Genomic DNA, 57,671 nt, shown 5'->3' with positions numbered 1-57,671 from the left:
TAACCTTACTATTTCTATCGTTGGACGTCCGACAACTAAAGGATGACTAGTAGATTGCTTGATTTTAATACTATTTATTTTTAGACAAAATAAATCTTGAATAACTAATCATAGTTAAAAAAGTAAATAGTATTTCTTTGTTATATTTTGTATATACCTCATTCGGAAAATGTTTTATGTACAAAAATGAACTAATATAGAATTAATCATCGTCAGACGTCCGACAACTAAAATTGATTCTAGCATTCTCTTATTCCTTATTCAATATTTTTGGAAAGAAAATTTAAAATTATAGAAAAACTCATAATTTTATATGTGTAACAAAAAAAGTATAAGGATTAATTATATATATATACTAGTTACTATATGTATTACATGCCAGATAGATTTTCCTCAGGAATACTTATAGCAACATTTCTTAGATTTTGATAACATAATGTAGGGAATGTTTTTTATGGAGGCAACGTTGAATGTATATAGAAGATTATCAGAAATCAAGGTATTTGGTTATTATGGATAAACTTAAAGAGGAAATAGAAGAAGGTAATTTAACTGCTGGTGAGAGACTACCTTCAGAAACTGAGTTAGCTAAAAATTTTAAGGTAAGTCGCTCTACAGTAAGAGAAGCTTTAAGAGCACTAGAGCAAGAAAATATAGTTACTAAAAAACATGGTATAGGAACTTTTATAAATCAAAAGCCTCTATATTCAAACGGGATAGAAGAACTATTTAGTGTGACGGATCTGATTCAAAGAAAAGGCTATACACCTGGCACAAAGTTAATATTTTCAGACTATATAATACCAGATAAACATGAAAAACAAAAATTAAGTCTTAAAGATAATGAGAAGATATTATTAGTTAAAAGAATAAGAACGTCAAATGGAGACCCATTGGTATATTGTATAGATAAAGTTCCTCAATATTTGTTACCTAATGAATGTAAATTAGATAGGGAGTCAATTTTTGACTTTCTAGAAGCAAAAGTTAATATTAAAATTGATTATGCTACTACAAGCATAGGAACGACTAGTTACTTACCAGAAATATCAGACGCTTTAAAGTGTGATATGGAAACTCCTTTATTAATTTTAAAACAATCACATTATGACGAAAATGACCGGCTCGTATTATATTCAATAAACTATTTTCGTTCTGATAATTTTAATTTTCATGTTTTTCGTAAGCGTTTAAAATAAAAGTGCCCTGTTTAAATTATGCTTTAGCGTCCTATAATCAGAAAAATAGCCAGGCACCTTTATGAGGTACATGGCTATTTTTAATAAAGAAAGTGCTCATATTAAAGAATATAAGGAAAGTTTGTTCGGATTCACTAAGGCACATTAATATATCATCTCATTGTTTAAGAAAGTTGAATTTAAGCAAAAATTTCTTTTTTATGTATTTTTCTGAGATATAATACAATTCAAAAATTTAATTATCTCTCTTGACACCTTGGTAATTAAATTTTATATCATGAAGAAATTTATTAATAACGTAGCTTCATCAGAATAGTTCTAATTTCTTGATCATTCATTAATAAATCATAGTGCTTCTCATTAATTTTGGTTAAGGCAACGTCATGATAAAAGAATTCAGTGAAAATTTTAACAAAAGATTTAGACATGGTATTTATAGCTTGCCATGAATCATCTTCTACACATGCAAAAATAACTTTTTGATCATCAACAATAATTAATTGAAATCGCTCTAATACATCATGCTCTTTTGCTGGAATAAGGGTATACAAGTTCTTTAAGTTTATATTTAAAGCACCTACCCCAAGAATTTCCACATTCAATCCATCTTTTTCTTTATCCTCAAGTAATGGTAAGTATTCCATTAAATCATCTTTCCAACCAGAAATTCGGATAGACTTTCTTGCTTCTTCAATTAAATGTTTACTTTGCACCCGAATAGATGTGTCTTTTTTTAAACTCCAAACACGATCATCTAATAATTTTTTTTTGTTCTTGTTTTTCTTTAATTGCTTAATATTACCTTGAAATTCAGTGGTTAATTTTTCAATAGCAAGGTTTAATGGAAGCGCAGCATATAGCTTTTTCTTTTCTGATATAGAATCCATTACCATTCCTTTCTCAATCATTCGCGCTAACACTTCATAGATTTTTGCTTTAGGTACACCAGAATATTTAACGATAGTGGTTGCATCTAATGCTTCCTCTAGAGAAACAAGGGTTTCATACACTTTACTTTCATATTGTGAAAATCCAAACTTTTGTAACATGTGCCTTCCTCTTCCTAATTTTATTTTAAATCATAACTTCCAATATATTCAGAATGAATTTTTCATTCACTACAAAGTTATCTATAAATAATAATAGAACAAAATTAGATCTAATACCACCTTACAAGCTCCATGTGACAATACATCTTCTACCTTTCAAACTTGCTGAAAAAAGAAAGTAAGAAATTCTTTAAATATCCAATATTGTCACTAATTCCACTATACAACGTTAAATATTTTAATTTTTTATTGACAAATATTATTAATCCCATGTAACCTATAGAAAGTTACTTACGCAGTAGTAACCAGTGATATTTAGTTAAGTCCATATTTCAAAATAATCTTAAATATACTGCAATATCAATTGAAAGCGATGTCAACAAGAGAAACAAATTCAAAAGGTTAAAAACCATTTATTAAAACAGTATACAATTGTATTTAAATTTTTAATTAGAGATAACTCTTCTAAATATATAAAAATTAAAACTCTTGGAGGAATTGTAATGAAGAAAGTGTATATTAATGCTACCTTTTTCACCATGGATAGAGAAAATAATATCTTCAAAAATGGCATGATGGTTTTACAAGATAAATCTATCTCCTATATTGGCCAGTATTCTGAAGATGAGTTAACTAACGTGGATCAAGTGGTAGATCTTCATGGAAAATGGGTCCTTCCTGGTCTTATAAATGCCCATTCTCATATTTTAATGACTCTTTTACGAGGCATTGGAGACGATATGCTACTTAAACCTTGGCTTGAAACTAAAATATGGCCTCTTGAAAATCAATTCAATACAGAGATTGCCTCTGTAAGCGCTCAACTTGGAATTTTAGAGATGGTAAAGACGGGAACAACTACATTCTCAGATATGTTTAATCCTAACGGTATAGATTCGGATGTGGTAATGCAAACAATTGGTAAAACAGGAATTCGTGGAGCATTCTCTCATACCATCTTTAGTTTAGGCACAGAAAAAGAACAGAAACAGAACCTTATGGAAGCTGAGCGCTTTGCTCAAAAAAATAAAATGGTTGCTGATGGTCGTCTTACAACAATGGTAGCGCCCCACAGTCCTTATGCATGTACACCTGAAGCTCTCCTTGAAAGCTTACGAATTTCTAAAGAGAATGATTTAATGCTACACATTCATGTTTCTGAAACTGATCACGAAATTTTAGACATTGAAAAACGTTATGGAGTTCGTCCCGTCGAGCACCTTCGTGGTTTAGGTATCTTTGATCAGCCAACAGTGATGGCTCATGGTGTTGTCCTTAATGACGAAGAAAGAGAAATTTTAAAACAACATGATGTACGAGTTGCTCATAATCCAATTAGTAATTTAAAACTGGGCTCAGGGGTTGCAGATATTGTTAGTCTTTTAGACGCTGGAATTAAAGTAGGAATTGCAACAGATAGCGTAGCTTCTAATAACAATCTCGATATGTTTGAAGAGATGAGAACTGCTGCTTTACTACAGAAAGGTATTTATAAAGACGCTACTAAGTTCCCTGCACAAACGGCCTTAACTTTGGCTACCCGATTAGGAGCTGAAGCTATTGGTATGTCGCATACAGGTTCACTCGAAGTAAACAAAAAAGCAGATTTTATTACTATTTACCCTTATAACAAAGAACATCTACAACCAATTAGTGAGGCATATTCACACTTACTTTATGCTGCACGTGGAAATGATGTATGTGATGTCTACATTGATGGTAAGACAATTGTAAAAGATGGAAGCTGTCTAACAATTGATGAAGAAAAAGTGATTGCAGAAGCAAATCGCCTACAGAATACGCTTTCTAGATAAATTTAAATGTAAGCTTAAATATCTCATATTACTTTTCTATATTAAACGTTTTACTCAGCTTTAATTCCTATATGAAGATTTTGAAATAAAACTTCCCTCATTGTAGAGGTAGTTTTAAATTATATTTTATTTTTGCTATTTGAAAGGAGAAAAAACAATGAAATTTAATGAAAAGGTTCAACAAACAAAAGATTATTTATTGTCTAAGATTGATAACTGCCCATCCATCGGATTAGTTCTAGGGTCTGGTCTAGGCATATTAGCAGATGAAATCGAAAATCCAATTTATATTCCTTATAATGAAATTCCTCATTTTCCGGCTTCAACTGTGACAGGACATGCGGGTCGAATGGTTATTGGAGATTTAAAAGGAAAACGTGTAATAGCTATGCAAGGAAGGTTTCATTATTATGAAGGACATTCTCTGGAAGCAGTAACCTATCCAATTCGTATAATGAAAGCAATTGGCGTTCAGCAAATTATTGTAACAAACGCTGCTGGAGGCATTAACCCTAACTTTAAGCCAGGTGATTTAATGATCATTCAAGATCATATTAATTTGACTTCTCAAAACCCTTTGATTGGTCCAAATGAAGAGGAGTTTGGAGAAAGATTTCCCGATATGTCTGAAGCATATTCAAAGAAATTGATTGCTTTGACAAAAGAGGTAGCAAGCAAGAACAAGATAGACATGGTGGAAGGCGTTTATGCTGGTATGCTCGGACCAAGTTATGAAACACCAGCTGAGATTAACTTCCTAAGTATAATTGGCGCAAGCGCTGTGGGAATGTCTACTGTTCCCGAAGTAATTGTTGCTAAACATTCTGGTTTAGAAGTACTGGGAATCTCTTGTATTAGTAATATGGCTGCTGGAATCTCTGAGCACTCTTTAACGCATGATGAAGTAATGGAAACAACTGAAAATATCAAAGCTCAATTTTTACAGTTAGTTAAAGAAATTATTGCTGCAATGTAGAGAATTATAGTTCAAAAAAACTGTAAATGCTAATTGTATAAACTACATGTCAGTCAAGTGAATTTCAAAAAAATTATAAGCAATATGGTTATGCTCAATAGGCATAACGGGTGGGTGCGGGATTCAAAGTGGAGGAATAAAATTATGATTCATTTTTTAAGTCAACACTTTCAACTGGAAACACATAATACAACATGGAAAACAGAACTTATGGCTGGGTTAACATCTTTTTTCACAAGTGCCTATATTATATTGGTTAACCCACTGATTTTAAAGGATGCTGGAATTCCATTAAGCGCTAGTATTATCGCGACTATTGTTGCTTCAATTATTGGTTGTTTATTGATGGCTCTATGGGTAAACGCCCCTATTATTGTGATTCCTGGCATGGGAGTTAATGCATTTTTTAGCTATACAATGATTCAATCCATAGGACTCACTCCTAACCAAGGACTAGCAGTAATAATAATTTCGGGACTACTCTTTTTTCTTGTCACTATCTCTTCTTTTGGCAATCGAATACTTGCTTCTGTTCCTGATTCACTAAAACATGGGATTACAGTAGGAATTGGTCTCTTTCTTACTTTTATCGGTTTACAAAAAGGTGGTATCATTCAACCTAGTGACACAACCATCGTTACCCTCGGAAATTTCGGAAACCCTATTACATTGTCTACAGTAATAGGATTAGTAGTTACACTAGTATTATTTGTAAGGAATATTAAAGGAAGCTTGTTAGTCGGTTTATTATTCACTAGTGCATTAACGCTAGGAATTACCGATAAGAAAGAAATAACAACAAAAGGCATTGATTTTCATTCATATGGTCATGTATTTGCATCCGGTGATTTTAGTATCTTACAGATACCTTTCTGGATTGCTGTGTTCTCTATGACTATGATTGTTCTCTTTGAAAACATGGGATTGTTAAGTGGCATGCTACCAGATATCGAAAAATTCCCACGGGCATACAAAGTAGTAGCAATCTCTACAATAGCTTCAGGAATTCTTGGTACAAGCCCTACTATTGCATCTGCTGAAAGTGCATCAGGAATTTCAGAAGGGGGTAAAACAGGGATACCGGCCCTAGTGACAGCGATTTTATTTGCCCTTTCTGCAGTGCTATTACCCGTTATTCAACTAATACCAGGAAATGCTGTAGCTCCAGTATTAATTATCATTGGAGCACTCATGACGAAAAGTGTAGTCGACATCCCTTTTTCTGATTTCTCGGAGAGTTTTCCTGCATTTTTAATTATTGTTTGTATACCCTTGACTTCTAGTATCGCTGATGGTTTGGCTTTTGGTTTTATTGCATATCCATTAGCTAAAGTTGCAATTGGAAAATCGAAACACGTATCCCCTCTCGTTTATCTAATTGCCGGACTTTTCTTATTAAATATAGTCGCTTCCTCTATTCTTGTACATTAATATATACTTCTTAGAGGAAGACCAGTTTCATTTTCATGAAAGTATACTCCTTAAAGTAAATACATTAGGTAATGTAATGTAGAAAATCTTTAAGGAGTCTTTTTTAATTATTTTTTTAAAAATACCCTCGCTCTTAAACTTTGTAAGTAAGAATGTGCAAAGTTTATTTTTTATGTAAGAAACTATGTTATGTTTAAATATTTTATAAGGAGAAAGACACTATGAAAATTCTTATCTTCATACTTGGGTTAACAGTTACCTTTTTACTAGCTTTTCTTGTAAGTAGTAATCGGAAAGAAATTAAATATAAACCGATTGTGATCCTACTTATCATTCAATTAGTATTAGCCTATTTTCTATTAAACACATCTATCGGATCTATTTTAGTTAAAGGGATTTCGGATGCATTTGGAACTCTTTTGAAGTATGCAGAATCAGGTATTAATTTTGTATTTGGGGGATTAGCAAACAAAGGAGAAGCTCCTTTTTTCCTTTCTGCTCTTCTTCCAATTATTTTCATTGCTGTATTAATTGGAATCCTACAGCACTTTAGAATTTTGCCTTTTATTATTAAAGGAATTGGTTTTTCATTAAGTAAAGTAAATGGATTAGGAAAGTTGGAATCTTATAATGCGGTCGCAGCTGCTGTCATTGGACAACAAGAAGTATTCATCACGGTAAAAAGGCATTTAAGTCAATTATCAAGCAATCGTTTATACACGCTTTGTGCGTCTTCTATGTCCACCGTTTCAATGGCAATTGTAGGTTCTTATATGAAAATGGTTGAACCCAAATATGTCGTAACAGCACTTGTTTTAAACTTATTTGGTGGATTCATTATTGTTCATATTATAAATCCTTATGAAATGAATGAAGAAGAGGATATTTTAGAATTACATGATGAAGAAAAGCAAACATTTTTTGAAATGTTAAGTGAATACATTATACTTGGGTTCACGATTGCTGTAACCGTAGCAGCAATGTTAATTGGGTTTGTAGCGTTAATGGCATCCATTAATGGTTTATTTGACTCTGTGTTTGGTATTACATTCCAAAGTATATTAGGTTATATTTTTTCCCCATTAGCCTTTGTAATGGGAATCCCAATCTCAGAAATGTTACAAGCCGGTGAGATTATGGCAACAAAATTAGTTACAAATGAATTTGTAGCTATGCTTGAGTTGTCCAATGTATCAACAAATTTATCCCCACGTACAGTTGGTATATTATCGATTTTTCTTGTATCATTTGCAAATTTTTCTTCTATTGGTATTATTGCGGGTGCAATAAAAAGTATTAATGCTAAACAAGCAAATGTTGTCTCTCGATTTGGATTAAAACTTTTATATGGAGCCACTTTAGTAAGCTTATTATCAGGAACCATTGTTGGTTTAATGCTATAAATTATTACCAACTAAAAGAAAATCAATTGTGATATAAAAAGTTAGATTAAGGAACCTATTTTTATTATTTAGCGCATTTAAAATAATTAATACTCATTTCTTTAATACCTTATGGGTATGAGTAATTAGTAATCCTACACTTATCTAGATGTTGCTCAATGCTCATTTTCTTAACTTTTCAGTTGGTTATAGTTTAATCAATAAAGGCACAAATTCCCCTGAATACATAGGGGGAATTTGTGCTCGATAATAACTATTTTCAAGAAATATATTCATTCTATACTCATGGTCTGTGTAATTTGCACATCAACATTAAGCTCAATTGGTATTTTAGGATATTGGTCTTCCCATCTTTTAAAATCAAATTTCCTGGTTTGACTTTTTACTCTATCTCCGATTCCTAATGGATCAATTTTAAGCTTTTGAAATTTACTGACCATTTTTTGACCTCTTTTTTTTATATTATATCTCACTTCTTTTTCAATAGATTGAATTTCACTCTTGTTGCCTAATGGTATTCTTGTCCCCTCAACCACCCTTCCTTTTAACTTTAAGTAAATAGAGAATTTTGGGTTCGTATTTGATTTTCTCACTTTATACTTGACTGAGGAAGAAATATTTTCAATACTCACATATAAATCTTTATCTAATTTTATGTTAAAAAATCCTTTTTTACTATCTTCATAAAGCATTTTAAATAAAAATGCTTCTCTAAATCCAATATAATCTATATACTTATCACCTTTAAATAAAGAAATTCCCTTTATTTGTATTTTATCCCCTTTTCTTTCTAAAAGAGGCATAAAGGGATCCAGTCCTTTTCCAAAATATTGATACATAAAAGTGTGAACGTCCACCTTCGGAAGGTACTGCTCTGCATTCTGTTCAATTAATCCTATCAAGTATTTAGAAGTGGTGTCGCTAATTGGATATCTATAGTTAAGCATTTCATAAGCCTCACCTTCTACTACAGCTAAATAGACTTCTTTACTTATTCGAGGGTCACGGTAAATAGAATCTAGCATTTCAAAAATTCCTTTTTTGTTAGCTAATTCTTTCCCGTATAACGCCACTCCTAGTCTCCCAGTTTCAATTGGTTTTTGAGACTGACTTTGTATAATTCTTCCTAAGTCTTTACTTGTTTGTGCTGTAGCTGTAAAAATTCCACTCTTTGGTTGACTATTCATTCCAGATTGAATAACAGGAACAGAAAAACTGCCTTTGATAGAATTTTTATCAACATAATCATATCCAAGAGATTGAACAAATTGGAGATCCTCAAGGGTAGTTGGTGATGGAGAACATCCTGTTATTATAGAAACACTTAGACAAGTGATTAACCATTTTTTCATTTTTTATTTTTCCTCACTTTATAAACAATTGCTTGTATAAAAAAGAGTAAAGGTATGTAAAGAAAAATTATATAAGCACCTATATTTTTAATTAACTTGGTATACATATTAATTTGTTGACGGTCTGTAATTAAATTACTGACAACAAAAACTATACATATTAAAATCAAAAGAGTTATATGCTGATTTACATGGAAAATTTTTTTAAGTGAACGACTAGAAGCCCATAGACCTAGGCATATACCTGGTAGTACGAGGAATAACCAAAGAGAAATACCTACATATTCGAACCGTTCAATAAAAGGTAGTTTAATCTCCTGCCATAATGTTAAGGTAGCCCAAACAGTATGATACAATTGATCTAAATTATAATAAGCTAACGAAACAATGATAAAAGCTATATAAATAAGCATAGTGAACAATACACCTAAATGAGACCATTTCTGTGATTTCTTTGATTGGCTCAAAAACGGATAGAATATTAGTATAAATTCAAAACCTAAATAACTATAAACCATTTCTTTCATTGCATTGAATTGATCATCAATAGAGTGATCAAATATAGGTAATAAATTATGAAAGTGTGCTTCTTTTATAGGAAAATATAAAGTAAAAAGAATAATGGTAATTATAATTCCAGAAAAAAAAGCCAAACCTGTTACGACCCTAAAACCACCTGAAACGTAATAATAAGCTAAAATAAGAATTAATCCTACTATCCACCCTTGATTAATAAAAGGGGTCATCCATACTTGAATGACTTCTACATAAGTCCTTGTCCAAATTATTACTAATACGAGAAAATATAAAATAATAATAAAATTAAGCAGACCTCCAATCCACTTTCCAAAAAGATCATAATGAATGCTTATAATATCGTCTCCACCCTTATTTAAGATTTGATAACATATCCAAATCAAGACATGAACTGCTAGACCTACTAGTAAGACTGTAAGCCATGCATCCTGACCAACATCTTTAGCAATATACCTTTGAAAGCCAAAAAGGCCTACGTTAATTTGAGCGGAAGAAACCAGGAAAAAGGCAAAATAAGGAGAGACTTTATTTTTCTCTGTTGGCCTTGTTATCATCTCTTTATCTCCTTATCATGTTCATTCATCAATATCACTCTTTTCTTTTATACAATTTGTAATCATTCGTAGAGAAGATTTTGTTCGTAAAAAAACGGGTCGAGTTTTCTGCCGTTGAAACGGCAGCCGATACAAACTATCTTTCATGTCTTGACTACGAAAAGGGTAAACAGGTTCTAGATAAGGACATCCAAGAGAGCTTAATTGTAGAAGATGGCCAAGCAAGAATGCCATGCAGATAGAAATACCTAACAGTCCTAAGATTTGAGCAGAAGCTAGAAACGGAATTCTTATTAACCGAACGGTATTACTCATTTGAAACGCAGGCGTAGTAAAAGACGCTAATGCAGCAAGTGCAACAATAATAAGTAAAACATTACTTGTAATTGCTGCTTCCACTGCCGCAGTTCCAATTACAATACCGCCTACAATCCCCATTGTTTGACCAATTTTAGTTGGAAGCCTTTTGGCAGATTCTCTTAGTAATTCGATAGCAAATTCTAAAATAAGTACTTCAATAATTGGGGGGAAGGGAACATTATTTCTAGAAGCTACTAGTAAGGTTAGTAATTCTTCAGGTATCATTTCATAATGATACGTTAGGATGGCAATATAAATTGGTGTAGCTAAAATTGATAATACAGCTGCTACTAATCGCATTAAACGAAAGATTGAGGCTGTAGGCCAATTAAAAAAATAATCCTCAGATGAAGAAAAGAATTCAAAAATATTAATTGGTACAATTAAAGCGTGAGGAGATCCATCAACTAAAACTACAATCTTTCCCTCCGATAAAAAATTCGCTACACGATCAGGTCTTTCAGTATCAAGTATTTGTGGAAACAATGAGTTTTGGTTATCCGTAATCATTTGCGAGATATAAGAACTATCTATAATTTGATCAAATTTAATATCATTAATTCTTTGGAGAGTGGTGTCTAAATACTTATCGTTTGCAATTCCTGATATGTATAAAACAGCAACCTTAGTTTTTGATATATCACCAACTTTTAGTTCCTTTACCCTTAATTCTATAAGAGGTATTCTCTTACGTATCATATTAAGATTAGTATCTAAGGATTCAATAAAAGCTTCTTTTGGCCCCACAATAACAGATTCTACTTCTGGTATTGTTACTTGCCGACTTTCGATAGGGACTGAGGGTATAATAAGAACACTATTTTGATTTTTGCCCTTGGTATAGATAATAAGAAATCCACTTAATAGCTTTTCTTGAATTTCTTTCAAATTATTGGTTATCAACATATTTTCTATAGGTAAATGTCTTTTTATCTCCTCTAATTTGTATAGGTTTTTAGCCACCAAAAATGGGAGAATATCTCGATGTATAAAATCTTGATTTACTAATGTTGTATAATACGCTAAATAAAAAGGACAAGAATCTAAGCATTCAACGGATACAAAGTCAGCAGATGTCTCTAAATTATTCATTAATGCGGAAAGAGATTGAATATATGTGTGTGGCATTGAAAAATTTTCCTTTTCTTTACTTTTTCCTTTTCTAAAAAACATCTTTGTGCACCTCATCTGCTCTCTTTTCACTTAAATAATAATAAGACTGTAATAGTATTATCTGTAATTTTTATTAATTTATTAAGACATGCGTTAACAATTTCAATTTTCCAGATTATAAAAAAACTCATCAAAAATAGTCTTTTATCGTATTGATTAAAGTCTATTTTTGATGAGTTTCTTCTATATAAATGTAGTTTTGAAAACCATTATTCAATTCCTTTAGTAGCTATAAAAACACGCTTTATATAGTTATATACTTATTTTAATTTTATTTATAATCAAAATATTCCAAATTCTCTTTCCGTAAATCGGCTTTTTGTTGGTTTTGCTTATTTTCAAAGTTGTATAGAGCATTTTCCCAATCCCCATACATTGGATTTGGTAAAATAATAAAGTTATCACCAAAGCTGTTTTTCTCATCCTGGACCGTTTTATTTCTTTCCTTCAATGATTTTCCTTTATGTCCAGGAAAGTCAGATAAGTTATCACCAATAAATAATACAATATCATGTTTTTGCTTAACTTGATTAACTCGAGCTTGTTTACCTCTTTCCCCAGTTTTTATTAATAATACATGATTTTTATTTGCTTGTGGAGCTTCAATTCTATTTAAATTCTTAATCGTTGCATCTAATTGAGAAGTTGTTCGATCTGAAATATAGTAAATATCTAACCCTTTTTGATTGGCGTATTTTAGAAAATCAACCGATCCAGGAAGTGCTTTTGCTTCTGCTTTATTTACCCACTCATCCCATTTGTAAGGATATCCTCTACCTGTTTTAACCTGTAATGCATCCCATGGGCTATTGTCCAACACTGTTTCATCTAAATCAAGTATAACGGCAGGTTTTTTATTTGTACCTCGTTCTAAAGCTATATCTATTTTATTTCTTGCGATATTGTATCCTTGGTAATAGAGAGCTTCAGATTCACCTGAAGTTTGATACCAAGCAGTGGACATAACTGATTCTTCCCCATATGTTTTCGAGTTTGTTGCATGTGCTTTTGTTTCAGTTTTGGTAGTAGTACTACATGCAACTAATGATAAAGATAAAAGAACTACTGTACTAACATTTAAAAATGCCCCTTTGATTTCCATATTTATCTCCCATTCAAATATTTATTTTTTAATAATAATCTACTTAAAAATAGAATAATTTTTCTTTGATTATCTTAAATTTAGTTCCAAAGGATATGTCCTATAATTTTTCTTATGCACTTAAAAAGAATTCAAAATACTTTTCCCTCAAAACAGCTCGAGTGTTAACGTAAATAATAACTATAAAGACGATTCTATATAGATTTTTTGAAATAGCGATTAAAATTGCTATAAATGAAATAGATAAATACTAAAATAACTTTGCTTTTTTCTTCAAATTTGATGTTGCTTAGATGATATTATAAGTCAGAATATTTATTAAAAATTCCCCTTTAATTATTATTAAGAAAATCCCCTCCACTGCCGGTTTTAAATGTTTTTTATCGCGCTCTCTCCTTCCACTAATAAAATTTTTCATCCTAATCCTTTTTAGAGGCACTATTACTGATATCGCTTTCAATAATATTTTAGATGAAATATTAAAATAACCAATCCTTGAATTATTACCGCCTATACAAGTTACCACCATGAGGGTAACTTTTTTAAATTTACAATAATTTGTTGTTATTTGTCAATCTAAAAAATAATAATCAAAAAAATTTTGAGTGAAGGAACAATAAATATAACGCTATTAGGCAATAGATTTTTAAATATTATTGATTTCTAAATAAGAAAAGCTGTAGAAAACTAACAGAAAGGGAATTTGGATATAATTTATATAATTTTCAGTTTTTTATTTACTTTCAAAATTTTATTTGTTAATATAAATTTCATGTTAGAGGTCAGACGACGGACGACTTTACTTCATTTAAATTAAACTTATATAACCTACAATGAAAGCGTTTAATTCATCTGCTCTCTCTCTAGAACTACTTGAATGGTATTTCAAATTCTTAAAGTTATTAATGAAAGGTGTGGATTAAGTGACAAAAAAGAGAAAATTATTTTTTATGCTAACTTTAGCAATGGTATTAATCGCCGGTTGTGGCAAGAATGAGGTAATACAAGTTGAAAGTGAAAAAAAAGCATCTAGTAATACAGACCATATGTCTCCTACCCATTCGATGAGTTATTATCAAAAAAAACGTAAAAAATATCTTGAAAACCAAATTAAAAATGCTAATTCATTTATTCAAGAAGATAGTGTTCGTCAAGAAAAGTACAATAAGATGGTGGAATCTCCATTTAACTTTTATCGCGGAACTAGTAATCTTTTTTATACTGATCTAGGCACTAGTGTTATTAATATTCCCGATACATGGAAGAAAACCAAAAATATTAGCACTTGGATAGAAGGCGACGCTCATACTCAAAACATAGGAATCTTTAACAATAGTAAAGGTCAAATGGTATTAGGTTTAAATGACTTTGATGAAACATATGTAGCTCCATTTTATTGGGATTTATTACGCTTTTCAACGAGCGTCTTTTTATTGACAGATGAAGTCTCGAGATTTAATTTATCTTCTCAAGATAAATTAAATCTCATAAAAACCTTTCTGAATTCCTATCAAGAGGGTTTAAAACAAGTAGAGGGAAATAATGATGAATTAGATATTGAATTGAAGCAAGAAAACATTCCTAATGGTTTTATTAAACATCAAATGAATGAAACAAAAAATTCAAACAATCAGGTTAAATTTTTAAATGAGTGGACCACAGTCGACAAGGGTGTACGTAAGTTTGATTTCAATAATAGTTCATTAACACCTGTTAGTTTAACAAGTAGAAATTCTTTCAAGAAGGATTGGGAAAATTACGTATATAGTACAAGAGCGTTTATTAAGGCCAATTCTATTAACTATTTTTCTATTAAAGATATAGCAAATAGAATTCATTCCGGTATAGGAAGTTCAGGCGTTAATACATTTTATGTGTTAGTAGAGGGAGAAACTTCATCTTCAAATGATGATATTATCTTAGAAGTAAAAGAACAACAAAAACCTGCAGTTTTCTTTGAAAAAAGCCTATCTGCCTCACAATATAATAATTGGTTTCAGCAACAAGCAGAACGTTCATTTACAGGAACTTTAGCAATGGGAGTAAATGCAGATAAGCATTTAGGGATTTTACAATATAATAGTTTATCTTACTTTGTAAAACAAATATCACCTTGGTATTATAGCTTTGATGCTAATTCTTTTCATAATAAATCAGACATAGAACAGTTTTTAATATATTCTGGTAAATCATTTGCTTATGCACATGCAAAAGCTGATGAGGATTATGATAAGAGTTATGTACCTTATAATTTTGAAAAAAATGCTTTAGCTGCAATCTCTTCTTGGCCAAATTTTAACGATAAAATTATACAGCTAAGTGAACAGTATTATTATCAAGTTAAAGAAGATTATGTGTTGTTCAAAGACCTTTTAAAATATAATAAATTAAATTAGTAATACTCGCCTGGTACACCTTCATAAAACTTTAAATATACAGAATAAATAATATAATATTATTTATGTTTTATTAATAAATAATCTATTTTTAATAAAAAAACATTGTGTATCAGATTATTCAGTGCTAGAATCAGTCTAAATGGTTTTTAGATGTCGGACGTCTGACGATACATTTTTTTGTAAACACTTTCATATTGGTAGTGTACATATCCATTTTGAAAGAATAAAACAACAGTATTTATATTTTACGGTACTTTTATATTATTTTTAGCGAATACAGGGGAAAACAATAATTTAAAATTACCTCCAACAAATAAGGTGTGCTTAACGATTTAATCTATTTAGTCTTATACTAACCTTGTTTGAATTTATATTTTTTTACCATCAATATAATAAATAAATATTTTATAAGGGGAAAGACACCATGAAAATTCTTATTTTTATACTCGGTTTAACAGTTACATTTTTTCTTGCTTTTCTTGTAAGTAGTAATCGAAAAGAAATTAAATATAAACCAATTTTGATCCTACTTGTTATTCAATTAATATTGTCCTATTTCTTATTAAATACATCGATTGGATTCATCCTAGTTAAGGGTATTGCTGACGCATTTGGAGTTCTTTTAAAATACTCAGAATCCGGTATTAATTTTGTATTTGGTGGACTAGCAAACAAAGGGGAGGCTCCATTTTTCCTTTCTGCCCTCCTTCCAATTATTTTTATTGCTGTATTGATTGGAATCCTACAGCACTTTAGAATTTTGCCTTTTATTATTAAAGGAATTGGTTTTTTATTAAGTAAAGTAAATGGATTAGGAAAGTTAGAGTCTTATAATGCAGTTGCAGCTGCAATTGTCGGACAAGGAGAAGTGTTCATTACCGTAAAAGATCAATTAGGCCAATTATCAAGAAATCGCTTATACACACTTTGCGCGTCTTCTATGTCAACTGTTTCAATGTCAATTGTAGGCTCTTATATGAAAATGGTTGAGCCCAAATATGTCGTAACAGCACTTGTTCTAAACTTATTCAGTGGTTTTATCATTGTTCACATTGTAAACCCTTACACCGTAAGTAAAGAAGAAGATATTTTAGAATTACAAGAATACAAGAAGCAAACTTTTTTTGAGATGTTGGGAGAGTATATTATATTAGGGTTTACTGTTGCTATAACCGTAGCAGCAATGTTAATAGGATTTGTAGCTTTAATAGCAGCAATAAACGGCTTATTTAACTCCATTTTTGGTATAACATTTCAAAGTATATTAGGGTACATTTTTTCACCATTGGCTTTTATAATGGGGATTCCTGCATCGGAGATAGTACAGGCCGGTAACATTATGGCTACAAAACTAGTAACAAATGAATTTGTAGCAATGCTCGATCTAAAAAATGTAGCTGGAGATTTATCACCACGGACAGTTGGTATATTATCAATTTTCCTTGTGTCATTTGCGAATTTTTCTTCTATTGGAATTATCGCTGGGGCAACGAAAAGTATTGATCCGAAACAGGCTAATGTGGTTTCCCAATTTGGGTTAAAACTCTTATATGGAGCTACCTTAGTAAGTTTACTATCAGGAACTATCGTCGGTGTGATGCTATAATAAAGCAATTAGTTAGTAGAAAAATAATTCTACTTTCAGAAATATAAAACAAATGCATTGATTAAAAAATTTTTTATAGATTGAGATTTTAAATTCTATTATTCTCAAAAGAATTTAGGAATATTTTATTCAAGAAGCCTTTTTATAATAAAAAAGGCTTCTTTTTGACGAGTTTCTTCTATTGTATATGTCTTTTAGCAAATTACTGATTTAAACTCCTCTGTTAAACGTAAAAAAGCTTCTTTATCTTTATTTTTTAAGGAATGATCAATTTCCTTAAGAATTTTCATTTTTTTGAAGTCGTTTATAACTTGATTTAAAAATAATTCAGCCAACATTTCATCACGTAAATTTGGATCTACTCGATCCATTTCATTAAGCATATTACTTTCCATAAAACATCAACCCCTTTATCTTTTCTCTTTTGCAAACAGTATGCCCTTTTGCCCTCTTTTTATGCAAGGTTGATAGATGAAGTGAGATATAGAATAATATGCATAATTACACGCCTATTTCCTTTCAAATATTTTTCATATATCTTCAATTAGATAAAAACTAACTTTTAAAAATCAAGGTTTTATTAATTACAATCATTGGTGACAAATGACAATTTCCACTTCATATCCTATACTAATCTATGTTCTACTTCCCTTTTAAGAAATTAACATATTCATGTTAACTAAACATAAAGTATATAAGTACTTACCGTTAATGTATTTTCAATAAAATAAATTTAGTAAAAAATACAAAATAAACTTACTTTATACTCAGCAGTAAATTCATAAACAGTATTTTAAAAATGTAAGTTTTATCATTTACTCTATCTGACGACAAATGTGGACTTTTTCTACAAGATAGGTAAATAATAAAGGTTTTATAACAAAAGTATTTTACTACTTACTACAACATATAAGTTTGTCATTAATTTTTATTTTTGTGTTTTATATATAATTCCGTTTATATCAATCATTATAAACGAACTAAACTTACATTCACGAACTACTACCTTACTAATTACATCATATATTCCCTATAAACATAAAAAACCTACTCCCTGTGCTTCGGGAATAGGCTAGATGACATGAAACGTTAAAAACAATCTCCAATATGCTTTTTTATTTTACAACAACTTAATGAAGAAATCACTTACAATTTTACCCTTAAAAACATATAAAAAAGATCCGCAACCCTAGAAGGAATGGCGGACTAGTTGGAATTTGGTTTTAATAAGCTCTATCAGTATAGCATGGCATTCATTTTAGAGGAAGCAATTACATAAATTGAGTAAATATAAGAAAAGACCTCTTACCGATTAAGGCAAAAGACTTCTCGTGGAGAACGTGTCTGTCAAAACACTCTTCTTGCGGTCTTTCATGTTTCAAAGCTCCGTGTTACCACAGGAGACAAGAATCCAACCTACCCTATGGCAATTGGAGAGTTGAAAAAAGAAAAAAAGATGCCCGTAGGCATCCAAATAAGGCAGATAAAATATCTTAATAACATTGTGGAACAAAATCATCGTTTTATTAAAAAGCGAGTTCCTCCGATGTTAGTTTTGAAATCTTTTCGTACAGCTAAATCTATTCTTTCGGGAATAGAAGCGATGCATATTATTAAAAAAGGACAATTCTGTCCAAAATCAAGTGAAGTTCATTCGCCAACTCTTTTGACTAGCTGTATAAGAACAGATTTCAGAAATCTATATACCTCTTTTAAATGAATGTAACTTTGCACCAGAACCAAATAATGTAACTATTTGATGATAGGATTAATGAATTTCAGTAATGCCTGATAAACGAATAGAGAATATATTGTGTTGTTCATCTTCTAGAGAAAGAGTTTGATCATGAAGATTAAGGTTACTTACACGGCCTTTACATGTTTGTAATAAACCGTTGTGATAATAATTAATAGTAATTACACCTTTCTTTCTTAAGGCCTTCAATATCATCTGAGGGTCCCCTTTCTGTAGGTTAATTGAAGTTTATTCATCAACTATTTGGATTGGCTGCATAAGAACACATTCTATTAGGAATCTATATACCTTTTTCAAATAGATGTAATCTTTACACCAGAACCGAATGTAGTCACTCTCGTAAAAGCACTTCAATGTTTATATGTTTATATCTTTCTACTCTCAACTCTTCGAACCTGTCATTTCAGCAGGAGCCTTCTCCCAGACTTTTTTCCCGTCCATTAAGGTAAGTTCTACTTTGGTTTGCAAAATGTCTTCTTCTGGTACAGTAAAGAGATTACAATCTAGGACAATGAGGTCTGCAAGCTTGCCTGCTTCTAGTGTTCCAAGCTCGTCTTCTCTAAAAACACTATAGGCAGAGTTGATAGTGTAAGCTTTTAATGCTTCCGCCAGTGTTACTTTTTCCTGTTCATTCCATGTATCTTTTAACGTACTATCCTTACGGGTGATAGCATGATAAATTTCCAGCATTGGTGAAAGTGAAGCGATGGGATAGTCGCTGCTGTATGAGACCACTGCTCCGGATCTAACCAAGGAGGCGTTAGGATAAAGATAAGGATATTTCTCGTCGCTGACACGCGTTGTATGGCTTTCTTTAGGCATAAGTGCCATATGATACGGCTGGATCGATGGCATGACGCCAAGTTTTTCAAAACGTGGAATATCTTCTGGCGCAACCACTTCAATATGTTCCAAGGCATGACGGGCATCGCGCTTGCCATTAATTTTTTGAGCCTTTTCATATAGGTCCAGACCGAGCCGGACTGCTCCGTCACCTATGGAGTGAAAACGAATTTGAAAGCCTTCCTTATCTGCTTCCACTACCCACTTTTCCAGTTGCTCCGCCGTATAAGCAATTTCTCCTTTTGTCTCCGGCTGGTCTGTATAAGGATCCAGCATATAAGCCGTATAGCCAGTCACTACCCCATCGATAAACTGCTTCAATCCTGCCACCCGCAATTTACCTGAAGAATAGGTTTCACGCAGCTCTTTGGATCGTTCGATTTGACTATTCAATGGAGGATAAAGGTGAAATCTAGCAGTTAAGCGATCCTCGTCATCAAACTCTTTATAAATGGAATAAGCTTCAAGCTTTTCGTGAGCACGGCTTCCATACAAGTCATTTACGGAGGTGATTCCAAGAGCAGCTGCCTGATCTAAGAATTTCATCACCATGTCCCGGAGCTGTTCTTTCGAAAAATCATAGGCAAAGTCTGTAGCCAATGAAATTGCCGTTTCAATTAGGATACCTGTCGGTTCCCCTTTATCATCCTTATAAATTACTCCATATTCAGGGTTTTCTGTCGATCCTGTGATCCCAGACACCGTAAGCGCTTTCGAATTCACCCAGCCGTAATGTCCCTCTGCATGTAAAAGTACTACTGGTCGATCAGCCAACACTTTGTCTAATACATAACGATCAGGAAATTCCTTTTCCCCCCATGCTGTGTGATCCCACCCTGTGCCAATAATCCAAGCATCATTAGGATGCTTATCCGCATATGCTCGTACTCTCGCAGCCGCCTCATCAGCAGAGTTCGTATCTGATAACGGTACACAATAATAACTGAATAAACTCCCCAGCATAATATGCAAATGTGCATCGTGGAATCCTGGCATAATTAGTTTTTCTTCTACATCCATAATCTCGGTAGCATCACCTCTTAACTCTAAAACCTTTTCCTTTGGTCCAACCTCTAAAATTCTATTACCTTTTACTGCTAAAGCTAACGGCTCCGGCTCATCACTCAATCCGGTAAAAATAGCTTCACTTATCAAAATTAAATCTGCTTTTGTCATTATTGTCATCTCCTTGGATTTATGAATATTCAGATGCTACATTGCTCTCTGGCAGCTGCCATTTAAAGTATTTTGTTAAAACTATTATATTGAGGAATCCAAATATAAAACAAATATCTCTGAGTATTTTTATAAAAGCTTACTAAATAAATTTATTATTTTTAATAGCTATGTTGCTTTTATTCGTTTATATTGTGTCCAGTAAAAACATATTCACTAGAAAGAATGATGCCTGGTTTACAATTCTTGTCCGCCTTGATAAATATCTAGCTTTTATGCTTGAATTTCATTTACGTCAGCACTATCTATGGAAAGCTCTGGTGGCCGTTTACTAAACATTTTTGTAGTCAAAATGAGCATGATGAATCCAATTCCTAACCATCCTATTCCTAGTAGTAGTGCCTTTGAATCAAGACTAGACCATAACCAAACTGTGAAACCAGAACCAATAAGAGGGAAAAATAAATATTTTAAAATGTTAATTCCTCTTCTTTGTTTCTTTCTAATAAAATAATGAGAAATAACCGAAAAATTAACAAAGGTAAATGCAACAAGAGCTCCAAAATTAATAAAAGATGATGCTGTTACTAAATCAACAAATAAGGCAGATAAAGCAAAAATACCTACTAAGATAATATTATATGTCGGTGTTCGAAATTTTGGATGAAGCTGACCAAATATTTGTTTAGGAAGGACGCCATCTCTGCCCATTGCATATAAAAGCCGGGAAACGCTTGCCTGTGAAGATAGGCCAGATGCTAGGGTTCCAATAATACATCCTGCTAGAAAAATAGATTGAAATAAATTTCCACCAACATATACAGCAATTTCTAAAGCAGCAGAATCTGGATCTTTAAAGGATTGATAGTTTGGATAAACAAGGTGAATAAGATATGAGATGGTGACAAATAAACCCCCTCCTATTAATACAACGAGAAAAATAGCCTTTGGTATTGCCTTTTTAGGGTTAATGGTCTCCTCCGAAAATGTGGTAACAGAATCAAACCCTAAGAAAGACAAACACAAAATAGAGGAGCCTGCTAATACTAAAGAGAGTGATATATCTCCATTCACAAACGGAGAGCTCATAAATAATGTCCCTGAACCAATTCCGTTAAGCAAACCTTTAATTGAAAGGAATATGAATATAACTATTATTAAGAATTGACTTGCAATTAATAAAAAATTCATCTTCGTTGCTATTTTTACTCCGATTACATTTACAGTGGTGATTAAAATTAGGAAAGCAATTAACCAGATAGAAAAAGGAACACTTGGAAAATATGAATTTAAGTAAATTGCGATTAATAAACCATTAATCATTGGCAAAAATAAATAGTCTAATAGTATAGCCCAACCAATTAAGAATCCAATATGGGGATTAAGAGCCTTTTGAGTATATGTATATGCGGAACCAGCAACAGGGTAAGCTTTAACCATTTGACCATAACTATAGGCTGTAAACAACATACCAATTAGAGCTACTATATAAGCTGCTGGTACCATCCCTTTTGTTATTTCCGCAACAATCCCATAACCTGTAAATACTGTCGTTGGTGCCATATAAGCCAAACCAAATAGTACTAAAGGAAATACCGTTAACGAACGTTTGAGTTTTACATCCTGCATATATCACTCCACCTTTGAATATTATTTAATCTTGCAGATTGCATCCTTAAAATTTAGAGTGTTTACTCAGCAAGTTCCTATTATGAAACGACACAGATGCTTTTAGTACGTGTCTCTTATCTACATGGTTTTGATATATCCAAATTTCTGTGAAATCTCGAGTGCTGCATTCTTAACCTTTTCAATCAATGGAGGTAGCATCATCTTCTGATAATTCACATCAAGACTCTCAATACTAATACTTGCTATGACATGACCTTTGTAATTGAAAATAGGGGCAGCCATCTCGGCTATATAATTTTCCAGTTCTGAGTGACTAACCGTATATCCTGTTTGTTGAGATTCTTCCAGAATAAGGCGAAGTTTCTTTTTATCTATAATAGTTCCAGATGCAATCGAATTCATCTCGATTTTCTCTAAATATTTCTCCCTCTTATCATGTGGCAAAAAAGCAAGAATAACACGAGAGCAAGCTCCAGCATAAAGCGGTGCTCTCCGACCAATTGCCATATAAAGTCTTACACACTGATTTGTATCTAGTCTTTCGACGTAGAGGGCTTCTTCGCCATCTTGAACACTGAGATTAACAGATTCACCTACTTCATCATGAAGCTTTTGCATAATCGGTAAAGCTACCTGCCGGATATCTAAACGTTCTGCTACTAAATGGCCAAACTGAAGAAATAATAGACCCAGTGAATATTTTCCATTATCATCTTTATCAAGAAGTCCCATCTCTTCAAGTGATGTCACCATTCTATAAATAGATGTTCTCGGTATCCCTGAAAATTGTACAATTTCATTAAGACTAAGCTTTGAATATGTTAAGAAAAGATTAAGAATATCCATTGATTTGACGACTGTCTTGTTTATGCTTTGCACGATTTCCCCTCCTTTTCCAACTACATCAAGACATTATAGGTTCTCTGTTTTCAAGATTAAAAGTGGATCACGGTTATGTAATTGGAATGAGTCAAAAAACAATTATCAATTATATTTTGAGTTGAAGTTCGTCAAAATGTATAGATTTAGGGTTCTAGTGAATATTTTTACGTTTACACTAGAACCCTCTGTAACATATAATTCTAATTATCTACCTTAAATAATATCTCTACTTTAATAATTCTTATTTATAATCTGATTAGCTAAATACTTTGCTGTATTTTCCTTCGTAGAAGGCTAGTGGTGCCCCTTCGCAAGTGACGATATCAGTTACCTCTCCAATAAAGAGTGTATGATCGCCGACTATTTGTTTACTATGAACCTTACATACAATGTTTGTTAAAGCATTCTTTATTACTGGTAGTTCATTTATCCAGTCAAATTCGATTTGACGTTTTTCTTTAATTTGTCCCGCAAAATGCATCGATAAATCTTTTTGATCATCGGATAATATATTAACAGCAAATTTTCCAGACTCATTGATCTTATCTAGCATTTTAGCTTTTTCTCCTATAGATATTAAGACTAATCTTGGATTAAGGGACACTGACATAAATGCATTTGCCGTCATACCGTGGGCCTCATCTTCTAAAAGTGTTGTTATAACCGTTACTCCTGTAGCAAATTTCCCCATCGCATTTCTAAAAGTTCTATCATCCATCATTTTATAGCCTCCTAAAATTTAAACTTACTGAGACAGCATTATAAAAAGTACTTGACTCAATAATTTACCTGTTTTGCATTATGAACTCTGTACTCTGTATACATAGTACCTAACAAGGAATTGATTAGTTAATACCTGGTTACAACGGAACAAACTAAATATTCAAATGTTAAAAATGAATTTTTTAAACTTTTTAAATTTGTGTTATTCGGCAACTGTGTCTTTCTGGGATAATGAATTATCTTTATAAGTAGTTACTACTTGGACCCTACTTAAGAATGTAACAGAAATAAATGAAATTACAGAAAGAGTAGTGATAAAAATAGCAAGAGGAATCCAGGAATTATCATAAGTACTTAACAAAATAGTCGCAATCATTGGAGCAGTCCCTCCAAATAAGGCAGAACCAGCTTGATAGCCAAGTGTTATTCCCGTGTATCCCACATTTGTACTAAACATTTCGGTAAACATTGTACCAATTATACTTGCAATGGTAGACCAGAGAATTCCTAAACCCACAATTGAAACGAAGTATGCCCAAAATGTTGATTGTGTTGATAATAAATAATAGTAAGGAAAAGAAAATAGAGCAATTCCTGCTGCACCTATCATAAAAACACGTTTACGGCCGATTATGTCAGATAATTTCCCCATAATTGGGATACACACTGTTGTAACAATAGTTGCAATAGTAATTATTGTTAATGCTGTCGTCCTTGAGAAACCAATATTATCTGTAGCGTAAGAGATAAAAAACGTTGTGAAAATATAGAATGGACCAACTTCCACACATTTTGCCCCTATTGAAATTAAGACAGCTTTCCAATGATGTCTTAGTGTCTCAAAAAGAGGCACTTTTACAATATTGCCTTTTTGTTTTTCTTCACTGAATACTGATGTTTCCTCAATTCCGCGACGTATCCAGAGACCAGTAATCACCAAAATCGCACTCAGTATAAAAGGAATCCTCCATCCCCATGATAGAAATCGTTCTTCTGGAAGTAAACTTACTAATGAAACAGCAGTTGTTCCAAGTAACATACCTAGAGGGATCCCCATTGCAGGGAAACTGCCGTAGAATCCTCGTTTTTCTTTCGGTGCATTCTCGACCGCCAGGAGAACAGCTCCACCCCATTCTCCACCAACAGCAATTCCTTGAACCAGACGTAAAGTTACAAGTAAAATTGGCGCTAAAATTCCGATTGTGCTATAAGTTGGTAGTAATCCAATAGATACTGTTGAAATTCCCATCAAAAGAAGTGAAATTACAAGAGTATTTTTTCTGCCGAATTTATCTCCCATATGACTAAAGATGAGCCCACCAAGAGGTCTAATAAAAAAAGTAATTCCAAAAGAAGCATAAGCAAGTAATAAACTTATAAATGGATCATTACTAGGAAAAAACAATTTATTAAACACCAGCGAAGCTACAGTACCATAAAGAAAGAAATCGTAAAATTCGATTGTGCTACCAACTAAACTAGCGAATAATACTTTTTGGGAACTTACTGTTGATTTTTCTTTCCCCATTATTTGTATTCCTCCAACTATTTATATTTTCAAATTGCCTAATAGACATCTAATAATCTGTTTAACCAGGTAATACAAATTCTTTAGTTGAAAGAGAGATAGTATTCACATAAGCTAATTTGTTCAAAAACTTGACTGTAACTTTCTTTTGTTTCCCTTCTTTCAACCACTCTAGGTTATTACTGCTCAGCTCATACTTGTTTTCATAAGCACTAGAATGTTTAAAAAAACCTTGAATGGTTCTGCATCCGTTTGATATTTCCACTCTATACACACCATATTTTGGTAAAATATACTTACTTTGAATATGAAACTCAACATTATTCAGCTTCTTTTGTGTATATAAATCAGGTGAAAAATGAACACACCCATTGATTTCATAATGTTTTCCTAAGTAATACGGTACAAGGTGAACATCTCCATCTTTTATTAGTTTTCTTATTAACGTTGAACCTATTTTGTGGTCATTCATTACCCTTTTTGAGATTACTGTAATTTCAAAAGGACTGTTTATGCTGATATCTCGCAAATAATCTACGTTACCCTGAGCTTTGTAACCAAAGGTGAAGTCAAACCCTACTACTATGTGTTTAGCTTGAAGATCTATAACATATTGTTTAATAAAATCAGATGGTGGAAGGGAAGCAAATGATAAATTAAACTTTATAACAAAAAGTTTGTTCACTCCCATAGCTGCCATTTTTTCAATCTTTGAGGGTAAAGGAGTTAAATATCTCCAATCGTTATCTGATTTGATAACTTCATTTGGATGTGGATCGAAAGTCATAACAGCAAATTTTAGGTTTTTCTTTTTGGCGATATCCTTTGCTTGCTGTAATAAATATTGATGACCTAAATGGACACCGTCAAAAAAGCCTAAAGCCATTACATGAGGTTCTTGAATAACAAAACCTTTATCCAATGGATGTGTTAAATGTAGAATTTCCAATATGCCTCACCTTCCCTACAATATGATCGAGATACTTAAAAAGGATAACTCCCTTATTTTATGAATACTGTATTGTGTATACATTAAAACTTAGTAACAAATATTTTCTGGCTTAGTCAGGGCTGTTTGAAAGACTTCTCGTTTTTTGACATTACGAGAAGCCCTTTCTATTGATAAATTAATCTCAATCATTTTACCTGTTTACTGGTCTTTGGAGTAGTAACGAACCTCGAAAATTTTACATCCATCTGGTGACTTCCAAGGTCCATGCTCCATCCCAGGAGGACGACAAGCAACCATACCTGCTGTAAATTCCTCATTTAGACGTAAATCAATTAAGGATCCCTCTATAATATATAATTCCTCCCAGAAATCATGGATTTGGACTCCATTAGGAGTAGTATCAGTCCCTGGACCATTATGAAGAATTCTCGTAGCTACTCCTGTAGTAGGATCAGAAGCAATTACTCTTTCAGAAAGACTCTCAACCTTACTAAAAGGCTGCTTCTCAAAAGTCTGATAATCAACAAATTCATGTTCTTCTTTTTTCTGATCTGCATAATAGCGAACTTCAAAAATCTTGCAACCATTTGGTGATTTCCATGGTCCATGCTCCATCCCAGGAGGACGACAAGCAACCATACCTGCTGTAAATTCCTCATTTAGACGTAAATCAATTAAGGATCCTTCTATAATATATAATTCTTCCCAGAAATCATGAACCTGGACTCCATCTGGGGATGTATCAGTACCTGCCTCTAGTTCAAGAATACGAGTTGCTACATTAGTACCTGGTACCTGTGCAATAATTCGTTGGGATGCACCCTCAACAGTGTTTGAAGCAACAGTCTCAAAGGTTTTATAATCAACAAATTCAATTTCTGGTTTTCTAACAACTTTCATTTCTGATTTTCCCATATCATACTACCTCCGCATCTACTAAAATGTGAACCTGATAATTTAACTCAATTTTGTTATGTGTTAAAGGATCATACAATTCTGCTGAAAATGCTTCTCCATAAATAAATTCACCACCTTTAATCGGTAAGGTTCCGCAGAACACAATCATATCTTCACTATTATATCCACGCTCCTCTATGATTTTGAGCAATTCTTTAGGTTGTAAAAATTCTCCTAACTTCCCTGCTTGGTACTCTTTTTTAACCCCATCAACGATCATCCAACTTCTCATTTCAATTTCATCCCATCGATCTTTCACATCGTCTAAAGCCCAAAATTGCGTTGAAATAGGCTTGCTACATACTTGTTTAGATTTCTGAATAGACACTGTTTCAAGCTCACGATCCGTGTGATCACTTCCGAGTCCTAAATACCATTTCCCTTTAATTTTCATAATTACCACTTCTGCTTCTCCACTACTACTTTCTTGAATAACTGAAATAGTCCGATTTGTCGTAATAAGATTTGTTGAAAGATCATAGATCATTGGAACTTGTGGAGGAGCTGGAACTCCAATCTCCTTCAATTCATCAATATGTTTTTTTACAGATTCTTGATCTTTTCCTGTATAGCCAGCAATAAGTAATCTTTTAGGGTCTGCCACAATACTTCTTCCACAAACATTGATATTTATCAAATGAATTCCTCCTGTCTTTCTATGACTCGATGTTTTAAATTAGGAAATACATCACGAATATAAGTAATTTGAGATGGGTCAATTTCCGTTTTTATAATAGCTTCTTCCTCTCCTCCAGCAGCAACAACAACCCCCCAAGGATCAACTACTTGACTATGACCACCTAAAAGGATGTCATGAGTATTACCAACGCAATTACTCGAAATCAGGAAACATTGATTTTCTAGTGCTCGAACTGAATTAAATAATTTCCAATGTTCCAGTCTTCTATGTGGCCAAGCAGATGTCACAAGAAGTAATTCTGCTCCTAAATCTACTTCTGCACGGTACAATTCAGGAAATCGCAAATCGTAGCAAGTTGATAAGCCAACTTTTCCAAAATCCGTATCCGCCACAGTTGTTTCATTTCCCCTAGTTAATATTTGTCCCTCTTTTGAACCGTAGCGAAATAGATGCATTTTTCTATAGGTTCCTATGAGTGTCCCCTCAGGAGAGAATAGAACACTAGTGTTGTAGTATTTTCCATTATTTTTTTCTATAAAACTACCTGCAAATATATATGAATGAATTTCTTTCGCCTTTGAAGAGAATCTCTGTACAAAATTCCCATTTAGTTCTTCTGATTCATCAATATAACGATCAAATGAGAAGTACCCGGTTGCCCACGTTTCAGGTAAAACGATTAAATCTTGTCCCTTTAATCCATCAATCATTGCTTCCACACGATCTATGCGAGCACTTTTAGATTCACTATCTTTAATCTCTAATTGTATTGATGCAATCTTCATTTTTTCACCATCCTTATATTTATATTTCTTAAACTAGTTCCTCAACCTGGGAAGGAAGAGAATAACTTTCTAAAAATTTATCAACCATTTGAACAGGCTCATCATATCCGTAGTTTCTAAATGAATAGCCTTTAGTTACAAAAGGTGCACCATTATAGAATAATTCATACTGTTGATGTCTACCTCCGAATTCTGAACCAATAATATCCCATACTAACTTAAATAATTTAATTTTCTCCTCAGCCCCAACTCCCGTAGAACGTATATATTGATACATATCATCTTTCGTTTCAGGATTGATAAGTTCTTTGTATGAAGATGGTAATTGTAATACACCTCCACCGCATAGCTCCCTTAAAATTTTAATAGTGGAAGCATAAATAGTTTCCTGCTGACCGACTACACCATAAAGGAAACGTGGATCCGGCCATGCCACACCGTTTTTGTCGATGGTACAATTATATTCGGAAGCTAAAAGATTACCTTCTACAGAAGCTGCAATAGATGCAAGTTCACCTAACTTCTCTTGGACAGAAGGGATTTTATCTATTCCATTCATAGCAGTAACTTTTCGAGCTGTACCAATCAAAAATTTCAATTTATTGCTAAATCTTATTTGCGCTTGATTATTACCCCATACGTGAGCTGGTGTTTCATGGAACTGGGCTCTCAAGATGTCGATATTTTTATAAGCAAAAATATCTTTCCATGGAATAAATACATCATCAAAAACAACTAGTGAATCACTTTCATCAAAACGAGAGGATAATGGATAATCAAATGTGCTTGGTGACTTTTCAGCGTAACTAGGTCTCGCATAAAATTTTAATCCCTTTGCATGAATTGGTAGTACAAAAGACAGAGCATAATCTTCATCACCAGGTCGAAGTGGAGTAAGGCAACTCACAAATAAGTAATCTGATACTGCTGATGCTGTACCAAGCATTTGAGAACCGCGAACAACAATGCCGTCTTCTCTTTCTTCATATACTCCAACTGGAAGGAACTTATCTTCTAGCTCATGAGATGCTTTACTTCGATCAATTTGTGGTGGAATAATGACGTATGTTACATATAAATCCTCATCTCGCACATATTTATAGAAATTCAAAACGTTATTCCCAAAACCTTCTCCTCCACGATCAAACACTTGGGGTGAACTGGCAAATGCAGCTAAAAAGCTGGCAACATGATCAGGACTTCTTCCAACAAATCCACAAGTTGCCTCAGACCATTTAGAAATTGCGACTCTTCTCTCTTTTAGCTCTTCACGACTTTTTGGGATCATATAAATTTTATTTGCTAGCGTCCCCTCCTCAGTCTTGTATGTCATTTCCTGAGATTCATCTGACGCTAAATCGTATAAACTTGCAATAGTTTGTGTAATCCCTTTAAAAGCTGGGTGAGTCGTTACATCTTGAACTCGTTGACCATTAATGTAGATTGCTCTATCATCTTTCAATGCCTGTAAATATTCTTTACCTGTTCTAACCATATCCAATTCCCCCAATAAATTATTTTATTTGTCTTAAAAACGAGAAGTAATCTAACAAAAGACTAATAAATTTGTATTCTGTGTTGTGTGTTCTGTGTTATGTATACATTGGTGTTTTGTACTTTCACTGTACTAAATAGTAATTATTTTATCGAAATTATTGTCGTAAAATTTATTATATTCTGAAATTAATACCCCGATTTATCATTTGAAATATCAGTAAACGCTTTCATTTAGCAGTGAAATATAGGTCTGATTCCTCTTTCATCGCCTCAACAATCTTTGATTTATAATCTGCAGCAGTTTTATTATTTTACTGTCTATAGCAAAAACCTAGGAAAAACTAGAAAGAATTTCACTAAGGCTTTTGCTATAAAGATGACAAAAGATCAAGAGGATCAATCCCCCCTTCCAAGCATTTGTTAGAAAATCAGGAATTATCAACAATAATTAATGTTTCTTTTGTTTTTTCTAAATGGTTCAAGATCACCTGTGAAGCTTGTTTAGAGTCTTTTTTCTCTATGCTCTGGATAATCTGATTATGTTCCATCAAAACATTTTTCATTCTCCCTTGTCTACTGACTGCCTTTAAACCCATAAGCTGAGTAAGATTATGAAGATTTTTCAGTACTCGTTCTATTATAGTGAAATTCGCCAGTCTAGTCAGAGACATATGAAACTCATGATCTAGTTCGATAAATCTAATAGCATCATCATTTTCCAATGCTTCTTCTTGTTGCTTCAGAATTAATTTTAGTACTCCCAATTGTTCAGGTGATGTAATTACTTCTGTTAATTTTTTAACAGCTTCCACTTCAATTGCACTTCTTAGTAAAAAAATTTCTTCTTGTTCCTCTGGTGTAATCTTCTTTATAGCTAATCCCTTCCTTGGAATAGAAACAAGTAACCCTTCCTTCACCAAATCCTGGATAGCTGCCCTTACCGGCGTTCTTGAAGTATTTAACCTTTCTGCTAATTGAACTTCTGTAAAGATTTCATCACTGGTAATACCACCAAATAAAATCGCCTTCTTAATTTCCTTATAAACTTTATCTTGAGTTGTTTTTTCCTTTTCGATTGGTTTTAATTGAATGCTATCCATCATATTAATCCCTCCTTTTGGAAATCAGTTATAATATAATTATTCTGAATTTCGAAAGTATCCAAAATCTTTTGTGTTCTATGTATACATAATACACAGCACATAAAATATAAGTCAACTATATTTTTGTATTAAAATCTATTTTTATATCATGGCTACCCTTTACCTTTTTTATATCTCATTACAAAACATATCTTTAGGTTATATTTAAATTATTTTAAAAAAATCAATGATTACTAATCATCTATTAGGTTTTCATATAAAAAATAATACTATTTCTAACCGAATGATTATTTTGGTAGACAATAAAAAGTAATTTGACTTTTTCGATAACTATGTTTATATTTGGTTTAATACTAACTAACGTTAGTTAATACAATGTGAGAAGTGGGTGTTAGATGCAAAAATAAACTTAATTAAGTTAATTTGTAAGTGCTTACATGAAGTGTTTGTAGAATTTGTATTAAAATATTTTAATTTAAAACTAGGAGATGATATTTATGAAATATCCACTTTCACCGGATGTAAAGCCTGAATTTTGTGCGACAGGAACTTTTATGCGTTTACCTTCTCAAAAACATAATGCAAAGCTAGCAATTGTAGGTATGCCTTTTGATACAGCTGCTTCTTTTCGAGTAGGGGCTAGATTTGCTCCTCAAGCTATTCGTCAAGCATCCATGACTCTGTTTCCTTATCATCCTATTCATAGGGTATACCCTTTTGAACAAATGAATGCAATTGATATTGGGGACATTTCTGTTATTCCTCATAATATTCATCGAAGTTATGATTTAATGAAAGAATCCATATATGAATTGATGTCTGAAGGAGTCATACCTATTGGATTAGGGGGGGATCATTCCGTTACTTTAGCTAGTTTACGCGCTGCAGCAAAAGTCCATGGTCCTGTAGCTATGATTCATTTTGATTCTCATACAGATACTTGGGATACATATTATGAAGAAAAATATTGGCATGGATCTCCTTTTATTCGGGCACAGGAAGAAGGTTTACTGCAGCCTGATAAAGTATTTCAAATTGGAATCCGAGGTACTCTAAACCACCCTGGAGACATACAGGCAAGTCATGATTTAGGTTATAGTGTGATTACAACTAGTGAACTTCATAATCGTGGATTTGAGGCTATTCTGAAAGAGATTAGAAAAACTATAGGTAACACCCCTTGTTTCTTAACATTTGATATAGATTTCGTTGATCCTTCTTGTGCTCCAGGAACGGGTACACCTGAAGCAGGTGGTTTTAGCAGTTTTGAAACACTAAAAATGATTCGTTCTCTAACTGACTTTAACTTTATAGGGTATGACGTAGTTGAAGTATTACCTTCCTATGATCCTAGTCAAATTACTTCCCTTTTAGCAGCAACGCTTGTACATGAATTTGCTAGCCTTGCAGCATTAAGTACGAAAGAAGCTAATTAATATTAGGCTAACTTTTGAAAGGTCATTACGTATAAAGGAGGTAGCTCATTACAATGAAAGGATTACCAGAGCTTAAGCGTTCACTAAATATAAGGTATGTTATTTTATTTGGACTTTCTTTTATGGCACCTGTGACAGTCTTTAGCACATATGGTATTGCTATTAATCAGACCCATGGGATGATTCCAACAGCATACATTATTGCTTTAATTGTTATGTTATTTACTTCATATAGTTACGCTAAAATGGTCCAAGTGTATCCCAGTAGTGGTTCAGCCTATACCTTTGTTCAGAAAGGAATTAACTCACATCTTGGTTTTCTGGTAGGATGGGTAATTTTATTAGACTATCTGTTTAGTCCTATGATTAGTGCTTTACTTTTTGGAGTTATGGTGAATGCTTACTTCCCAGGTATTCCTATCGTTGTATGTATTATTTCTTTTATTATAGTCGTGACTGCTATTAATATTTTAGGGATTAAGGTTGCTGCGAATGTGAATACCTTTTTAGTATTATTTCAAGTTCTTTTTATTATTGTTTTCTGCCTTTTTTGTATAAACGGACTTATATCAGGAAAAGGCACTGGAGAATTGTTTACTAAGGACCCTTTTTTTAGTCCAGATGTGAATTTTAATAATCTAATATCAATTGTACCCTTGTTATGTTTTAGTTTTCTAGGGTTTGATGCTGTTACTACGTTAGCTGAAGAAACTAAGAAGCCAAAACAAACACTCCCTAGAGCCATTTATGCTACGACATTAATTGGAGGGTTATTATTTATAATATCTACCTATTTTGCCCAATCTATATTTCAAAATTCTAATACTTTTAAGAATCCCGATACAGCTATAGTAGAAATTATGATATATACCGGAGGTAATTTTCTTAATAGTTTGTTTATTTCTGTGGTAGTGATAGCTTCTACTGCCTCTGCTATAGCTTCAGGAGGTAGTGGTGCAAGGATATTATATGCAATGGGCAGAGATAGTGTTCTGCCTAAGAAGATTTTTGGATATATTTCTCCTAGATTCCAAACACCTATATATAATATCTTAATAATTTCTTGTATTGCTATGAGTGCTGTGTTTCTGGATATAGCAACAGCCACTTCTTTTATTAATTTTGGGGCCCTATTTGCTTTTACATTTGTTAACTTTTCTGTGATTGTTCATTATTTTGTAAAAAACAAGCAGGTATCGTTTAGAAGTATCGTTTTGAATTTGCTTATTCCTTTGACAGGAACTGGAATAACTATATTATTTATTACAAGGTTAAATATTCATTCTTTAGTATTGGGAATTACTTGGCTCGTAGTAGGATTCATTTACTTATTGTACTTAACAAAAATGTTTAAAAAACGCCCTCCTGAGCTAAATTTCGAGGAGCCGAAAGAGGAGTTTGATGTAAAGTTAGTGCAATAATAAGTCGCAGTTTTACGAATTTTAAAGAAAAGAGGTAACTTCTATGGGGATTAAAAAAGCAGATATTGTTATTTCAAGTGATGCTATTTTTACAGGGCTTACACATGAACCAACGTCTGGTGCAATTGCTATCCTAGGTAATAAAATTATGAGTGTAGGATCAAGAGCAGAAATTGAGCCTTTAATAGGAAGTCAGACAAAGGTATATAACTATGGAAATCAATTAATTATGCCTGGATTTCATGATTTTCATCTCCACATTATGTTTAGCGCATTAAGTATAGACAGTGTTAATTTATTTGAGGCCAAATCAGCTAAAGAAGTAGCTGATAAAGTCTTTGAATATTCAAAACAATGCTCTGGGGATGAATGGATTATAGGTATGCAATGGGATGCAGGGTATTGGCATGATGAACAAGAACCTCATTATAAGATACTTGATTCTGTTATTCCAGATCAACCTGTTGTTCTTTTTCATGCTGAAGGCCATTATATATGGGTAAACAGCAGGGCTATGGAGTTAGCAGGAATTACCGAAGATATATGTGATCCGGATTTTGGACGTTATGAAAGAGATAAAGATGGTTTACTTACTGGCATCTTATATGAACAAGCTCAACAAATAGTTTTAAAAGAGGCTTTAAGATTAACACCGTTCAAAAAGGAATCGATTTTAAAAAATTTCTTAGGGTTATTATCCCAATATGGTATAACTTCTGTAAACGATTTGTATGCTCCATTAGATGATTTTATTCAGGATTATGACCTTTATCAGAAATTTGACAAGCAAGGAGAATTAACAACTAGATTCCATGTTGCTCCTGAATTGGATGGCAATTTAGAGAAAGCCCAAACATTAAGGAACAAATACCAATCAGAAAAGCTTCAATTTTCAGGATTAAAACAATTTGTTGATGGAACAGTCACAGGTCATACAGCCTACTTCCTGAAACCATACTCCGACCAATTAGATATCTGCGGTCATCCAGCTTTAGATCCTGATGTCTTAATTGATCGAGTTGTAAAAGCAGATAAACTTGGATTTAGAATCCGATTTCATGCTATAGGAGATGGAGCAATTCGATTAGCTTTAGACGCCTTTGAAGAAGCTATACGTAAAAATGGAAAAAGGGATTCAAGGCATACTATAGAACATATTGAAGTAATTGATTCGGATGATATTAAACGTTTTGCGAAACTAGGTGTGATTGCCTCTATGCAACCTGATCATATGGCTGCTTCGTCAAGAGAAGTATATTCCTCAATTATAGGTCCTGAAAGGGAAAAAAATGTGTTTTTAACCAAGACGCTTTTAAATTCAGGTGCACATTTAGCTTTAGGAACAGATTTTCCGATTTCTATCTCATTGAATCCAATGCGACAAATATATACAGCGATTACAAGAGTTGATAGTAGTGAAAACCCAAAAAACACATGGCATCCTGAACAAAAACTCACTCTAGCCGAGGCTTTACAAGCATATACATTCGGCTCAGCTTATGGCAGTTTTAGGGAGCATGAGCTAGGCACAATAGAAGAAGGAAAACTTGCTGATATTGTGGTTTTAGACAGAAATCTTTTTGATATTCCTGTAAATGAAATCCTCAAAACCAAAGTAGAACTTACAATAAACGATGGGGAAATTGTGTATAAAAACAAAGAAACTTCTTTACCAAAGGTCTCTTCATAACATAGTTCCATTTCGCCTATATACCGGAAAAATAGAACTATATTTTTATAAAAAATATCTAAATATTTAGCTCAAAAAGGGAAATGAGTTTATAATTACATTAACTAACGTTAGATAGTTTGGAGGTTCATCATGACAAAAGATGAAATTAAAATCATTTCCTTAACTCTTTTCACTAATTATGGGTACGAGGGAACTACTCTATCTGAAATTGCCAAAAGGGTAGGTATACAAAAACCATCAATATACAACCATTTCAAGAATAAGGATGATATTTTCTTGTGTCTGTTTGAAGAGATTTTAGAAGAACATATATATCAGATTAAAAAACTGGTAGAAGAAATAAATACACTTTCTTCTGAGGAAAAATTAAAGTATATCCTTCTTGATACTTGTAACTATTATAAAAACCATGAAGAGAAAGCAACTTTTTTAAAGAGAGCAATGATCTTCCCTCCAGAGCATTTGAAGCATATACTGAATGAAAAATTCCTTAGATCTGAAAAATCTTTTTCCTCTATTTTACGTACTATCTTCATAGAAGGAATTGAAAAAAAAGAAATACGCGAAGGAAAAATCGAGAACTTAATTATGTCTTATTTCTGTTTAATTGACGGGGTATTTATGGAATTTTCTTATTATGGAAAAGAGAAAATGGAACCTAGAATTCAGAATATATGGGAAAATTTTTGGTTTGGTCTAAATAGATAAGTATCACAAACCTTTCTTATAACTTAATAAACATTTTATATTGTAAAGATTTATTTTCACTTGCTCTTTGTAAGCGAATTTTGTATTTTAATTTGATTTACTAATTAGAAATGAAAAACATTTTGGTTATGTCGGATTATTATAAATCTAATTGTAAACATAGGTAACTAGTTAATTATTATTACATATTACTTTACTGTTATAAAATTCATAGTTTTCGCATTCCCAAAAGGACAAATTAAAAAATACTCAGGTTTCAATAACCAGAAAAACTGTTGTGTTGAAAGAATGCTGTATAAAAAGTTAATGTAAAATTCATTAATAATCAATATGGAAATTAATTGGGTGGTTATCTGAATGACAACTAAAGATGTGACACAGGAGCTCCTATTAGAAGAAATAGAACGCATTAGAGAAATTATGATATATACAGTTTTAAGAGAAGGACTTGTAAGTGAAAGCACAGTAAAAGTAAGTCAAGTATTGGATATAATGTTAAATAAATTAGAAGAGACTTATTAAAATACACCCCCTTACTTTACGAGACTGACCCTATACAGTAAGACAAATAAAAAGGGGAGATTTGCTCCTATTAAGCAACCTCCCCTTTTCGACGAGTTTCTTCTATGTTTAGTTAACATACCAGCTTTACTGTGCGCTTTCCTTATTTTTTAACATTCCATTCCAGCGTTTTTCTTCTGCCTCTGGCAGATGTACGTTGAACTGATCTAGTGTTCGAAACACAATATGATTGACTATATCATCTAGAGATTGGGGATGGTTATAAAATGCAGGCATTGGAGGGAGTATAACGGCTCCCATGCGAGATAAAGCCAACATATTCTCAAGATGAATATCATTGAGTGGTGTTTCCCGTGTCATTAATACTAGCTTTTTACGTTCTTTTAAAATTACATCTGCGGCACGAGTAATTAGATTATCACCAAGACCTACACGAATTGAAGCTAATGTCTTCATTGTGCAAGGGGCAACAATCATACCGTCAACTTGAAAAGAACCACTGGAAATCTTGGCTCCTAAATCTTTATTTGAATACGAGTAATTTGCTAGCTGTGAAACTTCTTTCGCTGTATATGGTGTTTCCTCTTGAATGGTTGCAGCCGCCCATGAAGATAAAACCAGATGTGTTTCAATGTCTGTATCTTTAAGAAACTGTAAAAGACGAACACCAAACATAGCTCCAGTTGCTCCAGTTATTGCTACAATTATTTTCATCTTATTTATCCCTTCTAACACTTATTATAAAGACTTTCGAAATCCTATGAAGTGATAATTTTTTACTATAAAACGGAATCAAAACCCGTATTCTTTCCAGTTTTTAATAATATGATTACGTAATTCTTCAGGATAACTCCTAAATGATGCTTCAAGGGGTCTCTTATCTTCAGACCACTTGTTTAAAGGCAATAAACAGTTATAAACGATCTTTGTAGTAAGCCCACCTCTTTTTTCTTTTTCATCTAGGTATGCAACAAGAGGTAAGACATTTTGGTCAGCCATAGCATTTCTTTTATCTGGATGATGACGTGTGGCCATAGCCCACACGACTTGATTAATGTTACTTGGATCAATATCGTCATCTACAACAATTACTTTAGGGACGTAAGAACCACCTCTAGTAGTAAAAACAGTTTCGCCAATTTCATGAGCCAGCTTTTCATTATCATCTCTTTGTTGACGGCTATCTACCGTGACAACAAGCCAATGTACAGCTGACTCTAATGGAATAAAGCATTCCTTAATAGGTAATCCTTTTTTTCGCAGCGCATTTTGAATGCTTGCTGCAATAGCAACGCCCCAATTGGTGTGATTTTCTTCCGGTGGAATGCCGGCTACACATACTGGCATGATTGGATTATTTCGATGTGTCATGGCCGTCACGTGAAAGCGTGGTACTGGTTTTTCATGACCAACCCATGTATAGCCAGCATATTCACCCATTGGACCTTCTGGAATCATCTCTTCTAGGGAGGCGGTTCCTTCAATCACAATCTCACTTGAAGCAGGTACCTCTAAATCACTGGTCTCACATTTAACAACATCGATTGGTTCACCATACCAACCTCCAATTATTTCACCTTCATTCACATTATCAGGAAGAGGATACCCTGCTATCATAGCAATACCAGGATCTACACCTAGACATAAGGCAAACGGCATCTCCTTCCCTACTTTCTTCCACTCATTGTATATTTTACCTAGGTGCTGAGATGCGATAACAACACCAGCCATTGTACGAGGTCCATCGAGCATAACACGTGAAATTGACCAGTTCACCCAACATCCATCAGGTGTACGGACGATAAGAATACCGTAAGTATTAATGTAACGTTCTCCATCTCCAACGTGAAGATATGGTACAGGTAATTTGGTAAGGTCAATCTCATCATTAAACAATTTGTTTTCCTTGCACTCACCATCTGTAACTAAGCGAGGGGAAATGGGATTAACGTCGGGAAGATGAGACCATACTTCGACTAGCTCGGGAGCTGGGGTATTTGTTGGTAACCCGAGCGAAAGAGCTACTCGTATAAATGGATGTTCCTTATTTGGGCTCATTCCTACTGGCGCACCTAATACTTCAAATCCTGGTGTACTGTCTTTAATGTTTTTGAAAAGTGGTGCCGGAGAAGGTAGTTCATAAGCTCGTCGAATTATAGCGCTCATTTCTAAGTTCCAATCTATCTCCTGATTAATAGGAACTATTTCGTTATATTCTTTCAAAACTTCTACATATTCGCGAAAACTTTTTAATGGTTTCAAACCCATTGTCCTCCTTGAAAAATAATGATTATTTGCTAACTCTTTACCTTACCTATTCATTCTAATCCTGTGTATAAATATATGTAAAATATATATAATGGTAGGTGTGCATATAAAAAATATATGGCAGTAAAGGACGCTGAAATTATGGATTTAAAGAAATTAATTTATTTTGTAACAATTGTAGATGAAGGACAAATTACGCGCGCAGCTAACCGTTTACACATGGGGCAGCCCCCATTAAGTATGCAATTAAAAGGATTAGAAGATGAGCTGGGAGTAATACTCATTAATCGTAATAACAAACAATTTGAATTAACCCCTGCTGGACAAACATTTTATAAAAGAGCGAAAGAAGTTTTAAATTCAATTGATGGAATGGTTACAGAAGTAAAGGAGCAGCGAGATGGAAAAAGAGGGAAGCTTTCTATAGGGACAGTAATGTCATGCGTACCTTACCTTCCCCCAGTTTTAAAGATATTTAAGGATGAGTATCCTCTTATCTCATTTCAACTTTGGGAGGACGATTCACAGAGAATTGAAGAACTTCTACAAAATAAAGACATTGAACTAGGTATTGTTCGATTGCCATTACAATCTAAAGAATTGGCTGATATGAGGAACCTTTCAATCCATCATATACAATCAGAACCTCTTGTAGCTCTTCAACCCTCTAATGGCGCTTTTTTTAAGAAAAAAACGATATCTATAAAAGAATTAGAGAATCAGCCTCTTTTAATCCTACGCGGTCAAGGTAATTATAATGTTTTTCACAAATTTGTTGAGACATGTAACAGCTTTGGATTTAACCCAAAAATTGTTTGTGAAAGCCCTGATGTAACTACCTTGATGACTTTAGCAGATTCAGGATTAGGAATCGCAATTGTTCCTAAAATAGCTCTGCAGATAAAAATGTCTGAAAGCTTATCTTCTGCTGAAATAATCCCAAACATAAACTCTGAAACTGCCCTTATATGGATAGAACATCGATATTTATCCAAAGCCGCACAAAATTTTAAAGACATTCTAATCAATCATATAAAATAAAGGATGTTTCCCGAATAATAACTATTATTTCTTTATTAGTTTTATAACCGATACAAAAAGCCATTCATCTTTTGTGAATGGCTTTTCCCATATGGGTTAGTTAAGTATTAAGAAGCACCCTCGTTCAAATTTGAATGTCAATCGTTGTTCCATAGCCAACCTCACTATGAATGATGATTATTCCATCGTGGATTTTAATAATGTCATTGGCTATGGCCATGCCTAGTCCAGATCCTCTATGTGCTGCTCCAGTGTTGGTTCCGCGATAGTAACGATCAAAAATCCGGTCAAGTTCTTCCTTCTTTATTCCCTTTCCGTTATCTTTTATCATAATATTTGTATATTTGTCCTTTTCAACGCTCACGATGATTTTCACATCATGATCATTATGGACGATGGCATTATAAATTAAATTGTTGATTGCTCTGCGAAAAAGAATTTCATCTATTTCTACCATTATGATCTCTTGATTTACATGGAACTGGATATCGCGGTCAGCATATTTCGGATCATTCAATAGATCAATCACTATCTTGCGCAAAAAAGTAACAATATTTACTTCTTTTTTATTTAACGATAGTTCTTTATTCTTTAATCTGGTTGTTAAATTTAAATCTTCCATAATATTTAACATTTATCATTTTAATGTTTGTTTTTATAAAAAGGTGTATAGCAAGTTAAATATGGATAACTTTATTAGTTTATAAGTGCGAAACTATCACTTCACAATTTCCACTTATCTCAAAATTTCTTGTTTTAGCAGGGAGGATAAAATGGCTGCCTTTATTAAAGGAATATTTTCCTTCTTCTCCTCTAAGAGTTCCATTTTCCCTTTATTACACTACATAACATAAAAGGTTTATCCATTGTTAAAGATGCTACTCCATCTATTTTCCATTTATGTACAGCAAAAAATTCATTTTCTACAAAAGTAGTAACTATTAAATCTTTATATTTTGTGACAATAAATTTATTATCGACATCTATATGAGGAACTTTCGTAACATCTATTGCCTTTTTAAGATGTAGTTCACGCTTTTTTCCATTCTCATCTCTTCGATCATAATCATAAACGCGATATGTAGTATCCGAACTCTGTTGTGTTTCAAGTACAATTGTTCCTTCGCATAAAGCATGAATGGTGCCACTAGGTACATAGAAAAAATCACCCGGTTTTACTCTTACTCGACAAAGTAACTTATCCCAATCCTTGTTTTTAATCATTTTAATGAGCTCTTCTTTTGTTTTAGCATTGTGACCGTATATCATCTCTGCTTCTTCTTTACAATCGATGACATACCAACACTCTGTTTTACCTAGCTCTCCATTTTCATATAAATTCGCATAGATGTCATCGGGGTGCACCTGTACAGACAAATCTTGATTAGCATCTAAAATTTTTGTTAGGAGTGGAAAGGTATCCCCCCCATAGTAACCAAAAATTTCTGGGTGATTTCTCCAAACTTCGTTTAAGGTCTTTCCAGAGAACGGACCATTTTCAACAGTAGAAGGTCCATTTAGATGGGCTGAAATAGCCCAGCACTCACCTATTTTATTATGAGGGATTTTATATGCAAACTTCTCTTTCAATCCCTTTCCTCCCCAAATTCTCTCCTGAAAAAATGGTTTTAAAAATAATGGCTGCACCATTATAATACCCCCTACGTTCGTTTATGTTTGTTTTTCCGGTTGTGTCTCGTAAGCTTTTCTCCCTAGGAGCAATGCCCCTGTAATTCCTGCAAGGTCCCCTAACCCTGGAGAAACAATGTATTTTTCTATTTCATTAGATAATTGCGGAAACTCAATATATTTATTTAGCAGTCTCTTTACATCTCTATAAATAAGAGGAAATAACTGTTTTTGCTTCATCACTCCGCCTCCCAAAATAATTTTCTTAGGTGACAAAATAAGAATGTAGTGAACCAAAGCTTGCGCAAGATAATAAGATTCCATCTCCCATACTTCTGAATGATTTGCTAATTTGCTCCCTGGTTTCCCCCATCTTTCTTCAATAGCTGGCCCTGCAGCAAGTCCCTCTAGACAATCTCCATGATAAGGACATTTCCCTGAATAAGTATCATTTGAATGCCGTCGAACAGTAACATGTCCCATCTCAGGGTGTGAAAGCCCTTGAAGAAGTTTTCCTCCTAACACAGCTCCTGCGCCTATTCCTGTTCCTACCGTAATATATAAACAATTATCAAGATCTTTTGCAGCTCCAAATGTTACTTCTCCTAAAGCAGCAGCGTTCACATCTGTATTAAACCCTATTGGTATATTAAATGATTCTTTAAGTTTCTTTAAGATAGGATAACCTCTCCAACTGAGCTTGGGTGTTGAAGTGATATATCCATAGGTAACGCTTTCAACATTCACATCACAAGGACCAAACGATCCTACACCTATGGCCCTTAAATTAAACTCACTAAAAAATTCAATAACTTGCTCTATTGTCTCCTCAGGTGTAGTTGTAGGAAATTGAACTCTTTCAAGAATTTTTCCACTTTCATTACCCACGGCACATACAAATTTTGTACCCCCTGCTTCTATTCCCCCGTATAGCATAGCAATTCCCCTTTGTCCCGTAATTTCCAATAAAATAGTTAACTTTTGATATACCAATAATAATTAATATTATTTCCTTACGCGTAGATTAATAGATTATCTTTTCTTTAAAATCGAGTTTGTGAGTGCTTATTTTCTAATATTCACACTAGTAAACACAAACTTGTCATAGCGATGTCTTGAAAATGAATACTCAAATGGTACACCCGTATTCAAATAAGCTACTTGCTCGACTTCTAAAACTGGATCATCACTCTTACAGCCCAAATATTCTCGATCCAAATCCGTTGACTTATCTGCTCTCACCTTTCGATGAGCCCCTCCAATTTTAAGTCCCAGTTTGTCTGTAATATGACTATAAATAGAGGAATGAAGAACACTTTTATCTATACCAACAATAAGATTGGTAGGCATGTATGTTTCTTCTATAACAAAAGGTTCTTCTTCCACGTTTCTTAGCCGAATAACGTGGTACACTGGTGTATCATCATCCACCGACAGATGGGCAGCTACCTGAGGCGGTGGAAACAGTACATCAAACTTAATTAATTTTGTCTCGATCTTTTTATTTTTAAGAAGGCCCGTTAATCCTAAATTTTCTCTATCGGTGGCGTTTACTTTATTATCTTGGATAGCTGATTTAATAATAAAGGTTCCATGTCCTCGCTTACGATATAACAACCCTTCCATCACAAGGATGTCTAAGGCTCTTTTTACTGTCATTCGGCTACACGTAAATTCTTTGGTAAGAGATAGTTCATCAGGGATAGGCTGATCAATAGGATACACACCTTCTACTATTCTCCTTCTCATTTCATTTGAAATATGTTCGTATTTACTCAATAGGTTCTCCTCCAGTAATTGCTTAAAGCAAACAAGTATTATTTTATATACGTTGTAAATTCCCATAGCTAAGGTATGTTATTATATATAGATCCCTAGTTATACTCATTATTATAATATACACAAAATAAACGTCTATACTTTTGATACTAAATGTCTATACCTTAGATTTAAGTATAATCAAAACAATGGGAATTTATAATTGCTTGCATACCACTACTCGAGATTATGGCCCGTGAACACTAGTTAATTAAGTTTTTCTCATCATAATTTAAAGCTTTTATCCAAGTATGAGCTATTAGGAGATTTCCAGTTGAATTCATATGTACTCCATCGGTGGTAAGACGATACTCTGAATCCGACCTGAGGTATCTAATAAAGGCCTGATGAGTAGGTACATGTATAGCTTGAAAGTCTTTTGCTAATTGTTGTACGATTTCTACATAGGGAATTAATTTTTTATTCCCTTCCGAATTTCTGTCTTCTTCAATGATGGTTGGTTCCATTAAAATAAGCTTAGCTTTTGTACGATCTTTTACCCTCGCCAGTAAACCCCTATAAATTTCCTTGAATTGATCTGGGTAAACTTGCTCTTTCTCTCGATAATCGAGCTGTCTCCAAACATCATTAATGCCAATTAAAATAGAAATATAATCTGGATTTAGTTTAATAACATCCTCTTCCCACCGTAAGTTCAAATCGGTTATCTTATCTCCGCCTACCCCCTTATTTAGAATTGTAGGAAATTTGTTGGGGGAATTAATCAGAAAATAATCTCGAATCAATCGTACATACCCATCTCCTAGATGCTCATTTTCTTTATTTCTTCCTGACTCTGTAATACTATCCCCTATAAATAATAATAAGTGATTAGAATTCATTACTTTGGTAACTCCCTCACTAAAAGTAGTAATAAATTACGGTCAATTTATGGCTTCAATAGCTTATACATTTTGAAAGAAGATGGTCGTATGACCATCTTCTACTTAAAAACCGTTATTTTCGGATACTAGTTTAAACCATCTTCCACTCTTTTTAACTGTACGTTCTGCATTTTTCTCAAGGTTTACTGATACAAAACCATAACGATTTTTATAAGCATTTGTCCACGACCAGTTGTCCATAAACGTCCATAAGTGGTATCCTTTTACGTTGCATCCCTCTTGAATAGCTTTATGAACCCATTTTAAATGTTCCTCTATAAACTCAATGCGGTAATCATCTTGAATTATTCCTTCTTCATCACGGAAGCGTTCTTCTCCTTCTACACCCATACCGTTTTCAGAAATGAAACATTCAATATTTCCGTAATTTTCTTTTACGTTTATTAAGATGTCATATACACCTTTTTCATAGATTTCCCATCCTCTGTGTGGATTCATTTTACGTCCCGGCATAATGTAATTATCAAAATAACGATCAGGCATAAATGGTGCATCAGGGTTAGGAATATTTTCTTTAGCCTTCACTCGTCTTGGTTGATAATAGTTAACTCCAAGAAGATCCACTGTATTGAACTTAATTAAATCAAGATCTCCTTCTTCCATCACTGGCATATATCCTTCTTCTTTTAAAATAGCAACAAGCTCTGCTGGAAATTCTCCTTTTACAGACGGATCAAGAAATGAACGATTAAAGAAGGCATCTGCAATTTCAGAAGCCTTTACATCGGCGGGATGTTGGCTTCTTGGGTAAGAAGGTGTCAAGTTAAGAATGATACCTATTTTTCCATCTTGTTTTAATTCTCTGTAGGCTTGGATTGCCATTGCGCTGGATAGAATGGTATGATAACCAACTTGAACTGCTTTTCTAAAGTTAACCTCATTTGGATAATGGAAGTCATAAAGATATCCTCCCTCCACTGGTACAATCGGTTCGTTATGAGTAAACCATTTTTTTACACGGTCTCCAAATAACTGAAAACACGTTGTAGCGTATTCTACATATGCATCTACAACTTCACGGTTTTCCCATCCTCCAATATTTTGCATAGCCATAGGCATATCAAAATGATACAGGTTTACAAATGGTTCAACACCTGCTTCCACCATTTCATTAATGACATTATTATAGAATTCTACAGCCTTACTATTTACTTTACCTTTACCAGTTGGAAACAACCTGGACCAAGAAATAGATAAACGAAAAGAATTATGTCCAATTTCCTTCATTAATCTAATGTCTTCTTTATAACGATAGTAAAATTGAGAGGTATCAGCAGGACCTACTCCATTAAAGAAACGGCTTGGTTCTTGTTCATACCAAAAATCCCATATGTTTTTTCCTTTTCCATCTATGTCAGCAGCACCTTCTGTTTGTGTAGCAGATGCTGAAGACCCCCACCAGAAATTTTTTGGAAATTGATATTTAATATCTTTTCGTACTTCTTCAATTGTTTTCATATTTGTTACCCCTTTTATAATTATGAAATTTTTTGATTTGATTCATTTCCATCTTCGACTCGTTCTTTTTGAAGATTCACCCGATCTATAACTTTTAAGAAAGGAAACCATATCGCTAGAACAATGAAAAAGTTAACTAACTGTAGCAACCCACCTGCAAAGGAGTTGGTAGCCATTATCCCGTTAATAAAAATAGGAACAGTCCAAGGAACAGTTACTCCTGTTGGAGGTGGTACAATTCCTGTAGACATTGCAAAATAGGAAACTAACGTAACAATCATTGGTGATAAAATCCAAGGTACAATGATTAAAGGATTCATTACTATAGGTAGTCCAAAGATAATTGGTTCATTTACATTAAAGAGACCTGGAGCTAACCCTAGTTTTGCAACCTGTTTCATTTGCTTACTCTTCATGAAGAGTAAGATAGATACCACCACAGCAAGTGTCATACCTGTTCCACCCATACCAACCGTATAAATCTCCATAAATGGTTTACTAATCACATGGGGAACTTCTCCTGTTTTTGTATATGCATTTAAATTTTCGATAGCTAATGTATTCCAAATTGGGTCCATTACAGAGTTAATAATGATTTGACCGTGTAAACCAAAGAACCACAGCAACTGAATAGCAAAAACTGCAATTAATGTTGGCACAATTCCACTACCTAGATGTACTAATGGAGCTTGCACCAGATGATAAATTACGTCATGCATATTTGTTTTAAATACTTGGGTAATTAAAATATTAATTCCAAGGAAAATAGTTAGCGTAATCACAGCTGGAATAAGAGCAGAAAATGATTTAGCTACTGCTGTAGGCACCCCTGGGGGCATCTTGATTGTAAGATCCTTTTGGACAATAAATCGATATATTTCAGCTGATGTAAAGGAGACAAGCATACCAAGGAACATCCCCTTAGCTCCTAGTCTGTCAATTGGAATGACATTTTGTATTGCCTCTTTCCCTTCTACTTCTAGTAAAAATGGTGTGAGGATGAGAAAAGACGTTAGTGCAATAGCACCTCCAAATACAGCCTCTACACCATAACTTTTAGAAAGATAATAACCTATCCCAAATACTACAAAGATCGTCATAATTCCCATTGTCGCCTGTGGGGCTATATTAAAAGCTGAGCGAAAAGCATTTAAACTGCTTTCGCTCATAATTTTGTCAAGGAATGGAAGGTTCATTAGTACAACCGCAATTGAACCAAAAATCGTCAATGGGAACGCTAGCATAAATGCATCCCGTAACACAGATAGATATCGGTTATTGTTTAACCTTCCGGCTATTGGGACAAGGTACTTGCTCAATTTATCAAAGAAACCCTGATTCATAAAATATCCCCCTGTTATCTCTAGACTAGAGATTTTTAGCTTTAAAAATTTCTAGCATTTCTTTTACGAGCTCTTTCATTGTTAACGTTGACATTAAATGATCCTCAGCATGCATTAAAAGTAAAGAAAAAGGAGTTTTTTCTCCACCTGCCTCTTTTTGAATCATCTGAAAATGAACATCATGGGCGACTTGTAAATCAGCTTCTCCTTCTTGTAATAAAGTAGCAGACTGTGCTAAATTCCCTTCTCGATACTCACGTAACGATTGAATAATTTTACTTCTAGCTGTTCCACTATGTAAGATTATTTGGAAGCTAACTTGTTCCTCGGTTAAATTTTCCAATTGTATTTTTTCCATGTTCACTTCCCTCCTATTAAGCTTACTGCTTGTTCATAAGCTTTTTTTCCATCAGCCATTCCATATGCCATCATGTCAATTACATCCACTTGGATTCCATGCTTTTGTGCCTCTTTTTGAAATTCCCCTTTTAAAAAGCTCATTTGTGGCCCTATTAGCACAACATCGGCCTTTTCCATTTCTTGTTTGGCTTTATCTTGTCCCACTGCCCAAATTTCAGCTTCTTCCCCTAAAGATTTCACATGTTCTTGCATCTTTGTAACTAATAAACTAGTAGACATTCCTGAACTGCAAGCTAATAAAATTTTGTACATTTTAATCAAACTCCCCTTTTTTATTAAGCGCTTTCAAATAAACCTTATAATAGTTATTATAATCATTTTTTATTAAATGTCTAGACATTTAATAAAAAATGATTAACTTTAGTGTTGAATATTTAAATATAACTAGAATAGCTTTTATTTTTACTCCCTATATCATGATTAAAATAAAAAACTTGCTGATTCAAAGCAAGTAAAATAAGAAAATATATATAATATACTTTTAGATTTATACGCCAAAAATTTTACATGCTATTTTTAATATTACGATTTTTATACTAAGACTTTATTCCTTGTAGCATCAAATATTTCCCTATAAGTTCCAATATCAATATTATCCGGTCTATTATCTAAAGAATTACCATTGAGATGCCTAATACATTCACCTTCTAGAGCAACTTCTCCAAATTTTTTATAAGCTACAAAACGATGAACTAGTATTGGCCTCGACATTCCAAGATATGTTATACCGAATGTTTTATAGAAATATTTTTTAGTGTTACGTATGGAACCCACTACTATTCCCCCCTTTGGGTTAAGTACCTCACCATCTTTATTAACTGTATAGCCTCGTTGGCTTGCTAGTCTTATCATTTCATTACTCTTACTCAAATCATCATCTCCCTTATAACATTAATTACATTTTACTATTTCTTACAAAAGAAATATAAAGAGGCTTTTTATTTTTAACGGAGTAAACCAAAACTACTTCTCTAAAGGGGGTACATAGTGGAAGTTTATTAAAAATACGCCTTTGCCTTTATTTAGCAAGGGCGTATTCTAATTTAGAGGATAAGTTCCATTTCACAGCACTGTTTTAATTTACAAATAACATAGAAATAGCCATTAGCTAGCCACGGTTCATGTAGAGAAGAAAGGGGATTTATCTTCATTGTCGTGTGTATACTGAAATTCAGAACCAATCTAAATATAATAATCATCGTAGCGTTAAATATATTACTGGAACTATTATAGTAGTGTGCCATTATCTTCTTTAAGGTCATCTAGCATTCATAAAGAAATTGCTACGTTAAAACGATCATTTGAATTTCTGTAATTTCCGTCCCTTGCAAACATACCTTCTTCAAGATAAGAATCATTTCAGCCTCCATATAATGACTGTAAACCATAGCCTTTAACAGTATCTCTTTCATTCATAATTGAAGGCACTACAGGCTTGAAACAATGCATTCAGCGTTTCCTACAATCTGGTATTCTTCAAAATCATTAGGTACTAAAAAGTGATCTCCTTTTTTAAAGAAATATGTATTCCCTCCGGAAATTAGACTCCCTTTCCCATCTATTACGCTAACAAGAAGAAAAGGTTTTTGTTGTTTTAAACTAGTTGTACCGTTTAATAACCATTTTTGTACTGAAAAGTACGGACATTCAATAAAAGTGGTTACACTCAAATCGTGTATTTTTTCTTGTTGAACAGTTAGTTTATTTGATGTACATGGAATTCCCGTAACTTCAACACTCTTTTCCAAGTGAAGCTCACGTGTATTCCCTTCTGAATCTTTTCTATTATAATCATATAATCGATAAGTAGTATCAGAGTTTTGCTGCGTTTCTAATATTAAAATTCCTTTCCCAATTGCATGAACAGTTCCACTTGGAACATAGAAGAAATCTCCAGGCTTTACTTTTACACGATGTAATAACTTATCCCATTCTTCCTGTTCTACCATAGACATGAATTCTTCTTTTGTTTTTGCATGGTGTCCATAAATAATTTCTGCATTTTCTTCACAATCAATAACATACCAACATTCTGTTTTCCCAAATTCTCCATTCTCGTGGATATTGGCATATTCATCATTTGGATGTACTTGAACAGATAGATCTTGACTAGCATCTAAAATTTTTGTTAGAAGAGGAAAACAATCTCCATCCAAATCCCCAAATACAACTCGGTTTTTCTTCCACAATTCACCTAAAGTTAATCCTTTATATTTACCATTTTTTACAACACTTTGTCCATGTTTATGTGCTGCAAAAGCCCAACACTCTCCTGTTTGGTCCGATGAAATCTCATAACCAAAAGAAGTTAATTTTGTTCCCCCCCAAATTCTTTCCTTAAAAACGGGTTCAAAAAATAATAGTTCAGTCATAATTAATCTCCCTTTGTTTTATGCGATTTCATCTAGTAGTTTGTATGCTTCTTCTTTTGTTTGGACAGATAATAATTGTTCCCTATAACTGTCATCCATCAGTTTTCTAGAGAGCATTTGAAGAATTTTCAAATGTTCATTTCCTTCACTACTTTTCGGTACGGCAATCATAAATATTAATTTTGCTTCTGTTCCATCAAGACTTTTCCAATCTACCCCTGATTGTTTAATTCCAAATACTACACTTGGTTTCTTAACAGCATCCGATTTTCCGTGAGGAATCGCAATATTCATGCCAATGCCTGTCGTGCTTTCTTGTTCTCGATTCATAATAGCTTGTTTGAATTCAGACTCTGAATATAAAGCACCAGCAAAGTTTAGTTTTCCAATCATTTCATCAATAATATCGTCACGTGTTTCTCCCCTTAAATCAGTATCAATCAGTTCTAAACTTGTTATGTCTTTTAGTTTTTTTATTTCTACCTGTTCTACTTGTTTTTGAACTTGTGTTATTTCTTTTCCTGTCGAAACTTCTTTTATTGTTTCTACTTCTTGCATGTCTACTTTAGCAATATCTTTTTTTAACACATTTACTAAAATAGCAGTTACAAAAGAACCTGCAATAACAGCAATAAAGAACATAAGTACATTATCAACTGCTCCTAGTACTGCAACAATCGGACCACCATGTGCTACTCTGTCTCCTACATGACCTATCATCGCAATAACAGAACCTGTCATAGAACCGGCCATAATACTTGGAATTACGCGAAGTGGATCTTGTGCTGCAAATGGAATAGCTCCTTCTGTAATACCAAATAGACCCATTGTAAATGCTGCTTTACCCATTTCTCTCTCTGAAGCTTGAAATTTTCCCTTTCTTAAGAACGTAGCAAGTCCCATTCCGATTGGTGGAATACAGATTGCCGCAGCTATTGGACCCATAATTTCGTAATTTCCTTCACCAATCATTGCTGAACCAAACAAGAATGCAACCTTATTAACTGGACCACCCATATCAAAAGAAACCATGGCTCCTAAAATCAATGCCAAAAGAATGGAACTAGATCCTTGCATACCTGCTAACCAAGCAGTTAATGTTACAAAAACTTGTGCCACAGGTGCACCAATAATAAATACAAATGCTAAACCTACAATAAGGGAAGAAACTACTGGGATAACAATAATCGGCATAATAGGTTGGAGCGCTTTGGGAACTTTTAATTTCTTAATTCCTAACGCTACATATCCTGCTAAGAAACCAGCAATAATACCTCCTAAAAACCCCGCACCACTTGTACTTCCATAAAAACTTCCTGTTGCTGCAATATATCCACCAATCATACCAGGTACAAGTCCTGGTTTATCTGCAATACTATAAGCAATATACCCGGCTAGAATTGGAACCATAAAAGTAAATGAGGCACTGCCAATTTGTTCAATTATCTTCCAAAAAGAATCATCTGGAATAACCAAACCTTTTGGTGTCTTTTCACCTCCGAGGGTTAAGGCAATAGCAATCAACAATCCACCAACTACAATGAATGGAACCATATAAGATACACCATTCATTAAATGACGATAAATTGGATTTTGTTTTTTCTGCGGTTGATTGCTTTTTTCTTCTTTTGATAGTGACTGGTAAACAGGTACATTACCACTCGCTACTTTTTGAATTAATTCTTGTGGCTTACGGATACCATCTTGAACGCCTACAACTAGCAACTTTTTCCCTATAAATCTATCTTTATTTACAGCTCGATCTGCAGCTATAATAATGCCGTCTGCTTCATTAATATCCTTTTCAGTAAGCTCATTTTCCACTCCTATTCCACCTTGAGTTTCAACTTTCATTTGAATCCCTAATCTATCTGCTGCTTTTTGCAGATTCTCTGCTGCCATATAAGTATGGGCGATCCCATTTGGACATGATGTAATCGCTAACAGTTTCATTTCTAGTCCCCCTCAAATTCTTTTTCGTAAGCGCCTACAAATACTATATAGCAATATCACAAAGTCAAAAGTTTTGTTTTTTACCGTAACTTCCGGAAAAATCGAACTTTTACCTTGTCAAACAAAAAAGCAAGGCATAAATGCCCTGCTTTTTTTAATAATGTAAATGAGATAGGAACTTCATTACATTTGTTTCTTTAGTAAGTTTTTGAATAAAGAACGGTTTTTCGCTTATAAAAGATAACTCTTGAAATAGTTTCTTTGTCATTTTTTGATCCTCATTTTTTACAGCTAACATAAATACAAGGGTCACTTTTTCAGTTCCCCAATCAAGGGGCTCTTTTAGTGTAGCAATAGCAATTGCTGACTGTTTAATGAATTTAGAATTCGCATGAGGAATTGCAATACCTGCCCCAATGGTTGTTGCCGACATTTTTTCTCTCATAATTGCATGCACAGCATATTCTTTTTCGACATAACCTTTTTCAAACAAGGCGTTTGCTAACTTCTCGATTAACTTGTAACGGTGTTCTATATCCTCTTGTAAAAAAACTAGAAAAGGGGTTGTATAATTTAGCAGAGCAAACTCTATTTGTTCTTGACGGACTGGTTCATCAAGTTCTTTGATAAATTCCCCTAGTTTCTTTTCTTCTGTAGATTCTAATAGTGGTGATACGACAAGGCAAGGAATCTTTAATTCCGGAAGAGATATTGTAGAAATAACAAGTTCCACATCATGATGCTTCGTTAAATACTCCTCTAAATCAGCTTTCGCAATACAATCCATCACATAAATTTGATGAAATTTCTTTTCAATCTTTGTCCGTAATAATTGTGACATTCCAATTCCCATATGACATACTATGATTACGTTCTTTTGCTTTTGCCTATTACCATTTAAACGTTCGATAGATGCTTGAAAATGCAAGGTAAGATATGCAGCTTCTTCCTCTGGAATAGAAAGGGCAAACGACTGATTAATTTCTCCAAGTACATCAATCACTATATCAAACATGTAAGGGTACATCTTCTTAATGTCATTCAACATTGGATTTGATACAGAAAGATCATAATTTATTCGATTTAAAGCTGTATACAAATGGACTTTTAATCCCGTTTCCAAAACTTGATCCTTACCAAAATCTAGCATAGTTAGTTCAGATACACGATGAATTAAATGACATAGAACCTTAAAAAATTCAGTGTTTTCTTCATCACTTTCATCTAATTTCCATGATGCACCATTTTTTTGATAACGAACCTTCCCACCTAATATATGCAATGTTAAATAAACTACTTCCTCTTCCGGAAAACGGATGGCGAAAACTTGTTCCAACCCTTTAAGAAATTCACAAGCCCACTTATATTCTTTTTTCTCCTGTAAAAGAGTTATCTCCCTTTTAGAAATTGAAATAGATTGTTTTAGTTTCGTTCGTCGAATCATCAACAATGTATGCAATAATAAACCTTCAAGCGTTTCATCTGTAAAATATAACGAATAACGGTTTTGTAACGCTTTCAATTCATTTGCTACAGATTCTACTTCATGAGATAAAAACTGTCTTTTGACAAAATGATCTACAAAATCTGAGTTTTTAATTAAATCTGACATTCTAGCCAGTGCTTTTCTTTTATTTTTTTCAGTTCCTTCAATTATCAAACCTACTCGTTGTTTTGAGACTAGTCTTAAGCTAAAATGCTTCAGCCATTCCTCAATTTTATTTAAGTCCTTCTTTATTGTAGCCCTATTTAAGAAATATTGAGCAGCAAGCTCTTTTGCTGTAATTGGCTTTACATTCATTAGTAAGTTATAGGCGATTTGCAATACCCTTTCCTCAACGATTTGATACTTTGCATCATTATCCACTATATAAAACTTATTACATAAACGCACTTTTTCATGTTTTTCTATATCTAAATAAACTCCTAGTCCTGGTTTTCGAATTAGATGAGCATTTGAATGCTTATCAAGGTAATCTTCAATTATTTTCAAGTCATTGCGAATTGTTTTTTCAGAACAATTTAATCTATCCGCAAATTCCTGCACCAGTAAATATTCATCAGGTTGAGATAACAATAGATACAAAATTTCTTTTTGTCTTGTATTCATGAGTTTCACCTGTTTCTTATATTAAATCATTTGCTCCGATAGAGAAAAAGTCTAATTTTTTATAAAAATTTCATTCCTTACTGTTGTTGAAGAGACTTTAATCACTATCTAGACTCTAATGTGTTCTACAACCGTTGTGCTTCCCAATTGAAGCTAGTAAAACCGGTTTCATATTACTTTAGCGCCTTTAAATAGAGATTAAAAGCGCTTCCAATTGACATCTTCACTATATTAGTATAGACATACATAAATGTCTATACTTTTATGTGAATTGATGCAAACCTTTATGATTTATTAAATGAATTATGAAAGTTATGGTGCAAAAACTTTAAGTCACTTACTATTAATTTTTGAATCTTAGACATACTTCTACTATTATCTTAAAGAAAGACGTAATCAGTATAGAAAAGGGGCAGTATAAATAAACACAAAAGAAAAGCTCTCATTTTTGAGAGCTTTTCTTTTGTTCTTGGTTTCTATTTATCTTCGATTACTTTTTCTCTTTATACTTTATAATAGTTATTTAAAATTTCTCCTTAACATATCGTTTCGAATTGCAATAGGACCTGCATATTAATCTGTCATTTAGTTAACAATAAACTCTTTATTAAAGGGAAATATGCGTCTGCATTAAGGTGCTAATAGAATGATGAGAAGGTTTTTATGACCAAGCCTTTTTTAAGAGTTCCACACCTCTTGTAATTTCATTGTGAGAAAGATTGCTAAAGCCAAGCTTAATAATTGGTTTATCGGGTTTGTTTTTAATCACGTAAAGTGAGGCCGGATAAACTTTAACACCATAAAGGAAAGCTTGTCTGATTAACCACTCTTCTGAGTGATTGAGATGTACTTTCACTAATAAGTATAAACCAGACTGTTCACCAATAATGGAGATACTTTGATCAAACTCTTTTTTTAATACTGATACTAAGTGCTGCATTTTTCGTTTATAAACGAGACGCATGCGTTTGATATGACGACTCCATTCTCCCTCTTCTATAAATTTAGCCATTGTGAGTTGGCTAAGAATTGAAGTGGTACTTTCGAATTGAAGAAATTTATTTTTGTAATGATTTAAAATGGGTTGAGGCAATACCATATAACTTAAACGGATTCCGGGGAGAAAGGCCTTCGAAAAATTTCCTAGATAGATGACTCTTGCAGAATCAATAGAGGCAAGAGCAGGAAATGGCTTTTGTGTATAGCGAAATTCACTATCATAATCGTCTTCAATAATATATCCATGCATCTCATTAACCCAATGAATAAGCATTTGTCGTTGCTGAATAGACATGCTTACTCCAATTGGACTTTGATGGGAAGGGGTTACATATATTAATCGTGATTTCATTTGTTCTAGTTGTGAAAGATCAGCACCTGTTTCATAAACGGGCAAAGTTTCAAACATAAAACGATGAAATTGAAAAGCTTCTCTGGCACCGTCATAACCAGGGTCTTCAACTATAATACTCTGGAATTCATCTTTCATGATATGTCCAAGATATACTAGCATTTGTTGGGTACTACTAGCGATAATAATAGAATCTGCATCTGCTTTTACTCCTCTAGATTGGAGCAAGTACGCAGAAATTTGTTCGCGCAGGCATTCTTCCCCAAATGGTTCTCCGTATCTAAAGCTGTCCTGTAATGTTAATACTTGATTAGAAATTCTCCTCCAAATTTTCAGTGGAAAATGTGTTTGATCAACGGCATCTGCCCTAAAATTAACTACTGGAGGTTTCTTTGACTCTTTTTGCTTTTTATCATGGGAGATTAATAACTCTGGAAATATTAGGGGTTCTAACTCATTTGCAAAATACCCTTTTCGTCCCTCCCCACGAATATACCCTTCAGCAACCAGTTGTTCATATGCCATTAAAGTTGTATTTCGGCTTACTTGTAAGGAATCCGCAAGTTGACGAACGGAGGGCAATTGCTCATTTGCCAAAATGTCTCCTTGTTCAATAAATAATCTAAATTTCTCATAGATTTGTTTGTATTTTGGATAATTATCTTCAAACGTAAAAATAGTATTATTCATTTGCATCCCCTCTGTCATGTATATTTGTTTGATATTGTACCTTTTTTCATGTCAGTTTGTATAATATTATTTTTTTATCGAATATTTATTTTTAATGTTTATATTAAAAAACTTAAATATAAGTTGAAAGGATGATTATGGTGTACATTCCTAAGCAATATCGTATGAATCATGATGAGGCAGTTCAAATTATGAAGTCTAACTCGTTTGCTTTATTGATTACTGTTAATGAACATCGTCCCTTGGCTACTCATATCCCCTTGGAAATTCGGGAAGATGAAGGGAAAATCTATGCAACTGGGCACATTGCATACGGAAACATACAGAAAAAAACTTTAGACAATAATAACGATGTGTTACTCATTTTTCAAGGACCTCACGCTTACATTTCTTCTAGTTGGTATCAGGGTGAAGAAGTTCCTACATGGGACTATCTAGCTGTCCATGCTTATGGAACAGCACGTATAATCTCTGGAGATGAGCTGAAATCGTCTTTGGATACTATGCTTAAACACTATGAGTCTCACCGAGAAAATGGTCGGACCTGGGATACATTTGACCCAGAGCTGCTTAAGCGTGAAATGAAGGGAATAGTTGGCTTTGAAATTGAAATCACATCTATTCAAGGTGCAGCTAAAATGAGTCAGAACCGAAATGAGACCGATTATAAATCGATTGTTGCAGAGCTTGAAAAGTCATATAAACAAGAGGAAGTTCAGGTTGCACAGTGGATGCGTGAGCAACGTAAAGAGTTATTTAAATGATTGGTTTAGTATTTTTTGGGTTAGTTCATATCGTGGCCCCTGTTTAGTAAAGTACGCTCAAAGTTACAAAATTGGATGCCTTCGGATAACTGGTTATTTTTATATTGTTCTAGGGGCATTCTCCGTGCTCTTGCCTTACATACTATCTTTCTAAGAGGAACATAAGTTTGAAGAAAAAGTAGGTATTATTACAGGTGGGATATCGGGATTGGTCTAGCTCCAGCAGAATTATTAGCAAAAGAGGGCACGCATGTCATCGTATCGTAGCCTCTCGAAGTGCTAAAAAAGGAGAAGAAGCCCTTTCTATAATAAGAAAGTGGTCACCTAAATCGATTTTTAT

General features: G+C 33.4%; 46 protein-coding genes and 3 pseudogenes. 15 read left to right on the top strand and 34 right to left on the bottom strand.

Going from position 1 to position 57,671, the window contains the following annotated elements; all coding sequences use genetic code 11:
* The first annotated feature begins 470 nt into the window (after nucleotides 1-470).
* A complete protein-coding gene (locus SB717_RS23290; protein WP_410904854.1) occupies nucleotides 471-1,199 on the top strand; it encodes a GntR family transcriptional regulator in 729 nt (242 codons plus the stop codon).
* Nucleotides 1,200-1,489: 290 nt separating this feature from the next.
* On the opposite strand, the gene SB717_RS23285 is transcribed toward SB717_RS23290, so the two are convergent.
* Complete coding sequence (locus SB717_RS23285) at nucleotides 1,490-2,248, bottom strand: TrmB family transcriptional regulator (RefSeq protein WP_410904853.1); 759 nt, start codon at nucleotides 2,246-2,248, stop codon at nucleotides 1,490-1,492.
* A 503-nt stretch (nucleotides 2,249-2,751) separates the two neighbouring features.
* Here SB717_RS23285 and SB717_RS23280 point away from each other — a divergent pair.
* The 4 genes from SB717_RS23280 to SB717_RS23265 all read left to right on the top strand — a co-directional run bounded on the left by SB717_RS23280 (nucleotide 2,752) and on the right by SB717_RS23265 (nucleotide 7,872).
* Nucleotides 2,752-4,062, top strand: coding sequence for an amidohydrolase family protein (locus SB717_RS23280; protein WP_410904852.1), 1,311 nt, complete (start codon nucleotides 2,752-2,754; stop codon nucleotides 4,060-4,062).
* Nucleotides 4,063-4,219: 157 nt separating this feature from the next.
* Nucleotides 4,220-5,038, top strand: a complete 819-nt coding sequence (locus SB717_RS23275; protein ID WP_410904851.1) for a purine-nucleoside phosphorylase — start codon at nucleotides 4,220-4,222, stop codon at nucleotides 5,036-5,038.
* Nucleotides 5,039-5,182: 144 nt separating this feature from the next.
* The gene (locus tag SB717_RS23270) at nucleotides 5,183-6,469 is read left to right on the top strand and encodes an NCS2 family permease (protein ID WP_410904850.1); all 1,287 of its coding nucleotides are present in this window, start codon (nucleotides 5,183-5,185) and stop codon (nucleotides 6,467-6,469) included.
* A gap of 221 nt (nucleotides 6,470-6,690) precedes the next feature.
* Nucleotides 6,691-7,872, top strand: coding sequence for a NupC/NupG family nucleoside CNT transporter (locus tag SB717_RS23265; protein WP_410904849.1), 1,182 nt, complete (start codon nucleotides 6,691-6,693; stop codon nucleotides 7,870-7,872).
* Between the two features lie 272 nt (nucleotides 7,873-8,144).
* Here SB717_RS23265 and SB717_RS23260 read toward each other — a convergent pair whose 3' ends face one another.
* The 4 genes from SB717_RS23260 to SB717_RS23245 form a co-directional block, all read right to left on the bottom strand.
* Entirely contained in the window at nucleotides 8,145-9,224 is a 1,080-nt protein-coding gene (locus SB717_RS23260; protein ID WP_410904848.1) for a Ger(x)C family spore germination protein, read from the bottom strand.
* Entirely contained in the window at nucleotides 9,221-10,315 is a 1,095-nt protein-coding gene (locus SB717_RS23255; RefSeq protein WP_410904847.1) for a GerAB/ArcD/ProY family transporter, read from the bottom strand. Before SB717_RS23255 ends, SB717_RS23260 begins: the two co-directional genes overlap by 4 nt.
* Before the next feature lie 21 nt (nucleotides 10,316-10,336).
* Complete coding sequence (locus tag SB717_RS23250) at nucleotides 10,337-11,848, bottom strand: spore germination protein (protein WP_410904846.1); 1,512 nt, start codon at nucleotides 11,846-11,848, stop codon at nucleotides 10,337-10,339.
* A 271-nt stretch (nucleotides 11,849-12,119) separates the two neighbouring features.
* Complete coding sequence (locus SB717_RS23245; RefSeq protein ID WP_410904845.1) at nucleotides 12,120-12,950, bottom strand: 5'-nucleotidase, lipoprotein e(P4) family; 831 nt, start codon at nucleotides 12,948-12,950, stop codon at nucleotides 12,120-12,122.
* A gap of 923 nt (nucleotides 12,951-13,873) precedes the next feature.
* Between SB717_RS23245 and SB717_RS23240 the strand changes: the two genes are divergently transcribed.
* Together SB717_RS23240 and SB717_RS23235 are read left to right on the top strand one after the other, a co-directional pair.
* Nucleotides 13,874-15,346 (top strand): DUF2252 family protein, encoded by a 1,473-nt coding sequence (locus SB717_RS23240; protein WP_410904844.1) that lies wholly within the window; start codon nucleotides 13,874-13,876, stop codon nucleotides 15,344-15,346.
* A 427-nt stretch (nucleotides 15,347-15,773) separates the two neighbouring features.
* Entirely contained in the window at nucleotides 15,774-16,955 is a 1,182-nt protein-coding gene (locus SB717_RS23235) for a NupC/NupG family nucleoside CNT transporter (protein WP_410904843.1), read from the top strand.
* Between the two features lie 194 nt (nucleotides 16,956-17,149).
* Here the strand turns inward: SB717_RS23235 and SB717_RS23230 are convergent, their stop codons facing one another.
* Nucleotides 17,150-17,350, bottom strand: coding sequence for an IDEAL domain-containing protein (locus SB717_RS23230; protein ID WP_410904842.1), 201 nt, complete (start codon nucleotides 17,348-17,350; stop codon nucleotides 17,150-17,152).
* Between the two features lie 965 nt (nucleotides 17,351-18,315).
* Here SB717_RS23230 and SB717_RS23225 point away from each other — a divergent pair.
* Nucleotides 18,316-18,625, top strand: a pseudogene (locus tag SB717_RS23225) (DDE-type integrase/transposase/recombinase); the annotation flags it as partial.
* Between the two features lie 98 nt (nucleotides 18,626-18,723).
* Here the strand turns inward: SB717_RS23225 and SB717_RS23220 are convergent.
* The 12 genes from SB717_RS23220 to SB717_RS23165 form a co-directional block, all read right to left on the bottom strand.
* Nucleotides 18,724-18,906 (bottom strand): YolD-like family protein, encoded by a 183-nt coding sequence (locus tag SB717_RS23220; RefSeq protein ID WP_410904841.1) that lies wholly within the window; start codon nucleotides 18,904-18,906, stop codon nucleotides 18,724-18,726.
* Between the two features lie 186 nt (nucleotides 18,907-19,092).
* Nucleotides 19,093-20,730: an amidohydrolase gene (locus SB717_RS23215; RefSeq protein ID WP_410904840.1), complete on the bottom strand. Its 1,638-nt coding sequence runs from the start codon at nucleotides 20,728-20,730 to the stop codon at nucleotides 19,093-19,095.
* A gap of 273 nt (nucleotides 20,731-21,003) precedes the next feature.
* Nucleotides 21,004-22,359, bottom strand: a complete 1,356-nt coding sequence (locus SB717_RS23210) for an APC family permease (protein ID WP_410904839.1) — start codon at nucleotides 22,357-22,359, stop codon at nucleotides 21,004-21,006.
* A gap of 120 nt (nucleotides 22,360-22,479) precedes the next feature.
* Nucleotides 22,480-23,241 (bottom strand): IclR family transcriptional regulator, encoded by a 762-nt coding sequence (locus SB717_RS23205; RefSeq protein WP_410904838.1) that lies wholly within the window; start codon nucleotides 23,239-23,241, stop codon nucleotides 22,480-22,482.
* Nucleotides 23,242-23,500: 259 nt separating this feature from the next.
* Entirely contained in the window at nucleotides 23,501-23,962 is a 462-nt protein-coding gene (locus tag SB717_RS23200) for a flavin reductase family protein (protein WP_410904904.1), read from the bottom strand.
* A 207-nt stretch (nucleotides 23,963-24,169) separates the two neighbouring features.
* Nucleotides 24,170-25,495 (bottom strand): MFS transporter, encoded by a 1,326-nt coding sequence (locus tag SB717_RS23195; RefSeq protein ID WP_410904837.1) that lies wholly within the window; start codon nucleotides 25,493-25,495, stop codon nucleotides 24,170-24,172.
* Between the two features lie 61 nt (nucleotides 25,496-25,556).
* Nucleotides 25,557-26,444: an adenylyltransferase/cytidyltransferase family protein gene (locus SB717_RS23190; RefSeq protein ID WP_410904836.1), complete on the bottom strand. Its 888-nt coding sequence runs from the start codon at nucleotides 26,442-26,444 to the stop codon at nucleotides 25,557-25,559.
* Nucleotides 26,445-26,645: 201 nt separating this feature from the next.
* On the bottom strand, nucleotides 26,646-27,362 hold the full coding sequence (locus SB717_RS23185) for a cupin domain-containing protein (RefSeq protein WP_410904835.1): 717 nt from the start codon (nucleotides 27,360-27,362) through the stop codon (nucleotides 26,646-26,648).
* A 1-nt stretch (nucleotide 27,363) separates the two neighbouring features.
* Nucleotides 27,364-28,041: a DUF2848 family protein gene (locus SB717_RS23180; protein ID WP_410904834.1), complete on the bottom strand. Its 678-nt coding sequence runs from the start codon at nucleotides 28,039-28,041 to the stop codon at nucleotides 27,364-27,366.
* The gene (locus SB717_RS23175) at nucleotides 28,038-28,829 is read right to left on the bottom strand and encodes a carbon-nitrogen family hydrolase (RefSeq protein ID WP_410904833.1); all 792 of its coding nucleotides are present in this window, start codon (nucleotides 28,827-28,829) and stop codon (nucleotides 28,038-28,040) included. The genes SB717_RS23180 and SB717_RS23175 overlap by 4 nt, the downstream gene beginning before the upstream one ends.
* A gap of 28 nt (nucleotides 28,830-28,857) precedes the next feature.
* Complete coding sequence (locus SB717_RS23170; RefSeq protein ID WP_410904832.1) at nucleotides 28,858-30,324, bottom strand: 4-hydroxyphenylacetate 3-hydroxylase family protein; 1,467 nt, start codon at nucleotides 30,322-30,324, stop codon at nucleotides 28,858-28,860.
* Between the two features lie 430 nt (nucleotides 30,325-30,754).
* Nucleotides 30,755-31,429, bottom strand: a complete 675-nt coding sequence (locus SB717_RS23165) for a GntR family transcriptional regulator (RefSeq protein ID WP_410904831.1) — start codon at nucleotides 31,427-31,429, stop codon at nucleotides 30,755-30,757.
* A gap of 497 nt (nucleotides 31,430-31,926) precedes the next feature.
* Here SB717_RS23165 and speB point away from each other — a divergent pair, with 497 nt between their 5' ends.
* The 5 genes from speB (at nucleotide 31,927) to SB717_RS23140 (ending at nucleotide 37,209) form a co-directional block, all read left to right on the top strand.
* A complete protein-coding gene (gene speB, locus SB717_RS23160) occupies nucleotides 31,927-32,865 on the top strand; it encodes an agmatinase (protein ID WP_410904830.1) in 939 nt (312 codons plus the stop codon).
* 53 nt (nucleotides 32,866-32,918) lie between these two features.
* A complete protein-coding gene (locus SB717_RS23155; RefSeq protein ID WP_410904829.1) occupies nucleotides 32,919-34,286 on the top strand; it encodes an APC family permease in 1,368 nt (455 codons plus the stop codon).
* Nucleotides 34,287-34,329: 43 nt separating this feature from the next.
* Nucleotides 34,330-35,976 (top strand): amidohydrolase, encoded by a 1,647-nt coding sequence (locus tag SB717_RS23150; protein ID WP_410904828.1) that lies wholly within the window; start codon nucleotides 34,330-34,332, stop codon nucleotides 35,974-35,976.
* A gap of 132 nt (nucleotides 35,977-36,108) precedes the next feature.
* A complete protein-coding gene (locus tag SB717_RS23145) occupies nucleotides 36,109-36,687 on the top strand; it encodes a TetR/AcrR family transcriptional regulator (protein WP_410904827.1) in 579 nt (192 codons plus the stop codon).
* A gap of 357 nt (nucleotides 36,688-37,044) precedes the next feature.
* The gene (locus SB717_RS23140) at nucleotides 37,045-37,209 is read left to right on the top strand and encodes an aspartyl-phosphate phosphatase Spo0E family protein (RefSeq protein ID WP_410904826.1); all 165 of its coding nucleotides are present in this window, start codon (nucleotides 37,045-37,047) and stop codon (nucleotides 37,207-37,209) included.
* Between the two features lie 126 nt (nucleotides 37,210-37,335).
* Here the strand turns inward: SB717_RS23140 and SB717_RS23135 are convergent, their stop codons facing one another.
* Entirely contained in the window at nucleotides 37,336-37,923 is a 588-nt protein-coding gene (locus SB717_RS23135; protein WP_410904825.1) for a non-oxidative hydroxyarylic acid decarboxylases subunit B, read from the bottom strand.
* A 78-nt stretch (nucleotides 37,924-38,001) separates the two neighbouring features.
* Nucleotides 38,002-39,477 carry a UbiD family decarboxylase gene (locus tag SB717_RS23130; RefSeq protein WP_410904824.1) on the bottom strand — a complete coding sequence of 492 codons (1,476 nt, stop codon included), beginning with the start codon at nucleotides 39,475-39,477 and terminating at the stop codon, nucleotides 38,002-38,004.
* A 141-nt stretch (nucleotides 39,478-39,618) separates the two neighbouring features.
* Between SB717_RS23130 and SB717_RS23125 the strand changes: the two genes are divergently transcribed.
* Entirely contained in the window at nucleotides 39,619-40,518 is a 900-nt protein-coding gene (locus SB717_RS23125) for a LysR family transcriptional regulator (protein ID WP_410904823.1), read from the top strand.
* A gap of 124 nt (nucleotides 40,519-40,642) precedes the next feature.
* On the opposite strand, the pseudogene SB717_RS23120 reads toward SB717_RS23125, so the two are convergent.
* From SB717_RS23120 to pdxR, 14 genes and pseudogenes are all read right to left on the bottom strand, one after another.
* Nucleotides 40,643-41,146: pseudogene (locus SB717_RS23120) on the bottom strand (sensor histidine kinase); the annotation flags it as partial.
* Between the two features lie 73 nt (nucleotides 41,147-41,219).
* A pseudogene (gene manA / locus SB717_RS23115) lies at nucleotides 41,220-42,168 on the bottom strand (mannose-6-phosphate isomerase, class I).
* 21 nt (nucleotides 42,169-42,189) lie between these two features.
* Nucleotides 42,190-43,083, bottom strand: a complete 894-nt coding sequence (locus tag SB717_RS23110; RefSeq protein ID WP_410904822.1) for an ROK family protein — start codon at nucleotides 43,081-43,083, stop codon at nucleotides 42,190-42,192.
* A 129-nt stretch (nucleotides 43,084-43,212) separates the two neighbouring features.
* Nucleotides 43,213-43,926, bottom strand: a complete 714-nt coding sequence (locus SB717_RS23105; protein ID WP_410904821.1) for a GntR family transcriptional regulator — start codon at nucleotides 43,924-43,926, stop codon at nucleotides 43,213-43,215.
* Nucleotides 43,927-44,168: 242 nt separating this feature from the next.
* Nucleotides 44,169-44,807: an SGNH/GDSL hydrolase family protein gene (locus SB717_RS23100; RefSeq protein ID WP_410904820.1), complete on the bottom strand. Its 639-nt coding sequence runs from the start codon at nucleotides 44,805-44,807 to the stop codon at nucleotides 44,169-44,171.
* 105 nt (nucleotides 44,808-44,912) lie between these two features.
* Nucleotides 44,913-46,328, bottom strand: coding sequence for a glycoside hydrolase family 1 protein (locus SB717_RS23095; RefSeq protein ID WP_410904819.1), 1,416 nt, complete (start codon nucleotides 46,326-46,328; stop codon nucleotides 44,913-44,915).
* A gap of 20 nt (nucleotides 46,329-46,348) precedes the next feature.
* Nucleotides 46,349-47,671: a PTS cellobiose transporter subunit IIC gene (gene celB / locus SB717_RS23090; protein WP_410904818.1), complete on the bottom strand. Its 1,323-nt coding sequence runs from the start codon at nucleotides 47,669-47,671 to the stop codon at nucleotides 46,349-46,351.
* 25 nt (nucleotides 47,672-47,696) lie between these two features.
* A complete protein-coding gene (locus SB717_RS23085) occupies nucleotides 47,697-48,029 on the bottom strand; it encodes a PTS sugar transporter subunit IIA (RefSeq protein WP_410904817.1) in 333 nt (110 codons plus the stop codon).
* Between the two features lie 2 nt (nucleotides 48,030-48,031).
* Nucleotides 48,032-48,343 (bottom strand): PTS sugar transporter subunit IIB, encoded by a 312-nt coding sequence (locus SB717_RS23080; RefSeq protein ID WP_410904816.1) that lies wholly within the window; start codon nucleotides 48,341-48,343, stop codon nucleotides 48,032-48,034.
* A 279-nt stretch (nucleotides 48,344-48,622) separates the two neighbouring features.
* Nucleotides 48,623-48,961 carry an HNH endonuclease gene (locus SB717_RS23075; RefSeq protein ID WP_410904815.1) on the bottom strand — a complete coding sequence of 113 codons (339 nt, stop codon included), beginning with the start codon at nucleotides 48,959-48,961 and terminating at the stop codon, nucleotides 48,623-48,625.
* A gap of 557 nt (nucleotides 48,962-49,518) precedes the next feature.
* A complete protein-coding gene (gene manA / locus SB717_RS23070) occupies nucleotides 49,519-50,463 on the bottom strand; it encodes a mannose-6-phosphate isomerase, class I (RefSeq protein ID WP_410904814.1) in 945 nt (314 codons plus the stop codon).
* Between the two features lie 18 nt (nucleotides 50,464-50,481).
* The gene (locus SB717_RS23065; protein ID WP_410904813.1) at nucleotides 50,482-52,416 is read right to left on the bottom strand and encodes a fructose-specific PTS transporter subunit EIIC; all 1,935 of its coding nucleotides are present in this window, start codon (nucleotides 52,414-52,416) and stop codon (nucleotides 50,482-50,484) included.
* A gap of 154 nt (nucleotides 52,417-52,570) precedes the next feature.
* Nucleotides 52,571-54,526 carry a BglG family transcription antiterminator gene (locus SB717_RS23060; protein WP_410904812.1) on the bottom strand — a complete coding sequence of 652 codons (1,956 nt, stop codon included), beginning with the start codon at nucleotides 54,524-54,526 and terminating at the stop codon, nucleotides 52,571-52,573.
* Between the two features lie 661 nt (nucleotides 54,527-55,187).
* Nucleotides 55,188-56,567, bottom strand: coding sequence for a MocR-like pyridoxine biosynthesis transcription factor PdxR (gene pdxR, locus SB717_RS23055; protein WP_410904811.1), 1,380 nt, complete (start codon nucleotides 56,565-56,567; stop codon nucleotides 55,188-55,190).
* Nucleotides 56,568-56,707: 140 nt separating this feature from the next.
* Between pdxR and SB717_RS23050 the strand changes: the two genes are divergently transcribed.
* Nucleotides 56,708-57,331: an FMN-binding negative transcriptional regulator gene (locus SB717_RS23050; RefSeq protein ID WP_410904810.1), complete on the top strand. Its 624-nt coding sequence runs from the start codon at nucleotides 56,708-56,710 to the stop codon at nucleotides 57,329-57,331.
* The last annotated feature ends 340 nt before the right edge of the window (nucleotides 57,332-57,671 follow it).

The sequence above is a fragment of the Priestia sp. SIMBA_032 genome, from assembly GCF_046535215.1.
Lineage (GTDB): Bacteria > Bacillota > Bacilli > Bacillales > Bacillaceae_H > Priestia > Priestia aryabhattai.
This window is presented reverse-complemented; position numbering and strand designations above follow the sequence as displayed.

What these genes read in the sequence shown, in the direction of transcription:
- SB717_RS23140 (WP_410904826.1), top strand. Translation starts at nt 37,045, where the DNA reads ATGACAACTAAAGATGTGACACAGGAGCTCCTATTAGAAGAAATAGAA.
- SB717_RS23155 (WP_410904829.1), top strand. Translation starts at nt 32,919, where the DNA reads ATGAAAGGATTACCAGAGCTTAAGCGTTCACTAAATATAAGGTATGTT.
- SB717_RS23170 (WP_410904832.1), bottom strand. Translation starts at nt 30,324, where the DNA reads ATGGTTAGAACAGGTAAAGAATATTTACAGGCATTGAAAGATGATAGA.
- SB717_RS23110 (WP_410904822.1), bottom strand. Translation starts at nt 43,083, where the DNA reads ATGCTATACGGGGGAATAGAAGCAGGGGGTACAAAATTTGTATGTGCC.
- SB717_RS23275 (WP_410904851.1), top strand. Translation starts at nt 4,220, where the DNA reads ATGAAATTTAATGAAAAGGTTCAACAAACAAAAGATTATTTATTGTCT.
- SB717_RS23080 (WP_410904816.1), bottom strand. Translation starts at nt 48,343, where the DNA reads ATGTACAAAATTTTATTAGCTTGCAGTTCAGGAATGTCTACTAGTTTA.
- SB717_RS23200 (WP_410904904.1), bottom strand. Translation starts at nt 23,962, where the DNA reads ATGGATGATAGAACTTTTAGAAATGCGATGGGGAAATTTGCTACAGGA.
- SB717_RS23245 (WP_410904845.1), bottom strand. Translation starts at nt 12,950, where the DNA reads ATGGAAATCAAAGGGGCATTTTTAAATGTTAGTACAGTAGTTCTTTTA.
- SB717_RS23235 (WP_410904843.1), top strand. Translation starts at nt 15,774, where the DNA reads ATGAAAATTCTTATTTTTATACTCGGTTTAACAGTTACATTTTTTCTT.
- SB717_RS23150 (WP_410904828.1), top strand. Translation starts at nt 34,330, where the DNA reads ATGGGGATTAAAAAAGCAGATATTGTTATTTCAAGTGATGCTATTTTT.
- pdxR (WP_410904811.1), bottom strand. Translation starts at nt 56,567, where the DNA reads ATGAATAATACTATTTTTACGTTTGAAGATAATTATCCAAAATACAAA.
- SB717_RS23250 (WP_410904846.1), bottom strand. Translation starts at nt 11,848, where the DNA reads ATGTTTTTTAGAAAAGGAAAAAGTAAAGAAAAGGAAAATTTTTCAATG.
- SB717_RS23230 (WP_410904842.1), bottom strand. Translation starts at nt 17,350, where the DNA reads ATGGAAAGTAATATGCTTAATGAAATGGATCGAGTAGATCCAAATTTA.
- SB717_RS23270 (WP_410904850.1), top strand. Translation starts at nt 5,183, where the DNA reads ATGATTCATTTTTTAAGTCAACACTTTCAACTGGAAACACATAATACA.
- SB717_RS23100 (WP_410904820.1), bottom strand. Translation starts at nt 44,807, where the DNA reads ATGAATTCTAATCACTTATTATTATTTATAGGGGATAGTATTACAGAG.
- celB (WP_410904818.1), bottom strand. Translation starts at nt 47,671, where the DNA reads ATGAATCAGGGTTTCTTTGATAAATTGAGCAAGTACCTTGTCCCAATA.
- SB717_RS23265 (WP_410904849.1), top strand. Translation starts at nt 6,691, where the DNA reads ATGAAAATTCTTATCTTCATACTTGGGTTAACAGTTACCTTTTTACTA.
- SB717_RS23290 (WP_410904854.1), top strand. Translation starts at nt 471, where the DNA reads ATGTATATAGAAGATTATCAGAAATCAAGGTATTTGGTTATTATGGAT.
- SB717_RS23065 (WP_410904813.1), bottom strand. Translation starts at nt 52,416, where the DNA reads ATGAAACTGTTAGCGATTACATCATGTCCAAATGGGATCGCCCATACT.
- speB (WP_410904830.1), top strand. Translation starts at nt 31,927, where the DNA reads ATGAAATATCCACTTTCACCGGATGTAAAGCCTGAATTTTGTGCGACA.
- SB717_RS23165 (WP_410904831.1), bottom strand. Translation starts at nt 31,429, where the DNA reads ATGATGGATAGCATTCAATTAAAACCAATCGAAAAGGAAAAAACAACT.
- SB717_RS23095 (WP_410904819.1), bottom strand. Translation starts at nt 46,328, where the DNA reads ATGAAAACAATTGAAGAAGTACGAAAAGATATTAAATATCAATTTCCA.
- SB717_RS23125 (WP_410904823.1), top strand. Translation starts at nt 39,619, where the DNA reads ATGGATTTAAAGAAATTAATTTATTTTGTAACAATTGTAGATGAAGGA.
- SB717_RS23130 (WP_410904824.1), bottom strand. Translation starts at nt 39,477, where the DNA reads ATGGGTTTGAAACCATTAAAAAGTTTTCGCGAATATGTAGAAGTTTTG.
- SB717_RS23220 (WP_410904841.1), bottom strand. Translation starts at nt 18,906, where the DNA reads ATGATATTGAAGGCCTTAAGAAAGAAAGGTGTAATTACTATTAATTAT.
- SB717_RS23210 (WP_410904839.1), bottom strand. Translation starts at nt 22,359, where the DNA reads ATGCAGGATGTAAAACTCAAACGTTCGTTAACGGTATTTCCTTTAGTA.
- SB717_RS23280 (WP_410904852.1), top strand. Translation starts at nt 2,752, where the DNA reads ATGAAGAAAGTGTATATTAATGCTACCTTTTTCACCATGGATAGAGAA.
- SB717_RS23085 (WP_410904817.1), bottom strand. Translation starts at nt 48,029, where the DNA reads ATGGAAAAAATACAATTGGAAAATTTAACCGAGGAACAAGTTAGCTTC.
- SB717_RS23060 (WP_410904812.1), bottom strand. Translation starts at nt 54,526, where the DNA reads ATGAATACAAGACAAAAAGAAATTTTGTATCTATTGTTATCTCAACCT.
- SB717_RS23145 (WP_410904827.1), top strand. Translation starts at nt 36,109, where the DNA reads ATGACAAAAGATGAAATTAAAATCATTTCCTTAACTCTTTTCACTAAT.
- SB717_RS23195 (WP_410904837.1), bottom strand. Translation starts at nt 25,495, where the DNA reads ATGGGGAAAGAAAAATCAACAGTAAGTTCCCAAAAAGTATTATTCGCT.
- SB717_RS23260 (WP_410904848.1), bottom strand. Translation starts at nt 9,224, where the DNA reads ATGAAAAAATGGTTAATCACTTGTCTAAGTGTTTCTATAATAACAGGA.
- SB717_RS23215 (WP_410904840.1), bottom strand. Translation starts at nt 20,730, where the DNA reads ATGACAAAAGCAGATTTAATTTTGATAAGTGAAGCTATTTTTACCGGA.
- SB717_RS23135 (WP_410904825.1), bottom strand. Translation starts at nt 37,923, where the DNA reads ATGAAAATAATTGTAGCAATAACTGGAGCAACTGGAGCTATGTTTGGT.
- SB717_RS23255 (WP_410904847.1), bottom strand. Translation starts at nt 10,315, where the DNA reads ATGATAACAAGGCCAACAGAGAAAAATAAAGTCTCTCCTTATTTTGCC.
- manA (WP_410904814.1), bottom strand. Translation starts at nt 50,463, where the DNA reads ATGACTGAACTATTATTTTTTGAACCCGTTTTTAAGGAAAGAATTTGG.
- SB717_RS23285 (WP_410904853.1), bottom strand. Translation starts at nt 2,248, where the DNA reads ATGTTACAAAAGTTTGGATTTTCACAATATGAAAGTAAAGTGTATGAA.
- SB717_RS23185 (WP_410904835.1), bottom strand. Translation starts at nt 27,362, where the DNA reads ATGGGAAAATCAGAAATGAAAGTTGTTAGAAAACCAGAAATTGAATTT.
- SB717_RS23175 (WP_410904833.1), bottom strand. Translation starts at nt 28,829, where the DNA reads ATGAAGATTGCATCAATACAATTAGAGATTAAAGATAGTGAATCTAAA.